The 57,671-nt window shown below is 59.5% G+C and carries 50 protein-coding genes and 1 pseudogene (2 of these 51 running past the window's edge); 36 read left to right on the top strand and 15 right to left on the bottom strand.

The window, feature by feature from the left end; translation table 11 throughout:
• The 9 genes from ORL50_RS17585 to fapF form a co-directional block, all read left to right on the top strand.
• A protein-coding gene (locus ORL50_RS17585) for a methyl-accepting chemotaxis protein (RefSeq protein WP_266016811.1) crosses the window boundary here: on the top strand, positions 1-661 show its final stretch. 974 nt of this gene lie to the left of the window's left edge; the window shows 661 of its 1,635 coding nt (coding positions 975-1,635); its start codon lies beyond the left edge, outside the window; the stop codon is at positions 659-661.
• 83 nt (positions 662-744) lie between these two features.
• Positions 745-1,308 carry a nicotinamide riboside transporter PnuC gene (gene pnuC / locus ORL50_RS17590; RefSeq protein ID WP_266016812.1) on the top strand — a complete coding sequence of 188 codons (564 nt, stop codon included), beginning with the start codon at positions 745-747 and terminating at the stop codon, positions 1,306-1,308.
• On the top strand, positions 1,305-1,847 hold the full coding sequence (locus ORL50_RS17595; protein WP_266016971.1) for an AAA family ATPase: 543 nt from the start codon (positions 1,305-1,307) through the stop codon (positions 1,845-1,847). Before pnuC ends, ORL50_RS17595 begins: the two co-directional genes overlap by 4 nt.
• A gap of 292 nt (positions 1,848-2,139) precedes the next feature.
• Positions 2,140-2,574, top strand: a complete 435-nt coding sequence (gene fapA, locus ORL50_RS17600; protein ID WP_266016814.1) for a functional amyloid chaperone FapA — start codon at positions 2,140-2,142, stop codon at positions 2,572-2,574.
• 1 nt (position 2,575) lies between these two features.
• Entirely contained in the window at positions 2,576-3,148 is a 573-nt protein-coding gene (gene fapB / locus ORL50_RS17605) for a fibril amyloid subunit FapB (protein WP_266016816.1), read from the top strand.
• Between the two features lie 51 nt (positions 3,149-3,199).
• Positions 3,200-4,570: an amyloid-like fimbrin subunit FapC gene (gene fapC, locus ORL50_RS17610; RefSeq protein ID WP_266016817.1), complete on the top strand. Its 1,371-nt coding sequence runs from the start codon at positions 3,200-3,202 to the stop codon at positions 4,568-4,570.
• A gap of 59 nt (positions 4,571-4,629) precedes the next feature.
• A complete protein-coding gene (gene fapD, locus ORL50_RS17615; protein WP_266016819.1) occupies positions 4,630-5,313 on the top strand; it encodes a fibril amyloid maturation endopeptidase FapD in 684 nt (227 codons plus the stop codon).
• Positions 5,314-5,346: 33 nt separating this feature from the next.
• Positions 5,347-6,147 (top strand): fibril amyloid subunit FapE, encoded by an 801-nt coding sequence (fapE, locus tag ORL50_RS17620; RefSeq protein ID WP_266016821.1) that lies wholly within the window; start codon positions 5,347-5,349, stop codon positions 6,145-6,147.
• 46 nt (positions 6,148-6,193) lie between these two features.
• Positions 6,194-7,474 carry a fibril amyloid transporter FapF gene (gene fapF, locus ORL50_RS17625; RefSeq protein ID WP_266016822.1) on the top strand — a complete coding sequence of 427 codons (1,281 nt, stop codon included), beginning with the start codon at positions 6,194-6,196 and terminating at the stop codon, positions 7,472-7,474.
• Positions 7,475-8,462: 988 nt separating this feature from the next.
• Here fapF and ORL50_RS17630 read toward each other — a convergent pair.
• Complete coding sequence (locus tag ORL50_RS17630; protein WP_266016824.1) at positions 8,463-9,788, bottom strand: sigma-54 dependent transcriptional regulator; 1,326 nt, start codon at positions 9,786-9,788, stop codon at positions 8,463-8,465.
• Positions 9,789-10,131: 343 nt separating this feature from the next.
• Here ORL50_RS17630 and ORL50_RS17635 point away from each other — a divergent pair, with 343 nt between their 5' ends.
• The 3 genes from ORL50_RS17635 (at position 10,132) to nhaB (ending at position 13,509) form a co-directional block, all read left to right on the top strand.
• Complete coding sequence (locus tag ORL50_RS17635; RefSeq protein WP_266016826.1) at positions 10,132-10,398, top strand: hypothetical protein; 267 nt, start codon at positions 10,132-10,134, stop codon at positions 10,396-10,398.
• Between the two features lie 260 nt (positions 10,399-10,658).
• Positions 10,659-11,948 (top strand): NHL repeat-containing protein, encoded by a 1,290-nt coding sequence (locus tag ORL50_RS17640; protein ID WP_266016828.1) that lies wholly within the window; start codon positions 10,659-10,661, stop codon positions 11,946-11,948.
• A 58-nt stretch (positions 11,949-12,006) separates the two neighbouring features.
• Positions 12,007-13,509: a sodium/proton antiporter NhaB gene (gene nhaB, locus ORL50_RS17645; RefSeq protein WP_266016830.1), complete on the top strand. Its 1,503-nt coding sequence runs from the start codon at positions 12,007-12,009 to the stop codon at positions 13,507-13,509.
• 122 nt (positions 13,510-13,631) lie between these two features.
• Here nhaB and ORL50_RS17650 read toward each other — a convergent pair.
• The 3 genes and pseudogenes from ORL50_RS17650 to gnd form a co-directional block, all read right to left on the bottom strand.
• Positions 13,632-14,457: pseudogene (locus tag ORL50_RS17650) on the bottom strand (HAD family hydrolase).
• The gene (gene zwf, locus ORL50_RS17655; protein ID WP_266016832.1) at positions 14,454-15,977 is read right to left on the bottom strand and encodes a glucose-6-phosphate dehydrogenase; all 1,524 of its coding nucleotides are present in this window, start codon (positions 15,975-15,977) and stop codon (positions 14,454-14,456) included. Before zwf ends, ORL50_RS17650 begins: the two are co-directional and overlap by 4 nt.
• Positions 15,974-16,954: a phosphogluconate dehydrogenase (NAD(+)-dependent, decarboxylating) gene (gene gnd / locus ORL50_RS17660; RefSeq protein WP_266016834.1), complete on the bottom strand. Its 981-nt coding sequence runs from the start codon at positions 16,952-16,954 to the stop codon at positions 15,974-15,976. The genes zwf and gnd overlap by 4 nt, the downstream gene beginning before the upstream one ends.
• Before the next feature lie 272 nt (positions 16,955-17,226).
• On the opposite strand from gnd, the gene ORL50_RS17665 reads away from it, so the two are divergent.
• The 4 genes from ORL50_RS17665 (at position 17,227) to ORL50_RS17680 (ending at position 22,048) form a co-directional block, all read left to right on the top strand.
• Complete coding sequence (locus tag ORL50_RS17665; protein ID WP_266016836.1) at positions 17,227-17,400, top strand: DUF6026 family protein; 174 nt, start codon at positions 17,227-17,229, stop codon at positions 17,398-17,400.
• A gap of 284 nt (positions 17,401-17,684) precedes the next feature.
• Positions 17,685-19,418, top strand: coding sequence for a phosphoethanolamine transferase CptA (locus tag ORL50_RS17670; RefSeq protein ID WP_266016838.1), 1,734 nt, complete (start codon positions 17,685-17,687; stop codon positions 19,416-19,418).
• 93 nt (positions 19,419-19,511) lie between these two features.
• A complete protein-coding gene (locus tag ORL50_RS17675; protein ID WP_266016839.1) occupies positions 19,512-21,749 on the top strand; it encodes a TonB-dependent siderophore receptor in 2,238 nt (745 codons plus the stop codon).
• Between the two features lie 98 nt (positions 21,750-21,847).
• On the top strand, positions 21,848-22,048 hold the full coding sequence (locus tag ORL50_RS17680) for a hypothetical protein (RefSeq protein WP_266016841.1): 201 nt from the start codon (positions 21,848-21,850) through the stop codon (positions 22,046-22,048).
• A 43-nt stretch (positions 22,049-22,091) separates the two neighbouring features.
• Here the strand turns inward: ORL50_RS17680 and ORL50_RS17685 are convergent, their stop codons facing one another.
• From ORL50_RS17685 to zapE, 3 genes are all read right to left on the bottom strand, one after another.
• A complete protein-coding gene (locus ORL50_RS17685) occupies positions 22,092-22,583 on the bottom strand; it encodes a GNAT family N-acetyltransferase (protein WP_266016843.1) in 492 nt (163 codons plus the stop codon).
• Between the two features lie 181 nt (positions 22,584-22,764).
• A complete protein-coding gene (locus tag ORL50_RS17690) occupies positions 22,765-23,346 on the bottom strand; it encodes a DinB family protein (RefSeq protein WP_266016844.1) in 582 nt (193 codons plus the stop codon).
• 18 nt (positions 23,347-23,364) lie between these two features.
• Positions 23,365-24,483 (bottom strand): cell division protein ZapE, encoded by a 1,119-nt coding sequence (zapE, locus tag ORL50_RS17695; protein ID WP_266016846.1) that lies wholly within the window; start codon positions 24,481-24,483, stop codon positions 23,365-23,367.
• 145 nt (positions 24,484-24,628) lie between these two features.
• Here zapE and ORL50_RS17700 point away from each other — a divergent pair, with 145 nt between their 5' ends.
• The 3 genes from ORL50_RS17700 (at position 24,629) to ORL50_RS17710 (ending at position 28,035) form a co-directional block, all read left to right on the top strand.
• Positions 24,629-25,681, top strand: coding sequence for an aldo/keto reductase (locus tag ORL50_RS17700; protein WP_266016847.1), 1,053 nt, complete (start codon positions 24,629-24,631; stop codon positions 25,679-25,681).
• Between the two features lie 350 nt (positions 25,682-26,031).
• Complete coding sequence (locus ORL50_RS17705; protein ID WP_266016849.1) at positions 26,032-27,504, top strand: nucleobase:cation symporter-2 family protein; 1,473 nt, start codon at positions 26,032-26,034, stop codon at positions 27,502-27,504.
• Positions 27,505-27,561: 57 nt separating this feature from the next.
• On the top strand, positions 27,562-28,035 hold the full coding sequence (locus ORL50_RS17710; protein WP_266016851.1) for an LEA/WHy family protein: 474 nt from the start codon (positions 27,562-27,564) through the stop codon (positions 28,033-28,035).
• A 66-nt stretch (positions 28,036-28,101) separates the two neighbouring features.
• On the opposite strand, the gene ORL50_RS17715 is transcribed toward ORL50_RS17710, so the two are convergent.
• Positions 28,102-29,025, bottom strand: coding sequence for a carbon-nitrogen hydrolase family protein (locus ORL50_RS17715; protein ID WP_266016853.1), 924 nt, complete (start codon positions 29,023-29,025; stop codon positions 28,102-28,104).
• Between the two features lie 84 nt (positions 29,026-29,109).
• Here ORL50_RS17715 and ORL50_RS17720 point away from each other — a divergent pair, with 84 nt between their 5' ends.
• On the top strand, positions 29,110-30,021 hold the full coding sequence (locus ORL50_RS17720) for a LysR family transcriptional regulator (protein ID WP_266016855.1): 912 nt from the start codon (positions 29,110-29,112) through the stop codon (positions 30,019-30,021).
• A 14-nt stretch (positions 30,022-30,035) separates the two neighbouring features.
• Here the strand turns inward: ORL50_RS17720 and ORL50_RS17725 are convergent, their stop codons facing one another.
• Positions 30,036-30,287, bottom strand: coding sequence for a hypothetical protein (locus ORL50_RS17725; RefSeq protein WP_266016856.1), 252 nt, complete (start codon positions 30,285-30,287; stop codon positions 30,036-30,038).
• 163 nt (positions 30,288-30,450) lie between these two features.
• On the opposite strand from ORL50_RS17725, the gene ORL50_RS17730 reads away from it, so the two are divergent.
• Positions 30,451-30,768 carry an ElaB/YgaM/YqjD family protein gene (locus ORL50_RS17730; RefSeq protein ID WP_266016858.1) on the top strand — a complete coding sequence of 106 codons (318 nt, stop codon included), beginning with the start codon at positions 30,451-30,453 and terminating at the stop codon, positions 30,766-30,768.
• A gap of 266 nt (positions 30,769-31,034) precedes the next feature.
• Here ORL50_RS17730 and ORL50_RS17735 read toward each other — a convergent pair whose 3' ends face one another.
• The gene (locus ORL50_RS17735) at positions 31,035-32,075 is read right to left on the bottom strand and encodes an Ldh family oxidoreductase (RefSeq protein ID WP_266016860.1); all 1,041 of its coding nucleotides are present in this window, start codon (positions 32,073-32,075) and stop codon (positions 31,035-31,037) included.
• Between the two features lie 180 nt (positions 32,076-32,255).
• Here ORL50_RS17735 and ORL50_RS17740 point away from each other — a divergent pair, with 180 nt between their 5' ends.
• Positions 32,256-37,061 (top strand): dermonecrotic toxin domain-containing protein, encoded by a 4,806-nt coding sequence (locus ORL50_RS17740; RefSeq protein ID WP_266016861.1) that lies wholly within the window; start codon positions 32,256-32,258, stop codon positions 37,059-37,061.
• A gap of 174 nt (positions 37,062-37,235) precedes the next feature.
• Complete coding sequence (locus tag ORL50_RS17745) at positions 37,236-38,252, top strand: FecR family protein (RefSeq protein WP_266016863.1); 1,017 nt, start codon at positions 37,236-37,238, stop codon at positions 38,250-38,252.
• 104 nt (positions 38,253-38,356) lie between these two features.
• Here ORL50_RS17745 and pvdQ read toward each other — a convergent pair whose 3' ends face one another.
• Positions 38,357-40,675, bottom strand: coding sequence for a bifunctional acylase PvdQ (gene pvdQ, locus ORL50_RS17750; RefSeq protein WP_266016865.1), 2,319 nt, complete (start codon positions 40,673-40,675; stop codon positions 38,357-38,359).
• A gap of 256 nt (positions 40,676-40,931) precedes the next feature.
• Here pvdQ and ORL50_RS17755 point away from each other — a divergent pair, with 256 nt between their 5' ends.
• A complete protein-coding gene (locus ORL50_RS17755; RefSeq protein ID WP_266016867.1) occupies positions 40,932-41,303 on the top strand; it encodes a fe2+ zn2+ uptake regulation protein in 372 nt (123 codons plus the stop codon).
• Between the two features lie 19 nt (positions 41,304-41,322).
• Here ORL50_RS17755 and ORL50_RS17760 read toward each other — a convergent pair whose 3' ends face one another.
• Entirely contained in the window at positions 41,323-41,511 is a 189-nt protein-coding gene (locus ORL50_RS17760; protein WP_045058337.1) for a hypothetical protein, read from the bottom strand.
• A 240-nt stretch (positions 41,512-41,751) separates the two neighbouring features.
• On the opposite strand from ORL50_RS17760, the gene ORL50_RS17765 reads away from it, so the two are divergent.
• The 5 genes from ORL50_RS17765 (at position 41,752) to ORL50_RS17785 (ending at position 45,003) form a co-directional block, all read left to right on the top strand.
• Entirely contained in the window at positions 41,752-42,198 is a 447-nt protein-coding gene (locus ORL50_RS17765; protein ID WP_266016869.1) for a DUF411 domain-containing protein, read from the top strand.
• The gene (locus ORL50_RS17770) at positions 42,198-42,632 is read left to right on the top strand and encodes a YqaA family protein (protein ID WP_266016972.1); all 435 of its coding nucleotides are present in this window, start codon (positions 42,198-42,200) and stop codon (positions 42,630-42,632) included. The genes ORL50_RS17765 and ORL50_RS17770 overlap by 1 nt, the downstream gene beginning before the upstream one ends.
• Before the next feature lie 82 nt (positions 42,633-42,714).
• Positions 42,715-43,740 carry an alpha/beta fold hydrolase gene (locus tag ORL50_RS17775; protein ID WP_266016871.1) on the top strand — a complete coding sequence of 342 codons (1,026 nt, stop codon included), beginning with the start codon at positions 42,715-42,717 and terminating at the stop codon, positions 43,738-43,740.
• Positions 43,741-43,753: 13 nt separating this feature from the next.
• Complete coding sequence (locus tag ORL50_RS17780; RefSeq protein ID WP_266016872.1) at positions 43,754-44,707, top strand: D-2-hydroxyacid dehydrogenase family protein; 954 nt, start codon at positions 43,754-43,756, stop codon at positions 44,705-44,707.
• 92 nt (positions 44,708-44,799) lie between these two features.
• Positions 44,800-45,003, top strand: a complete 204-nt coding sequence (locus tag ORL50_RS17785; protein ID WP_266016874.1) for a hypothetical protein — start codon at positions 44,800-44,802, stop codon at positions 45,001-45,003.
• A 28-nt stretch (positions 45,004-45,031) separates the two neighbouring features.
• Here the strand turns inward: ORL50_RS17785 and ORL50_RS17790 are convergent, their stop codons facing one another.
• Positions 45,032-46,333 carry an ATP-binding protein gene (locus ORL50_RS17790; RefSeq protein ID WP_266016876.1) on the bottom strand — a complete coding sequence of 434 codons (1,302 nt, stop codon included), beginning with the start codon at positions 46,331-46,333 and terminating at the stop codon, positions 45,032-45,034.
• Positions 46,334-46,337: 4 nt separating this feature from the next.
• Positions 46,338-47,039 carry a response regulator gene (locus ORL50_RS17795; protein WP_266016878.1) on the bottom strand — a complete coding sequence of 234 codons (702 nt, stop codon included), beginning with the start codon at positions 47,037-47,039 and terminating at the stop codon, positions 46,338-46,340.
• Between the two features lie 293 nt (positions 47,040-47,332).
• Here ORL50_RS17795 and ORL50_RS17800 point away from each other — a divergent pair, with 293 nt between their 5' ends.
• The 3 genes from ORL50_RS17800 to ORL50_RS17810 all read left to right on the top strand — a co-directional run bounded on the left by ORL50_RS17800 (position 47,333) and on the right by ORL50_RS17810 (position 52,311).
• Complete coding sequence (locus ORL50_RS17800; RefSeq protein WP_266016880.1) at positions 47,333-48,490, top strand: efflux RND transporter periplasmic adaptor subunit; 1,158 nt, start codon at positions 47,333-47,335, stop codon at positions 48,488-48,490.
• Between the two features lie 15 nt (positions 48,491-48,505).
• Positions 48,506-51,595: an efflux RND transporter permease subunit gene (locus tag ORL50_RS17805; RefSeq protein WP_266016882.1), complete on the top strand. Its 3,090-nt coding sequence runs from the start codon at positions 48,506-48,508 to the stop codon at positions 51,593-51,595.
• A gap of 74 nt (positions 51,596-51,669) precedes the next feature.
• Positions 51,670-52,311, top strand: coding sequence for a DUF1345 domain-containing protein (locus tag ORL50_RS17810; protein WP_266016883.1), 642 nt, complete (start codon positions 51,670-51,672; stop codon positions 52,309-52,311).
• A 3-nt stretch (positions 52,312-52,314) separates the two neighbouring features.
• Here the strand turns inward: ORL50_RS17810 and ORL50_RS17815 are convergent, their stop codons facing one another.
• Positions 52,315-54,012 (bottom strand): fibronectin type III domain-containing protein, encoded by a 1,698-nt coding sequence (locus ORL50_RS17815; protein ID WP_266016885.1) that lies wholly within the window; start codon positions 54,010-54,012, stop codon positions 52,315-52,317.
• A gap of 247 nt (positions 54,013-54,259) precedes the next feature.
• Here ORL50_RS17815 and ORL50_RS17820 point away from each other — a divergent pair, with 247 nt between their 5' ends.
• The 4 genes from ORL50_RS17820 to ORL50_RS17835 all read left to right on the top strand — a co-directional run.
• Complete coding sequence (locus ORL50_RS17820) at positions 54,260-55,285, top strand: LacI family DNA-binding transcriptional regulator (RefSeq protein WP_323055237.1); 1,026 nt, start codon at positions 54,260-54,262, stop codon at positions 55,283-55,285.
• Between the two features lie 119 nt (positions 55,286-55,404).
• Positions 55,405-56,187, top strand: coding sequence for a sugar phosphate isomerase/epimerase family protein (locus tag ORL50_RS17825; protein ID WP_266016887.1), 783 nt, complete (start codon positions 55,405-55,407; stop codon positions 56,185-56,187).
• Positions 56,180-57,163 (top strand): sugar kinase, encoded by a 984-nt coding sequence (locus ORL50_RS17830; protein ID WP_266016889.1) that lies wholly within the window; start codon positions 56,180-56,182, stop codon positions 57,161-57,163. Before ORL50_RS17825 ends, ORL50_RS17830 begins: the two co-directional genes overlap by 8 nt.
• A gap of 108 nt (positions 57,164-57,271) precedes the next feature.
• Positions 57,272-57,671, top strand: the start of a protein-coding gene (locus tag ORL50_RS17835) for an MFS transporter (protein WP_266016891.1). The gene runs 896 nt beyond the window's last position; only the first 400 of its 1,296 coding nucleotides appear in the window; the start codon lies at positions 57,272-57,274; its stop codon lies off the right edge, out of view.

Raw genomic sequence — 57,671 nt, forward strand, 5'->3', positions numbered from 1 at the left:
CGCCAGCGAAATGCGCGATGCGCAAACCCAGGCGCAGCAGGGTCAGGTGAACATCGACGGCAGTTTGCAGCAAATCGACAAATTGTCCGGGACTATCGAACAGGCGGTTGAAGTGATTCGCACCTTGGCCGCCGAAAGTACGCAAATTGGCACGGTGCTCGAAGTGATCCGCTCGATTGCCGAGCAAACCAATCTGTTGGCACTCAACGCCGCCATTGAAGCCGCCCGGGCCGGTGAGCAGGGGCGCGGGTTTGCGGTAGTGGCGGACGAGGTCAGGTTGCTGGCGCAGCGCACGCAGAAATCCACGGCCGAGATTCAGTCGATGATCGAGCGTTTGCAGAATCATTCGGAAGCAGCCGTCAAGGTGATCGGCGACAGCAGCCGCGCATCGCAACTGACCATCGAACAGGCAGGCCTCGCCGGCGCGAGCTTGAGTGCCATCGGCCAGGCCTTGCGCAACCTCAACGGCCTGAACGCCTCCATCGCCAGCGCCACCTTGCAGCAGGCGCATGTGGTGGAGGATATCAACCAGAACGTGACCCAGGCCGCTGGTTTGTCCCACAGCACTGCGCTGGCGGCCGAGCAATCGAGCGTGGCCAGTGTGCGGCTCAAGGGGTTGAGTGAGCAGTTGAATGGCTTGCTCAAGCAGTTTCGGGTGTAACGAAATACTCCGACAACAATGACGCTGCCAGCGTGGCGGCTGTCCGGTACAATCCGCTCCCCTTCCCCTCCCAAGGAGCTTTCATGTCCGGGCTAGAACTGTTTGCCGCCGCCCTCGGTGTCATCGCCGTCTGGTTGACGGTCAAACAGAATCCCTGGTGCTGGCCGATCGGCCTGGTCATGGTCCTGCTCTATAGCTGGGTATTTTTCGAGGTGAAGCTGTACTCGGACATGCTGCTGCAGGTGGTCTACGCCGCGTTGCAAGTGTACGGCTGGTGGCAGTGGACGCGCGGCGGTGATCAACGGCTGGGGCGCCAGGTCAGCCAGCTCACGGCGGCACCGATCGCCTTGAGCTTGACCCTGGGCGCCATCGGCAGCCTCGCGCTGGGGGCAGCGATGGCGCACTGGACCGATGCGGCGCAACCCTGGCTGGATGCCGCGCTCACAGGGTTTAGTCTGGTGGCGCAACTGTGGATGGCACAGAAGCGCGTGCAATGCTGGCCGCTGTGGATCGTGCTGGACGTGATTTTCGTCGGGCTGTTCATTTACAAAGGCATGTACCTCACCGCCGGTCTTTACACGCTGTTCACCCTGATAGCGATCCAGGGCTGGCGTGAATGGCGCTCCGACCTGGCGTTGCGCGCATGAAGATCGTGGTGCTCACAGGTCCGGAATCCAGCGGCAAGAGCTGGCTGTCCAACTTGATCCAGGCGCATTTTGGCGGTGTGCTGGTCGGCGAATACGTTCGGCATTTCATCGACAGCCAAGCTCGCGACACCTGCTACGCAGACATCGAAGCCATAGCCCAAGGCCAGTTGGCCTGGGAGGACGCGGCTCGCGCCGGGCAACCGTCGCTGCTGATTCTCGACACCCACCTGTTGAGCAATATCCTCTGGAGCAACACCTTGTTTGGCGCCTGCCCGGCCTGGATCGAGCAGGCATTGCTGGCCCGGCACTACGACCTGCATTTGTTGCTCAGCCCGGAAGCCGTCAACTGGCACGACGACGGCCAGCGTTGCCAACCACACCTGGCAGAACGTCAGGCATTTTTCCAGGCTACCGAGCAATGGCTCCAACAGCACCACCAGCCCTTCCAGGTCCTGCAAGGTGACTGGCAGGAACGCAAGGTCGCGGCTTTCGAAGCCGTATCACGCTTGCTTCAACCGGCTGCAACTGTCCATTCCTGAAACACACCCTGACGCGAAAACCCACGAGCTAAAGCGGCTTGGCGGGTTATTCGCGAAACTGTTAAGTCAATGAGACAACATCTCTTTGGCGGCGTTAGCGAGCGCCAGCGCCTCAATTGCGGGGAATATTCCCCAACTCTGTCTCACCGACTTTACAAAACTCAAACCAGCAAACCTAAATATTAAGTTAACTATCTGTATTTAAAGAAAAACCCAAAAGCGGCACACCTTCTGCTCTCTCCTTCGCAACGCTGATAAGGGCCAGCGTTCACTTACAGAAGGAATTGCCGCCGTGGGGAAATTCGATAATCGCATCTATGGCCTGCTACTGATTGGATGCGCACTCGCCATCAGTGCCTCACTGCCTGCACATGCCGATAACGGCATCATTACAATCAAGCGTGATGTGCAAACACGCAATGCCGTTATTCCTCCGCTGGTCCCCGATCCGAACCCGACTACCGTCAACGCCAACCCGTCTCAACATATTCTCAAACAGACGAATGAGTTGAGCGATGGCGACTTTGCCAACGTTGCCAGCGGCGCCAGTATTTCGCGCATGGTCACGCAGAACACCAATAACCTGACCGGCAATATGAACCAAACCCAACTTTCCAACCAGCCCGCCGGGCGTTCGGGAAATTCGGGTGGCGGCATTGCCAACATGGTCAATTCAAGTATGACCAAGGGTCTGGGCACGCTGAACATCATAACGGGAGGCCGTTAGGATGAACCGCACGCTGCTCGTCATCGCCATGTTTTGCAGTGCATCAACCTTCGCCCAATCTCCGGTGATCAACAACGCCGAAATCGATAATTCCGGCATGCAATACCAAGGCAACCTTACGGTTAACCAGGCGGCTGGCGATCAGCAACAACAGGCCAACGCCCGAGCTATCGCCATTGGCCACGGCGCCAGTGCGACCACGCAGATTCGCCAGCGCTCAGGTAGCGTTGGCAACCCGGCGATGGATGCCAGCTCCAGCATTCAAGGCGACTCCTTCAGTCGCGGCAACGGTGCACTGGGCGTGAACCAGAGCTCCGGCGCCAGCAACCAGCAGGCGAACGCACTGCGCATCAGCGTCAGTGACCAGCCGCAAAGTATCGACGACAGCGTCCTCATGCAACAGAACGTGGCGCTGCTCAACAACTCCGATGCAATTGACTCTGCACCAGGCTATCGCCAGGTCACCACCAGTGACCAGGCTTTCACCGGTAGCCGCGGGGTAATTCAGTTGAATCAGAGTGCCGGGGTGGGAAATCGAATGGGTAACACCCTGAGCATACGGGTCGCGGATTGACCCAAACAGGTAATAACAACACTTAACCTAAAATAAGTACGGAGAATCACCATGAAACCTTCGATGGCAATAAAGCCTCTGGTTTTCGCAATTGCTGCGGTCATGGCTGTTGCTGTACAAGCTGGGCAAAACGATAACAACGGCCATAACAATGGCCATAACAATGGTCATAACAACGGCCATCACAATGGCAATGGTAACGGTAATGGAGGCCCACGCACTCCTCCTCCAACCATGATCCCTGTTTATGCGACTGCCAATGCCATCGATAACCAAAGCAGCACTGGCAACCGCATCCGCAATGAAGGGACTGTAAACGAAGCTGAGATGAACAATTCGGCTACTGGCACCAGCGGCAACGTCGGCGTCAACGTGGCGGCAGGTAATGGCAACCAACAAGACAACGCGGCTGCCATCGCCAACGCTGCATCGGATTCCAGTCTCGATAACAGCTTCGTGTTTGGCACTGCCTCTGCCACTTCCACCGTTAACCAGTTCAGCAACAACAACACGGTTAACAACTTCGGCAGCACCTCCTCTGCCGTAATGAGTGGTTCGGCTAACGGCGGCAGCGGCAACATGGGTGTCAACATTGCTGGCGGCGACCTCAACCAGCAGAAAAACACCATGGCTATTGCTAACGCCAATGCTCCACTGGGCAACGCAACCGCCACTGCTTCTGCCAATCAAAGTGGCCCAGGCCTGACAGTCAACAACAATGCTGACCGCACTTATCGCCTGGATACCATCACCGTTACCAATACAGCCAGCGGTAGCGCTTCCCAAGGCTATGCGTCCGTTGCCAGTGGCAGTCAAAGCGCTTCCTCGAGCTTTGAATTGGCCGGCGCCCAAGCTTCAGCAGCCAGCGGATCCAGCAGCTGGAATGCCAGCGGCTCTCACAGCAGCGATTCGAGCGGTTCTTCGAACGCTTCTCTGAGCGCTACTTTGAGCGCTACGCTTGACGCTGCAGCAGAACGTGCCAGAAGCGCGACCTGGACTGAAGGCCGCCGCGAACGCAGCAGCAGCTCTGAGTCCAGCGGATCGCTCAACGCTTCGCTCGACGCCACTCTGGACGTGACCGTAGACAAGTCGTACACCAAATCGCACGACTCTTCGTTCGAAAAATCGTATGACAAAGCCTACGAAAAAGCCCAGGCCTCGGCATACGAAAAATCGGGCAGCAAATCGTCCGAATCTGCGTATGACAAAGCTAAAGCCTACGCTGAGAGCAGTGCATATGATTTGAGCAATACTTACTCTTATCAAGTGCTGACTCCAACTGGCTGGGCCAACCCTGTCACCAACACCGCAACCCTCAGTGGTTCGGTTAACGGCGGCAGCGGCAACCTGGGTGTGAACGTGGCTGCTGGTGTGGGTAACCAACAAAGCAACTCGCTGTCCATTGCCAACCAGTCGTTCTAATCGTTGTCTGGAGGCCCCCTCACGGGGGCCTTTTCAACGCAACCAGAAGGCGTCCTACCATGCGCATCATCGCCTTGGCATTTTTGCTTTGCATGGCCAGTGTGATCGAGGCGGCTCAAATGCCGCTGTCTGTCATCCTGCCGGGTGGCGCGGTGGTGTACAAACCGATCCAGAGCATTCGCGAGCGTAAATTTGCCGACCTGGTACAGCAGAAAACCGACTTCAGTTGCGGCGCTGCGGCGCTGGCAACCATCTTGCGTCAGGCCTATTGGCTGGACGTGAATGAAGAACAGATCATCGAAGGCATGCTGGCCCACTCCGACCAGGATCTGGTTCGGGTCCAGGGCTTTTCCATGCTCGACATGAAGCGTTACGTGGAAAGTATCGGCATGCGGGCCCGTGGCTATCGGGTTGCGCCGGAAACCTTGAGTGAGGTGAAAATTCCGGTGGTGGTGCTCCTGGATATTCGTGGCTACAAACACTTTGTAGTCATGCAAAGAGTCCACGATGGCTGGGTGTATATCGGGGACCCGGTACTGGGTCATAAACGGTTCAAGGTCGAAGACTTTGTCAAAGGCTGGAACGGCATCATCTTTGCCGTTATCGGTCAGGGCTATGACAAAACCAACGCCTTGCTCGACCCTCCTGTGCCACTTACCGCCAAAAACCGTATCAATGCATTCAGCCCGGTGCGAGACGCAGACCTGATGGATTTCGGGTTCATAAAAAGCGACTTCTTCTAATAACAAGGGAGCATGAAGCTCCGGGAGCATTCAATGAACACTTCAACCTGGCTGGCCGTCGTGTGCCTGGCTGCCAGCCTGCCAACACAAGCACAGACATTCAAACCCATCGAACTGAAGGATCAGGAACTGGCGAGCCTGCGCGGCCGCTATGTCATGCCCGGACGGATTATCAGCTTCGGCGTCGCCATGACCAGCACCTGGGAAAATGCCAAAGGCGAGCTGATCGGCGTCACTTCTTCGCTGCAAATTCAGAAATCGACGATCAAGCCGCAGTTCTATGTGTCGATGATCGACGAAAAAACCCCAGGTGCCAGCAGTTCGCAAGGCACCACGAGCAATTCGGCTACTAATACAGGGGGCGCAAGCCCAGCCGTCGCTTCGACCGGCACCGGCACCGTCACTGGCGGCAACGGCCTCAATACCACCGAAGGTGTTACCCAAGTCGTGCGGGCGGCCGGCGACAACAACACTGCCTACAACAATGTCGATATCAACGTGACCAAGGCGAACGAGGCGCCAGTCATGCAACCCCAGGGCCAGGCACTGACTGCAGGCACGACTCTGGTGGGCAACAGCGGCGCAGGCTCCCTGAGCGTTTCGTCGACCGGCACAGGTGTGCAACTCAACATCGTCGCCAACAACAATCAGGGCAGCACCATGCAACGCCTGGCCCAGGGTGGCCTGATGCAGAACACGACTTTGCTCGGAAGTAGCAACCAGGTGCGCAACCTCACGTCGTTCAATGTGGTGCTGCGTGACAGTGCGACTACAGGCGGGTCACTGACCGGTAATCTGGACCAACTCAAAGGTCTTCGTAGTGCCGGATTCTGATCTACGCTCAGTCTCATCAGAAGTAGTCAGAAGGGACGGCTAACCCATGCACCGATCGTTAACGCTCAGAGCAATCGTCTGTTTGAGTAGCCTGGCTCCGGTCACACTGTTGTACGCAGCGACGGATCCCCAGGTTGAAGCACTAAAACAAGAACTCATGGAGTTGAAAAAGCGTTACGAAGTACAGCAAAACGCGCTGATGGTACTCGAACAACGGGTGCGTCAAGTCGAGGAAACCCCGACGACCCCTGCCCCCAAACGCCTGACCAAATCCCCCGCCGACCCGGCCAGGGGGGGGCAGGCGGTGGCCGCAGGTGCCCCGGGAACCACTGGCAGTTCCTATGGCCAGTCGCTCAAGGAGGACTCGGAGCCAGCGCCAAGCGTTTCCAACCTGTATGACGAAGCCAGTGGCTTCTTCGGTGGCGGTAAATTCAGCGTCGAAACCGGCCTGACCTACACCCACTACGACACTCGCGCATTGACGCTCAATGGCTTCCTGGCACTGGACTCGATCTTCCTGGGCAACATCAACCTTGACCGTATCAAGGCAGATAACTGGACCTTGGACCTCACGGCTCGCTACAACCTGGCGCAGCGCTGGCAGTTCGATATAAACGTGCCCGTGGTTTATCGAGAGTCGACTTATTCCTCCGGAGGTGCAGGTGGCGCAGGCCCGGTGACGTCGGATGCAACCGTTACTCGCGACCCGACCATTGGCGATGTGAACGTTGGTGTGGCATACAAATTCCTCGACGAGTCGGTCAACCTGCCTGACGCGGTCGCCACACTACGGATCAAGGCGCCAACCGGCAAGGACCCCTATGGCATCAAGCTGGTCAGTGACCCCACCAACGATAACCTCGCAGTGCCTGAAGACCTGCCGACCGGTAACGGTGTCTGGGCCATCACGCCCGGCATCTCGCTGGTCAAGACCTTCGACCCGGCGGTGCTGTTTGGCAGTCTGTCGTACACCTATAACATGCAGGATTCTTTCAGCGATATCAGTGCTCAGGTCGGTTCCAAGGTCAAAGGCGATGTGAAACTGGGGGATTCCTGGCAGGTCGGCGCGGGTATTGCGTTCGCTCTGAACGAGAAGATGAGTATGTCGTTTTCGTTCACCGATCAGTTTGCTCGCAAGAGCAAGATCAAGCCGGATGGCGGGGATTGGCAGTCTATTAGTAATAGTGACTACAACTCGGCGAACTTCAACATTGGTATGACGTTGGCGGCTACCGATAAGCTGACCATCGTGCCTAACTTGGCAATTGGGCTGACGGACGACTCGCCGGACTTTTCGTTTAGCCTGAAATTCCCTTATTACTTCTGAGGGGTGTATGGATGTATGTTGGTAAAGACCGCTGCGACTTATGTTGTGGCGGTTTTTTTTGGGGTGTTTTTTGTGCATATCCATTGTTGGTGTAACGGCTGCTAATGGTTCCGCCCTTACGGCGGGTTACTTTGAAAAGGCTGCGCGCCCCGGCGCAAAGTAACCAAACGCTTCTTGCCCCACCACTCGGCACCTCGCCTAGGCTCGGTGTGCCCGAACGCAGGCATTGCTCCGCAGGTCGCTGCGATGGGCCCTCCCTGGCCCAGCGCAGCTAAACCGGCATCCTTGCCGGTTTACCCGCTGCCTAATGCCTGCGTTCGGCCAGCGTGGTTAACGGGGCGTCCGTGATCAAAAACCGGGCCGAGGCGGCCTGAAAGCCGACCTGGCACGAAGTTCGACTTTGCATCGGCGGTGTTACGTGAACGCGAATTTTTGGCACAACCAAAATCCCCTGTAGGAGCCCGGCTTGCCGGCGATGGCATCCGCGAGATCGCCATCGCCGGCAAGCCGGGCTCCTACAGGGAATCGTGTTTATTCAGTAAGACGCGTAATCGTTCACGTCCATCGCGAGCAGGCACGCTCCTACAGAGGGGTGGCGGCAATGCGAGAGGAAAGGCACGACCAGACAAGCGCAGCGCGCCGGCTTGATGCCTTGGTCGGCCCGAAGGCCGCCACGGCCATGTTCTTGATCGCGGACGCCCATTAACCACGCTGGCCGAACGCAGGTATTGCGCAGCGGGGAAACCGGCAAGGATGCCGGTTTAGCCGCGCTGGGCCAGGGATGGCCCATCGCGGCGACCCGCGGAGCAATGCCGGAGTGAGGGCACACCGAGCCTAAGCGAGGTGCCAAGTGGTGGGGCAAGAAGCGTTTGGTTACTTTGCGCTTTTCAAAGTAAACCGCCGTAAGGGCGGAACCATAAGCAGCCGTAACCGCAGCAACGGATATGTACAAAACCAAAAACCCAAAAACCCAAAAACCCAAAAACCCTCAACGAATCTGATGCTTATGCAACAACCGATAAAATGTCGGCCTGGAAATCCCCAGCACCTTAGCCGCAATACTCAAATTGTCACTATGCCGATTCAGCACATCACACAACGCCTGGCGCTCAGCCCGGGTCTTGTAGTCCTCAAGCGTACCCATCGGCGCGACCACCGCATGCTGGCTGATCAACCCCAGGTCGCGGGCTTCTATTTGCCGCCCTTCGGCCAGTACCAAGCCGCGACGCACACGGTTGGCCAGCTCGCGCACGTTGCCCGGCCAATCATGTTTACCCATCGCAATCAGCGCGTCATCACTGAAGCTGCGGGGGCGACGGCCAGTTTCATGGCTGTAGAAGTGCGAGAAGTGATTGGCCAGCATCGACAAGTCGCCATGTCGCTCACGCAGCGGTGCAGTGACGACTTGCAGGACGTTTAGGCGATAGTACAAATCCTCACGAAAACGCTTCTTCTCGATTGCCGCCTCCAAGTCGACGTGGGTCGCTGCCAGCACCCGTACATCCACCGGGATTGGCTGGCTGCCGCCAACATGCTCGATATGTTTTTCCTGCAGAAAGCGCAGCAGATTGGCTTGCAACTCCAGTGGCAGGTCACCGATTTCATCGAGGAACAGCGTGCCGCCATTTGCCGCTTCAATCCGGCCGACCTTACGCTGGTGGGCGCCGGTAAATGCGCCCTTCTCGTGGCCGAATAACTCGGACTGGATCAGATGTTCTGGAATGGCACCGCAGTTTATGGCGACGAAAGGTTTGCTGTGTCGCTGGGATTGCCGGTGCAAAGTGCGAGCCACCAGTTCTTTGCCGGTGCCGCTTTCGCCGCGGATGAGCACCGGCGACTCGGTGGGCGCGAGCTTGCTCAACAATCTGCGAAGTTCGCGGATCGGCTTGCTGTCGCCCAGTAGCTCGTGTTCAGGCTGGTCAACATGCACAGTGCCCTTGCCCCGCAACCGTGCCATGCCGAATGCGCGACCCAGGGTCACCTGTACGCGCGAAACATCGAACGGCAAGGTATGAAAGTCAAAAAACCATTCGCAGACAAAATCCCCGACATTCTGCAACCGCAGAACTTCCTGGTTAAGCACGGCGATCCATTCGGTGCCACTGCGACTGATCAATTCCTTGACCGCCTCGGGGCGCTCCAAATGAAAGGGTTGTAATCGCAACAGACCGACATCACAGGTTTTATCGAGGGCGTTTTCCAGAGTACAGCTGTCGACATCCCAGCCTATCGCTCGCAACCCAGGCAATAAGCGATGGCAGTCATCGCAAGGATCAACCACTAATAGACGTCGTTGGGCAGGCGCTTCGTTCATGACTGTTCCTTGGCGCCAAATTCGATTAAATAGTAGTAAAAACAGTCATTTGGCGGACCTGGCTGTAACATTAGCAAGAAATTGACAGTTGCTTGTACCGATTGACTATAGGGCTATCACCAAATCGGTTATAAGAAACTACTTGGTTAGTTACCTACCGAACTTCAACCTTTCATTCAGCTTTCAAAACAGCGTTAGAAGCAGTTTTTGTGTAAGAAAGTCGAAAATTCTTCAGTTCGAGTGTGACCCGACTGCAGGTTGCGGACATCAGTACAAGTAACCAGCCGAATGGGCAGCCCGACCATCGGCCTATTACTGATTGGGCATATAGAGAGAGAATCCCATGAACGCCCCGCTCCGTATCAACGAAGCTCTTTTGATTGCAGACAGCGCATTCCAGCCTTTTCAATGCGTGGCCTGGTCTCTACAAGATGGCAACGGTGAACTCAGCCTGACAGTGATCGACCGCACCAACAGCAGTATAGGCCGCAAGCAGATCCCCAGCAGTGCCTACACCGATCCGGCCCAACTCGAGCGCGTGCTCAAACAAACCCGCGAAGAACTGAGCCGCGACGGCTACAACCTTGAATCGTGGTCGATGCCACACTGATGACGACGCGGATTACTGTGCAGTAATCCGCGTCTCCCTCCGCTGTATCAGCAAGTAACCGACACGTATTTTTGATACTGCCAAGGTATTAATTACTTGGCAGGCTTGCCAATGGTTCAAAAAGTCACTGTTCTGGCACACAGCGACCCTCCGCCTGTTATTTCTGTCAGTTGTGCGTTTTGCCATTCAGGGTTTGAATATCTTCCTTATAAGGTCGCCAGGCCTAATTTCTGGACGACGACTCGCAAGGAGATGCGTGCATGTCAATCCAGGTTGCCTTAGCCGTCCCCGCAACACACAGCCAAGCCGGTCACCTCGACCTGTCGTTCGCCGCCAAGGGCATCGCCCAGGTGTATTTCGCCGGCAGCCTCTCAAGCATGACCCATCACGTCGCCATCGATTCCAACGGGCGCATCCTGGTTGCCGCTAAGGTCGCAACGGCGGGTGGCACTCGCTTTGGTTTGGCGCGCCTGCTGGCCGATGGTTCTGCAGACCTGTCTTTCGGTGAGCAAGGCAGTGTCATCGGCCAGTTCGAGCATGGTTTCGAGGCGATGGCCGGCAAGGTTGCTGTGCTGCCCAATGGCAATATCCTGCTGGCAGGGCTGCATTACCTTAATGGCCACCGGACGCTTCCAGCCCTGGCGATGTTTGACCACGTCGGGAATCCGGTGCGAGCCTTCGGTGAAAATGGCCGTTGCGTGGTGCGCCTGCCCGGCAATCTTGCCGTGGGCTTGCGTGATGCCTGGTTGCCGCCCGGCGTTCCGGGGGCCGAAGCCTGTGACCTGCGCCTGCAGCCAGACGGGCGAATCTTGCTGCTGGCCAATCACCATTTCGAGCTGGCCGATCATGTCGGCTTGCTTATCTGCCTGAATCACAACGGTTCACTGGACAGTTCATTCAACGGCCGCGGATTTGTGATCGTCAGGCACTTGCTGATGAATACCTGGCTCAGCAGTCTGCTGCTGCAACGAGATGGTCGGATCCTGGTGGGTGGCTCGATCAACTTCCCCGAGGAAGGGTTGCTCGCCCGCTACAACGAAAACGGGCAATTGGACACGACCTTCGCCGTCGACGGTTTCATGAGTTTTAATTGCGGCGGGCGCAGCGTCCAGGTCAGTCATATTGTCCAGCAGCACCATGACGAGCTGCTCTGCTTCGGCAGCAGCCGCGACCCCATGCACTGCCTGTCCTTGAAGTTGCACAGCAACGGGCGTGCGGACAGTCATTGCCATGGCGGCCAGCCGGCATTGCTGGATATTGGCCGCAGCGGCTGCCAATGGAGCGCGGCACTGGCCTTGCCGGATGGCTGCACCCTGGCGGCGGGTGGGACGATTGGCGGCTGTGAAGCCGACTTCATTTTGGCCCGGTATCTGCCCGATGGGCAGTTGGATCGGCAGTTTGGCGATGGCCTGGGGTGGGTTCGTACTCGGCTGGGGCGCAGCCTGGATACTGCGACTTCGCTGGTGGCCCAGACGGATGGGGCGATACTGGTTGGAGGACATTCGCTGGATGGCAATTACCGGGCGATTGTGGCGCGGTACTTGGGGTGACTTGATATTCCTCGCTTCTTACGGCAACTTGCGCGCTTCTTAAAACAAGGAGCAGCCGATGTCCGGTTCAATGGCCCAGGCGTTCGCGCATAACTTTCTCGGGCAATCTCCCCGCTGGTACAAGGCGAGCATCGTAGGCTTCCTGATTCTCAACGCCCTGGTGTTGTGGACGGTCGGCCCAGTGGCGGCAGGTTGGTTGCTGGTCCTGGAGTTTATTTTCACCCTGGCCATGGCGCTCAAATGCTATCCGTTGATGCCCGGCGGTCTGCTGCTGGTTGAAGCCCTGCTGCTGAAGATGACCACGCCCCAGGCGCTGTATGACGAACTGGTGCACAACTTCCCGGTGATCCTGCTGCTGATGTTCATGGTCGCAGGTATCTACTTCATGAAAGACCTGCTGTTGTTCCTGTTCTCGCGGCTGCTGCTCGGCGTGCGGTCCAAGGCGTTGCTGGCGCTGCTGTTCTGCTTCTTGTCGGCGTTTTTGTCGGCCTTTCTCGATGCCCTGACCGTGACCGCCGTGATCATCAGCGCGGCGGTAGGCTTTTATTCGGTGTACCACCGAGTGGCCTCGGGCAATGACCCGCGCCAGGACAGTGGCTTCGCCGATGACCGTCACCTGCCGCAATTGCATCACGAGGACCTTGAACAGTTTCGCGCCTTCTTGCGCAGTCTGTTGATGCATGGCGCGGTCGGCACTGCGCTGGGCGGCGTTTGCACCCTGGTGGGTGAGCCGCAAAACCTGCTGATTGGTCACGAGATGGGCTGGCACTTTTCCGAGTTCTTCCTCAAGGTAGCTCCGGTTTCGTTGCCGGTGCTGGTGGCTGGCCTGGTGACCTGCGTGTTATTGGAAAAACTGCGCTGGTTCGGCTACGGCACGCTGCTGCCGGATAACGTTCGCGCCGTGCTGGCCAACTACGCAGCGCAAGATAACGCCGAGCGTACTTCACGCCAGCGTGCTGCACTGATCGTACAGGGCCTGGCCGCGTTGATTCTGATCGGGTGCCTGGCCTTCCATGTCGCTGAAGTGGGGCTGATCGGGTTGATGGTAATCGTGCTGATCACGGCGTTCACCGGCATTACCGACGAACACCGCATCGGCAATGCGTTCAAGGACGCCATGCCCTTCACCGCGCTGTTGGTGGTGTTTTTCGCGGTCGTCGCGGTGATCCATGATCAGCAGCTGTTCACGCCGTTGATTCAGTGGGTTCTGGCGTTACCGACAGAACAACAACCGGGCATGTTGTTCATTGCCAACGGCCTGCTGTCGGCCATCAGCGACAACGTGTTCGTCGCAACCATTTACATCACTGAGGTGAAGCAGGCGTTTGTCTCCGGCCACATGAGCCGTGAACATTTCGAAACCCTGGCTATTGCGATCAACACTGGCACCAACTTGCCAAGCGTGGCGACGCCTAACGGCCAGGCGGCATTCCTGTTCCTGCTGACCTCGGCGATCGCCCCGCTGATTCGCCTGTCGTATGGGCGGATGGTGTGGATGGCGTTGCCGTATACGGTGGTGATGGGCGTGTTGGGGTGGTATGCGGTGAGCTATTGGTTGTAGACGGGACCTGAGGGCCTGCTGGATCCTGTGGGAGCGGGCTTGCTCGCGAAGGCGGTGTGTCATTCACCATATAGTTGACTGACACACCGCCTTCGCGAGCAAGCCCGCTCCCACATTGGTTTTCAGGTGCGCGTCCGGAGAATGTACTGCTCAATAGCCTGGGCTGCGCCATCTTCGGTATTGGAACCGGTGACGACATCAGCCTGGCGCTTCACCGCCTCCTCCGCCTGCCCCATGGCGATTGACAAGCCGGCCCGGTGAAACATCGCCGGGTCGTTGCCGCCATCGCCCAGCGCTGCCGTCTGCTGCAGTGGCACTCCCAGAAACTCGGCCAGTGTCACCAGCGCCGCGCCCTTGTTGGCCTGCATGGCCGTCACGTCCAGATACACCGGCTGCGAGCGCGAGACCTGCGCCTGGCCTTCTACCTTGGGCAATAACAGGGCTTCGAGTTCAATCAACAAGTCAGTGTTGTTGCTGGTCGCGACGATCTTGTCGATGCGCTCCAGGTAAGGTTCGAAGCTTGCGACCACCACCGGCGGATAACCCAGCCCATGTTGCTCTCTTGGCACCATCGGTCCGTCTGGGTCCTTGAGCAGCCAGTCACCGCCGCTGAACACCCAGATTTCCACGTCTGGGCGATCGGCAAACAACGCCAACGCCGTCAGGGCAGCGGTCGCCGGCAGGTAATGGGCAACCAGGATGCTGCCGTCGGGATTGACCAGCGTGCCACCGTTGAAGGCGGCCGTCGGCAGATCGACGCCCAGGGCTTCGATCTGCTGCAACATGGCTTTGGGCGGACGCCCGGTGGCCAGGCTGAACAGAACTCCGGCGTCACGCAACGATCGAACGGCCTCGATAGCGCTGGCTCAGACTGTGATCGGGCAGCAACAAAGTACCGTCCATGTCGCTGAGCAGGAAGCGGATGGGCGCGGGCGTCGACTCACTCATCCGAGGCTGTGCCAGACGCGGCCGTCGCGGGTCAGCAGATCTTCGCCTGCCTGGGGCCCGTTTTCACCGGCGGCATAGCTCTCGACGCTGGCGTCCTGCTGCCAGGCGTCGAGGAAAGGCTGCACGGCGCGCCAGCCATTCTCGATATTGTCGGCGCGCTGGAACAGGGTCTGGTCGCCGGTCAGGCAGTCGTAGATCAGCGTTTCATAGCCGGTGGACGGCTGCATTTCAAAGTAGTCCTTGTAGGCAAACCCCAGCTCGATATTGGCCATTTTCAAGGCTGGGCCAGGACGTTTGGCCAGCAGGTCGAACCACATGCCTTCATTGGGCTGGATCTGGATGCGCAGGTAAGTCGGCTGCAGCTCATCCACTTCGGTATCACGAAATTGCGCATAAGGCGCCGGTTTGAAGCAGATGACGATTTCCGTGTCGCGCACGCTCATGCGCTTGCCGGTGCGCAGATAGAACGGCACGCCAACCCAGCGCCAGTTGTCGATCATCACCTTGAGCGCGACGTAGGTTTCAGTGGTGCTGTCAGGCGCGACGTTGCCTTCCTGGCGATACCCGGGTAATGGCTTGCCCGCAACTTCACCGGCGCTGTACTGGCCACGCACCGAGTTGGCCCGGGCTTCTTCCACTGACCAGGGGCGGATCGCGCCGACCACCTTGGCCTTCTCGCCGCGCACCGCGTCGGCGCCAAAAGCGGCTGGGGGTTCCATGGCAACCATCGCCAGCAGCTGGAACAGGTGGTTGGGCACCATGTCGCGCAACGCACCGGTATGCTCGTAAAAGCTGCCGCGAGTTTCCACGCCGACGGTCTCGGCGGCAGTGATCTGCACGTGATCGATGTAGTGGTTGTTCCAGAATGCTTCGAACAGGCTGTTGGAGAACCGGCTGATCAGAATGTTCTGTACGGTTTCCTTGCCCAGGTAGTGATCGATCCGGTAGATCTGATTTTCCGACATGACCTTGAGCAGGCATGCGTTCAAGGCTTGTGCGGTCTGCAGGTCGGAGCCAAAAGGCTTCTCGATCACCACTCGACGAAACGCCTCGGGGGTTTCTTTCAGCAGCTTTGCGGCGCCCAGGCGGCGCACCACTTCGCTGAAGAAGCGTGGCGCGGTGGCCAGGTAGAACACCGCATTGCCGGTGCCGCTGTCGGCGATTTTCGCCGCCAGGGCTGAATAGGTGCTGTCGTCCAGAAAGTCGCCCTGGACGTAGCTGATGCCTTTGGCGAGTGTTGCCCACAACGCCGGATCAAGGGCTTCATCGCCCTTGCCGACTTTGTTGGGGGCTTGCGCTCGGATGAAGTCCTCGAGCTTCTGCGCAAAGGCCTCGTCACTGATGGCGTTGTGGTCAACGCCGATGATCCGCAATCCATCCCCCAGCAATCCATCGCGACTCAGGTTGTACAGCGCCGGCATCAGCAGGCGCTTGACCAGGTCACCATGGGCACCAAACAGGAACAGTGTGGTGGGTGGTGCCGGTTCTGCCTTGGATTTATTGCGGATCAGGCCGGTCATTTTTTCGAAGTCTCCACATGGCCGCCGAAGCCGAAGCGCTGGGCCGAGAGAATCTTGTCGCCAAAGGTGCCCTGCCCGCGTGAACGGTAGCGCGAGAACAGCGAGTTCGACAGCACTGGAACCGGTACCGACTGCTCCATGGCCGCTTCGATGGTCCAGCGTCCTTCGCCGCTGTCAGCTACCGAGCCGGAGTAACCCTCGAGTTTCGGGTCGCTGGCCAGGGCGTCTGCGGTCAGGTCGAGCAACCAGGACGAGACCACGCTGCCACGGCGCCAGACTTCGGCGATGTCGGCCACGTTGAGGTCGAAGCGCTGGTCTTCCGGCAGGCTTTCGCTGGCCTTGGTCTTGAGGATGTCGAAACCTTCGGCGAAGGCCTGCATCATTCCGTACTCGATGCCATTGTGGATCATCTTCACGAAGTGCCCGGAACCTGCAGGTCCTGCGTGGATGTAACCGCGTTCGGCACGGTCGTCATCGGACTTGCGATCCTTGGTGCGCGGGATGTCGCCTATGCCAGGTGCGAGGCTTTCGAACAGCGGGTCCAGGCGTTTGACCACCTCGGCTTCGCCGCCGATCATCATGCAGTAACCGCGCTCCAGGCCCCAGACGCCACCGGAGGTGCCGACGTCGATGTAGTGCAGGCCCTTTTCCGACAGGCTCTTGGCCCGGCGGATGTCGTCCTTATAAAAGGTGTTGCCGCCGTCGATGATGGTGTCGCCGGCTTCGAGCAAGGTGCTCAGGGTGTCGATGGTGTCTTCGGTCGGCGCGCCGGCCGGCAGCATGACCCAGACCGCACGCGGTTTGGCCAGGCCAGCCACCAGGGCCGGCAGGTCGATGACACCCTTGGCGCCTTCGGCGGCCAGGGTGTCGACAAAAGCGGTATTGCGGTCGTAGACAACGGTGGAATGCCCATTGAGCATCAGGCGCCGCGCAATATTACCGCCCATGCGGCCCAGTCCAATAATCCCGAGTTGCATGTGCTGATGCTCCTTACTGCAAATAATGTGTGTCAAAGGTTATAGCCCAACGCAACCTGTTCAGCTTAGTCAGACAGGTCGGCATGAAGTTTCCGTGCATTGTGCCCGATCCAGACTGATAACGTCGGGAATCGTCGCGAAGACACACCGACCATGAAAAATAAAAAAGTTCCCTTCGAAGGCAAAAGAAATCAAAATTGCAGCCGATAGTGAATCAGGGTCCGGCATTGGATGCAGGTTCACAGTTGAAACAACCATTTGCGAGGTGAGCAATGGGCACAGTACAAGCAGCACGGCCAGCACAAACTCTCTACGTCACGATCCGTCGTGATGAATTGCGCCAGCTCAAAGAAGAGCGCGACCTGCTCAAGCAGGAACTCGCGCAGTTGCGCCAACTGACCCAAGGTCACCAGCCACAGGCCCTGCCTGTCATACAGCGCGCCTGATCACCGCTGCACCCGCACGATTGGCGCCGACGATTACCCCGGGCGCCTGACATCCGGCGTTTGCATCAACGCCCACCCCTGTAGGAGCGAGCCTGCTCGCGAACCCCCCGAGGGCGCCGCGGGCTATGTAGGAGCGAGGCCAGCAATCTCCAGCAACTCACAAACTTTTCACACCCACTCATAGATACTCCGGCCCCATTGTGGCCGCTCGGTATGCGCGCCGCCCCCGTTCGCCGACCAGTTCAACTGGCGGCGGTCGACGATTATTTAGGCTGGAGCGCTGAATGGCTTTGTTCAAACGCAGCAATACGACTGCGAAAGGGTTCGACTGGGCCGGGCTTGCCTGGCTGTTTGTGTTCTTCTGGTACTTTTCCGGTATCACCCAACTGCTGATTCAACTGACTGGCACCTCAGGCTTCACTGGCTTTCGCCAGGCCTTCATCATGAGTGCCATCTGGCTCGCGCCGATGCTGCTGTTTCCCCGCCAGACCCGCGTGCTCGCCGCCTGTATCGGCGTGGTGCTGTGGGCGTGCTCGATGGCCAGCCTGGGTTACTTCTTCATCTATCAGCAGGAATTTTCCCAGAGCGTCATCTTCATCATGTTCGAATCGAACATCTCTGAAGCTGGCGAGTACATGACCCAGTATTTCGCCTGGTGGATGGTCGCGGCATTCCTCGCCCACACGCTGTTTGCCTACTTCCTGTGGACTCGCTTGCGCCCGGTGTACCTGCCGCGTGGCCGCGCTTTCGTGGCGGCCACGGCCATCCTGGTCGCAGTGATCGGTTATCCGCTGGTCAAGCAGACCTTGCGCACCGGCAGCCTGGCCGAAGGTTTCGAGAAGTTCGAAACGCGCATTGAACCTGCCGTGCCATGGCAAATGGCGGTGGCTTACCACCGCTATCTCGATACCCTCGCCGGCATGCAGGATATGTTGCACAGCGCGAGCAAGATCGCCCCGCTGAAGAACCTCACCGACGTCGCGGCCAACCAGCCTGCAACCCTGGTGCTGGTCATCGGCGAATCGACCAACCGCCAGCGTATGAGCCTGTACGGCTACCCACGAGCGACCACGCCGGAACTGGACAAACTCAAGGATCAGCTGTCGGTGTTTGACAACGTCATCACCCCGCGCCCCTACACCATCGAAGCGCTGCAACAGGTGCTGACATTCGCCGACGAGGAAAACCCGGCGCTGTACCTGTCGACTCCGTCGCTGGTCAGCATGATGAAACAGGCCGGCTACAAGACCTTCTGGATCACCAACCAGCAGACCATGACCAAACGCAACACCATGCTCACGACCTTCTCCGAGCAGGCCGACGAGCAGGTGTACCTCAATAACAACCGCAACCAGAACGCCGCCCAGTACGATGGTGACGTCATCGCGCCGTTCAACAAGGCCCTGGCTGACGCCGCGCCGCGCAAATTGATCGTGGTGCATCTGCTGGGCACGCACATGAGCTACCAGTACCGTTATCCGTCGACCTTCGACAAGTTCAAGGATCGCCAGGGTGTACCGGCCGGAGTGCGTGACGATCAGCTGCCGACCTACAACAGCTACGACAACGCCGTGCTGTACAACGACTTCGTGGTATCGAGCCTGATCAAGGACTACGCGAAGACCGATCCCAACGGCTTCCTGCTGTACCTGTCCGACCATGGCGAAGACGTCTTCGACTCGCCGGGTCATAGCACTCTGGGTCGCAACGAAAGCAAGCCGACCGCGCCGATGTACACCATCCCGTTCATGGCCTGGGCCTCGCCAAAATGGCGTGAGTCCCATGACTGGAATTTCGATGGAGACCTGAGCCGGCCCTACAGCAGTTCGCACCTGATCCACACCTGGGCGGACATGGCCGGGTTGAACTTCGATGAGCTCGATCGCAGCAAGAGCCTGGTCAGCGACAGCTTCAAGCCACGGCCTTTGATGATCGGCAATCCCTATGAAAAGCAGCAGCGCCCGCTGATCGACTTCAGCCTGATGAAACCCAAGCCAGTGGCAGTAGTTCAGCAATAATAGTAATAATTATCGTTTACCACTAAATATCGCCGCCCTCCTTCGTCTTTGAGCAAACGGAATTTTTCCCTCAACGACAAGGAGTCGGCTGCGATGTTCGCGCCTATCACCCGTTCCATGACTTTCACCCTCGGCCTGTGCAGCGTTGCACTGAGCCCGGATCTGCTCGCTGACACCGAAACCGACAAGGCTCCGGTCAGCGGCGTCCTCGAACTGACCGCCACCAGCGTCACCGCCCAGGGCCTGGGCAGCAACACCGAAAACACCCAGTCCTACACCACCGGCGCCATGAGCAGCGCCACTCGCCTGAACCTGTCGATCAAGGAAACCCCGCAATCGGTTTCCGTGGTCACGCGCCAGCAGATGGACGACTTCAAACTCACTTCGCTGTCCGAAGCCATGCGCCAGACCACTGGCATCGTGGTGCAGCACAACGACTCGGACCGGGTCAGCTATTCCTCCCGCGGCTACTCGATCAACAACTTCCAGGTTGATGGAATGCTCAATACCTTCAGCTACATGAAGTCCGACTCCGACACCATCATCTATGACCGCATCGAGGTCGTGCGCGGCGCCACCGGCCTGACCACGGGCGCGGGCGATCCGTCTGCCACCATCAACATGGTTCGCAAACGCCCGACTGCGCAGTGGGAGGCCAAGACCGGTGCCAGCGCCGGCAGCTACGACAATTACTACACCTACCTGGACGTCGGCGGCCCGTTGGCTTTCGACGGCCGGCTGCGCGGGCGCAGTGTGCTGGCTTATCGCGACAGCGATTCGTTCCGCGACAAATATCAGCAACAACGGGAAGTCGCCTACGGCGTGCTGGAAGCCGACCTCACGGATGCCACCACCCTGGCCGTGGGCTACGACTACCAGAACAAACATGTGCAGGGCACTTCCTGGGGCACCGTGCCCTACTGGAACGCCGACGGCAGCAAGGCCAACCTTGGCCGCTCGACCAACATGGCAACGTCCTGGAGCTCCTGGCCGCTCAAGGACCAGACCGCCTTCGCCAACCTGGACCATCAACTGGGCGCTGGCTGGCACCTCAAGGCGGCGTACACCCATCGCGAGAGCGACACCGATGGCAAGATCTACTACGCCGGTGGCGGCTTCCCCGAGCCTGATCGCAGCGGCATGATCGCCAACGTCAGCCACATGATCGGCACCCAGAAAATGAAAGCCTACGACTTCAACGTCTCCGGCCCCTACTCGCTGCTGGGGCGCGAACACGAGCTGATGGTCGGCTACGGCGAAGCGCAGCGCAGCGACAAGAACCCCTACACCGACGGGCCGATGGCTGATGACTACGCGATCGTGCCGGACTGGAAATACATGGGTAATATCGGCAAATTCTCCGACACCGTGACCAGCCTCACCGGCTCCACCAGCAGCACCGAGCAGAAAGCCGGCTACCTGGCCACGCGCCTGAGCCTGACCGATGAATTGCATGCCGTCCTGGGCAGCCGCTACGGCAGCTGGAAATCCTCGAGTACCACCAACAGCTACGACGCCAATCAGGTACTGAGCGGTGTGGACGATACCAGCCAGAAACACAACGACATGTGGACGCCCTACGCCGGGCTGCTGTACGACATCACCCCGCAGTACACCGCCTACGTCAGCTACACCGACATCTTCAAGCCACAGACCAATCGCGACGCCAACCGCAAGTACCTTGAACCGGTGGTGGGCAGCAACTATGAGCTGGGCCTCAAAGGCAGCCTCCTGGAAGAGCGACTCAACCTCGCCACCGCGCTGTTCTGGAGCGATCAGGATAACGTCGCCGAACTGGACGATTCGGTGCCGCCGGATCCGGCTACCGGTGAACAGTTCTACAAGGCCAATGGCAAGGGCACCAAGGTCGAAGGCTTCGAGGCCGAGCTGTCGGGCGAAGTGCTGGCCGACTGGAACATGACCGCCGGTTACACCTATACCCACTCGGTCAATGGCGAAAAGAACCGCACCAACACCACTGCGCCTTTGAACATGTTCCGCTTGTCCACCGCTTATCGACTGCCAGGTGACTGGCATGCGCTGACCGTGGGTGGCGCGCTCAACTGGCAAAGCGAGATCTATCGCGCCGCGAGTCGTCCGGTTGGGCGCAACGCTGCAGGAAGAATCATCACTGAGCGGACCAATATTCGTCAGGACGCCTACGCCCTGGTCAACCTGATGTCGCGCTACGAGTTCGACCAGCATCTGTCGGCCTCGTTGAATGTGAACAACCTGTTCGACAAGAAGTACTACGAGAACGTCGGGTTCTACAACGGCAACTACTGGGGTGACCCGAGAACGGTAACCCTGAGCCTGGATTGGAAAATTTAGAGGCTGTTAATTCCCAATTAACGGAATCGGCGGATAATGCCCTTTCGACATTGCTTCATGGACGAAAGGGCACCCCTGATCTGTAGTGGGAGGCAACCATGAAATGTACAACCCTGATCCTCGCCAGCTTGATGATGCTGGGCTCCACGGCCGCCTGGGCCGAAGGCGGCGCTGAACGCATGCGCTATTACTACGAAACCCTGCGATTAAGCCAAGAGGCGAACCAGCCTCAGCAAACGCCACAAGTGCGGGTTCCGGACGATCAAACCGCGCAAATGACGGAGCACTACAAACCCTGATCAAGTGGCGGCGCGGGAGTTCGCTCCCCCGCCGCACCTGCTTTTACAACGGCTTGGTCCAGAACAGCATGCGACCATGGGCCGGATCGAACATCCCCGCAGCGAAGCCGAACTTGCCATAGGACGCCTGGGCAATGGCGTTACCTTCCAGAACCTCCAGGGTTATTTTGCAGCAGCCACGCTGGCGAGCGATGTCCTCGACCTTCTGCAACATCTTCTGACTCAGCCCCAGACCGCGAAATTTTTTGATCACGGCGACGTCGTGGATGTTGACCAGCGGCTTGCAGGCAAAAGTCGAAAACCCTTCGAAGCAATTGACCAGGCCCGCCGGCTCGCCGTCGACGAAGGCCAGCACGCTGAACGCATGAGGCCTTTTGGCCAGTTCTGCCGGGAGGTGTTCCAGCACCTCGGCCGGCAGGGAATGCCCGCCGCCCATCGGGTCTTCGGCATAGTGGTTCAACACCAGGCTGATGGCTTCGGCATGCAGGGGGTTGGTGTAACTGGCCTGAAGCACAAGAATTTCTGCGGATTCCATTTCCATCCTCGAACACGTGAAGTAGCTGCGGGTGAATCTATCAAGGGCGACCGCAAAGCAAAAGCAATGAAAGGAGCCCGGCTTGCCGGCGATGGCGAACTCGCGGCCGCCATCGCTGGCAAGCCAGGCTCCTACGGGCTTGGCGGGCACCTCAAGTCGCAAGCGCAGCACAAGGGGCGGCTCAATGCCCCCAGATCAACGCCTCAGTCCACCCCAGTTCGGAAAAATCCTCAGCCCGTAATCCCGCCTCCCCCGCACAGAAAAATTCGTCCAGCTGCGGCGGGTCAACCGAAGTGCCGCTGAGCATTGCATGGACCTGCCCGCGATGGTGGATCTGATGCTCGAACAGGTGTGAAAGCAGGCGCAATCGGCTGTCGTGCTGCGGTGTGTCACGGGCAATGGACACGATCTTGCCCAGATCGCCATCACGCATCTGTTCGCAATAGGCGATCAGCCGCCGGTCCACCAGCGCTTGTTCGCGCTGCAGTTCAGCCGCCGTCCCACAGGGCTCATCCACCCTGAAGAACACCTGGCAGTCAGGGTGCGGATCGTCGCCGCGCAACTCCCGTTCCAGCGCATCCACATAGAACCAGTCGCAGGTCAGAATATGGTTCAAGGTTGCCTTGATGGTCGGGAAGAAGCTCACTCGCGGTGCCGCCAGTTCCTCAGCGCTCAATCGGACACAGGCTTTGCCCAGCCGGTGATTGGCCCAGGCGTTCTGATAGGCCATGGTCAGCAGATGATGCGACAGCGTTTGAGACATGATCTCGCCTCCCGGTGATCAAACCTCGGCAAAACGTTGCAGCTGCATTTCCTGAAGCCGACTCAGGGTTCGGCGGAACGGGAACTCCAGGTAACCCTCGGTGTAAAGCACGTCCATCGGCACCTCGGCTTCGAGATACAGCGGCACTTTGCGGTCATAACATTCGTCCACCAGGGCAATGAACCGACGAACTCCGTCGTCATGCACCGACAACTGCGGTAGCTCACGGTCGCCTGCGACTATCCGCTCGACCCCGTCTTCAGTGCCCCGGGCGATGCGTCCAAGGCGTTTTTGCGCGCTGAGGTTCGGCACTTCACTTAACAGAATAGCCTTGAAGGTATCGCACAAGGCCATGAAATCCATCGCGGCGAAAGGTTGCTCGCAGAGGTCGGCATACCGACACCACAGGACGCTTTTACTGGCTTGCAGCACCTTGAGAGAGCGGTGGCCGACCTCAATCGGTGCGCTGGAGACTGTCTGGCCAACGGTCAATGCCTTGAACACCTCGTGCAAGGCCGCCGATTGCCCAGGCGCTGCCACCCAATAACGCTGCAGCCCGGTGCCGGGATGCAGGCGGTGATCTTCAGCGCCATCGACTGCAATCACCTGCATGTGCTGCTTGATCGCCTCGATGGCAGGCACGAAACGCTCGCGATTAAATCCGTCTGCATACAGTTGGTCCGGCGGCACATTGGAGGTGCACACCACCACTACGCCCTGCTCGAACATCACCTGGAACAACCGTCCGAGGATGATTGCGTCGCCGATGTCGTTGACGAACAACTCATCAAAGCACAGCACCCGAACCTCTTCGGCAAGCTCCCGGGCGAGCGCTTTGAGTGGGTCGGCGGTACCGGTCAGCTGAAAGGAACGTTGATGCACCCAGCCCATGAAATGATGGAAATGCTGGCGCCGGGCCGGGACTCGCAGGCTTTGATAGAACTGATCCATCAGCCAGGTCTTGCCGCGCCCTACCGGGCCCCACAGGTAAACCCCGGTGACCGGCGAGCGGCCTTCGTGCAAGGCCTCGAAGCATTTCTGCAGCGCCCACACGGCGTGTTCCTGGGCTTCGTCCTGGACGAAACCTTTGTCTTCGATGGCCTGCTGCCAGGCGCTTAACGGCGAGTTGATGGTCATGCGCGGCAGTATGCCATGAGCGCTCTCCAGGCATCTTCAGGTGGTTAAAAAAATGCCTTGACTGCAGATATTACAAGCATCATATTTAATACATTACATGCAACATATATAAATATCCCTGCCCGTGATTTCAGGAGTTAACGCCATGCACTACAAAGTATTCGGCCGCAAAACCGGCCTGCGTGTTTCGGAACTCGCCCTGGGTGCCGGTAATTTCGGCACGGGCTGGGGGCACGGCGCCGAGCGCGACGAAGCCCTGCGGATTTTCGACGGGTACCTGCAAGCCGGTGGCAACTTCATCGACACCGCCAACGGCTATCAGGCCGGCCAGTCTGAAAGCATGCTCAGCGAATTCATCGCCCCCGAACGTGATCGGCTGGTCATCGCCAGCAAATACACCCTGGGGACTACCCCCGCAGACGGCATTTCCCACACGGGCAACAACCGCAAGAACATGGTCCGCGCCGTCGAGGAGAGCCTGACCCGTCTCAAGACCGATCACCTTGACCTGTTCTGGGCCCACATGAGCGATGGCGTCACGCCCATGGAAGAGATTCTGCGCGGCTTCGACGACCTGGTGCGTGCCGGCAAGATTCATTACGCGGGCTTGTCCAACTTCCCCGCCTGGCGCATCGCCCGGGCTGATCTGCTGGCGGAGGTTCGGGGGTTTGCGCCGATTGCTGCGATCCAGGTCGAATACAGCCTGGCCGAGCGCAGCGCCGAACGTGAGCAGCTGCCGATGGCCGAAGCCCTGGGTCTGGCCGCGACCTTGTGGTCGCCTTTGGGGGGCGGCTTCCTGACGGGCAAATATCGCCACAACGATGGCGACAACCGCGCCGCCAAGCTGGGCATGCTGATCCACGCGGAGAAAAGCGCCCGCGAGACTGCCCTGCTCGATACGCTGCTCGCCGTTGCCGAGGAACTGGGCGCCAGCCCGACGCATGTGGCCATCGCCTGGCTGCGGGAAAAAGCCCGGCAGTCGACCACCACGCTGATTCCGATTCTGGGTTCGCGTACCCGCGAGCAGCTCGATTCAACACTGGGGGCATTGGCGGTGCAGTTGGATGCCGCGCAACTGGCGCGGCTGGATGAAGTGAGCGACGTGCCCAAGGGCGTGCCGCATGAAACCCTGGCGGGTTCCTTTTCGCGCTTCAGTGGCGATCGAGTTCTGGATTTGCCGAAGATTCCGGTGGCTTGATGTGGCGCCTGGCTAGGGCATGAGGTCCTGGCGATGGCGATTTTTTCTGACGCCATCGCTGGCGAGCCAGGCTCCTACGGTCGATGCAGGTGTATGCGGGATTGGGCTCGGCACAAATCCGTAGGAGCCCGGCTTGCCGGCGATGGCGATCTCGCGGACGCCATCGCTGGCAAGCCAGACTCCTACGAGCGATCGATTTAGTGCCTGGCGGCATACAGGCACAGCATTGCCATGGCCAACGTCGCGGCTGCCGCAGGTTTTCTGAAACCCTTGGTTACTGTTTCTCGCGCTTTCTGGCATCCTGCGCCTCCATTTTCTGACCCGGCCCGCCTTTTGGCACGCACATCACCATGACCGCCTCTGAAAAAGCCCCCGCTACGCGTAACAACGACCTGATCTACGGCCTCAACGATCGGCCACATCTCACCGCCACCGTGTTCGCCGCCTTGCAGCACGTGCTGGCCAGTTTTGTCGGCATCATCACCCCGACCCTGATCATGGGCAGCGCCCTGGGCCTGCAAAGCGAAATTCCCTACCTGATCAGCATGGCGCTGTTCGTTTCCGGCCTGGGCACCTTCGTCCAGGCGCGACGCTTCGGGCCGATCGGTTCCGGGTTGTTGTGTTTGCAAGGCACCAGTTTCTCGTTCATCAGCGTCATTCTAAGTGCCGGTTTCATGGTCAAGGCTCGGGGCGGCGGCACCGATGAAATCCTTTCGACGATCTTCGGCGTGTGCTTTTTCGCAGCGTTCATCGAAGTGGTGCTCAGCCAGTTCATCGGCAAACTGCGCATGCTCATCACCCCGGTCGTGACCGGCACCATCATTACCCTCATGGGCCTGTCGCTGATCAAGGTGGCGATGACCGATATCGCTGGCGGCTTCGGTGCCACCGACCTGGGTGGCGCCCATCACCTGGCGCTCGCCGCATTGGTGCTGGGCACCATCGTGGTGCTGAACCGGGTCGACGTGCCCTTCCTCCGCCTGGGGGCCATCGTCATCGGCCTGACCCTGGGTTACTTTGTGGCGTGGCTGATGGGTGACGTCAGTTTCTCGAGCATGCCCGACGTGCCGCTGATGAGCGTGCCTGTACCGTTCAAGTACGGATTCAATTTCGACTGGGTTGCATTCGTCCCGGTGGCCGTGATCTTCCTGGTGTCGCCACTGGAAGCGGCCGGTGACCTCACGGCCAACTCGATGATCTCCCGGCAACCGGTCAAAGGGCCGGTGTACATTCGGCGGATCAAGTCCGGCCTGCTCGCCGACGGTCTCAACTCGGCCATGGCTGCCGTGTTCAACAGCATGCCCATGGTGACCTTCGCCCAGAACAACGGGGTGATTCAGCTCACCGGCGTGGCCAGCCGCTACGTGGCGTTTTTTATTGCCGGTCTGCTAGTGGTGCTGGGCCTGTTCCCGATGATTGGCGCGGTGCTGCAGTTGATGCCAAAACCGGTGCTCGGCGGCGCCGAACTGGTGATGTTTGGCACCGTGGCCGTCGCCGGAATCAAGATCCTCGCCGAGGCCGGCCTGCACCGACGCAATATGTTGATCGTGGCGATCTCCCTGGGCATGGGCCTGGGCGTCGCCGCGGTTCCCGAAGTGCTGCGCGAGCTGCCACTGGCGTTGCACAACATCTTCGAATCGCCAATCACTGTCGGCGCGTTGTGCGCTATCGTGCTGAACATCTTCCTGCCTGAAGAATTTATCGAACTGGAAGAAGACGATTTTGACCCGGAAGCGTCGATCCTCCAGGTCATGGAAAACCCTGATATGGCGGCCAAGGCTGAACCGGCATCCACAGCGGCGGTCGCACAGTTGAACCGCTGATAGGCTTGAGGGTTGAGCCGGCAGCGGCTCAGCCCTTTACTTGAAGAGAGCCTGTCCATGCGCAGTATTCACGCCGTCATCCTGTCCTTGCTGTTGCTCTCCCTGAGCGCTTGCGCCCTCCTCCCCAATCGCGACCCGGTGAATATCAACGTGGTGGGCATCGAGCCGCTGCAGGGCCAGGACATGGAAGTCCGGTTTGCCCTGAAAATCCGCGTGCAGAATCCCAATGACAGTGCCATTGACTACAACGGCGTGGCCCTGGACCTGGAGGTCAATGGCCAGCCGCTGGCCTCGGGCGTCAGCGATCAGTCGGGCTCGATCCCACGTTTTGCCGAAACCGTGTTGACCGTACCGGTCAGCGTTTCGGCGTTCTCGGTGTTGCGTCAGACCCTGGGATTGAGCCGGACGCAGACCCTGAACAACCTGCCATACGTGCTGCGCGGAAAACTCGCCGGCGGCTTGTTCGGCACCATGCGTTTCGTCGATAGCGGCAAGCTCAGTTTGCCGGGGACGGTTTCCGGCACCTGGTAAAGCTGACTTGGGAGCCTGGATGACATGGATGCTGCTCCGAACGTTTGATTTTGCGCCCACTGGGCGTTACTCGATAAATCGAACCCCTGGTTTCGCCCGCTCATCCACCGTCAACTCGAATACATCTGGCCGCGCATAATGGCCAACCACGTCGTAGTCATACCGGGCACGGATGAGATCGTCCGTGTCGATTTGCGCCGTCAGCAAACCCGCCTTTCCACGCAACGGCCCTGCCAGTACGTCGCCCATCGGCCCGACGATCACACTGCCGCCGGCAATCAAAGGCCGATCAGCCGGCCAGTTGGCAATGTCCACGCCCAGCACATCAGGCGAGTCCTGGACCTGGCAGGCGCTGACCACAAAACAACGGCCTTCGTGGGCAATATGGCGCATGCTCACTTGCCACATTTCCCGCTCGTCGACCGTAGGTGCGCACCACACTTCAACGCCTTTGGCATACATCGCGGTGCGTAACAGCGGCATCATGTTTTCCCAGCACACCACAGCGCCGACACGCCCAACCTGACTCTCGATCACCGGCAACGTCGAGCCGTCGCCCTGGCCCCAGATCAAGCGCTCGGTGCCGGTCGGCATCAACTTGCGGTGTTTGGCCAGCAGCCCCACCTGCGGGTCGAAATGCAGCGCGGTGCAATACAGGGTACTGCCGGCCCGCTCGATGACGCCAATCACCAGATTCGCTCCGGTGCGCGCCGACAACCCGGCCAGCGCGTCGGTTTCAGCCCCCGGCACATCGATGGCATTGGCGAAGTAACGGGCGAAAGCCTCGCGCCCCTCCGGCAGGCGATAACCTAGTTGGGTACCAAAACTCTCGCCCTTGGGGTAGCCACCCAGCAACGCTTCGGGCATGACCACCAACTTCGCAGCGGATTCGATGATTGCGCTTTCCGAGGTGAGGATCTGTTCCAGCGTCTCGGCCTTGCCACCTGGCAAGGCGCCGATTTGCAGTGCAGCAACGATTGACTTGGGCATGGCGCCGCTCCGTGAACACTAAAGGGTTGCCCATTCTCCGGCGCCACCGGATCATGAATAAAGCCCCGTTCACTGCTGAATGATATGAAGACCATGAATATCGCAGACGTCGATCTCAACTTACTCAAAGTGTTCGAAGCCCTGCACGAGGAGTCCAGTGCCAGTCGCGCGGCCTTGCGCCTCGGAGTCACCCAGTCGGCGGTCAGTGCAGCCTTGCGTCGATTGCGTGAAGTGTATGGCGATCAGTTGTTTGTGCGCACCGGGCGCGGCCTGGCCCCCACGCTCCAGGCCGATCAACTCAAGCCGGTGGTGGTTGACGCCTTGAACAAATGCCGGCAGAGCCTGGCGATGGTCGACCCTTCAGCCGAAAACTACGACGGTCGCAGCGTCATCGTCGGCCTCTCGGATGACTTTGAAATCGCCTACGGGCGCCGGTTGATGGATGAAGTCGCTCGGCGCGCGCCGAAATTGCGCTTGATTTTCCGCCAGACCCACAGCCAGATCGTGGCGCAGGCGTTGATGGATCGCAGCCTCGACCTGGCGATCACCGCTGGAGGGTTTGCCGAGCGCCTGCTCAGCCGCCAGGTGCTGGGAGAAGGAGGTTATGCGTGCCTGGTTGATCCCGCCAGCCTGATGGAGGGGCAAGTCCTGAGTCTGGAGACGTTTGTCGCCCGCGAGCACATCCTGGTGTCTTCGGGTGGTTTCATCGGCATCACCGATGAAGGGCTGGCGGCGCTGGGGCTGAGTCGACGGGTATGTGCGGCTACCACGCATTTTGCGGCGTTGCCGTTCCTGCTCAAGGGCAGTCAGGCCGTGGCGACCATCCCCACCCATGCCGCGCAAAGTATTGCCGCGCTCAGTGGGCTGATGCTGCTGCCCTGCCCCCTGGCATTGCCGCGTTACCCCATAGAGCTGGGTTGGCGCACCAGTACCCAGCTGGATCCGATTGTGCTTAAAGTTCGCGAGGCGATTGTCGCCAGCGTGGCCAGTTCGTAAGGCCAGTTCCCAGGCTACTTGGCAGCCATCAAGCGATTGACTTCACTGCGCACCATGTTGGCAAATTCCGGGGGTGACATGGTGTCGAGTTCGGAGCGGACCCACTCGGCCCATTTACCTTTGCGTTTAGCGCGCTCGCCAAATAAACGAGCGGCCTCGCCCTTGGCTTTGCCCAGGTTGCTTTGCCAGAGGTCGAATAGACGGGATTTTTCATCTTCAAGCGCCGCGCGCTCTGAAAGGGGTTTGTCGGCCAGATTGAAGCTCATGGGGTTTTCCTGCTGTGTAAATTGGCGACATCTTACACCCTGGTAGGAAATGTCCTGCGCTGGATTTTCTTGCGGATCACATCTTCGCGCTAAATCCCTGCAACTTTTCGTGCCGCTCTACACTCCATTGATCACTGTCTATCCATCAGCAAGGAGTACTTCAATGGCCCGGAAAACTGCCGCGCAAATTGCCGAAGATCAAATCAAGGATCAAGCGTTCAGCGAGCTGCAAGCGTTGATCGAAGAGTCGGACAAACTGCTCAAGAGCAGCGCATCACTGGTCGGTGAAGAGGCCGAGACCCTTCGCGGGCAGGTCGCCCAGAAACTCCAGCAGGCCATGGATTCGGTCAACAGCGTTCGTGATCGGACCAAGCCTGCGGTTGAAGCTACCGAGAGCTACATTGGTGGCCATCCATGGCAAACCGTGGCGATCTCCGCAGGTTTCGGCCTGGTGGTGGGGTTGCTGCTCGGTCGTCGTTGATTCGCCAACCCTGTGTAGCAGCTGGCGCAGCCTGCGTTCGGCTTCGCAGCAGTCGTAAGATCAGTGCGCGAGTTGTATCAGGTAGACCTCACTCGCAGGTTTTACGACTGCTTCGCAGCCGAACGCAGGCTTCGCCAGCTGCTACAAGGTCTAAACAGACTCGCGAACGCAGGCTTCGCCAGCTGCTACAGGGTCTAAGCAGACTCGCGAACGCAGGCTTCGCCAGCTGCTACGGGATTTAATTAACTTCAACGTTGCTGAACGCTTCAGTCCCCTGCCAGCACACGCAAGTTATCCAGCGTCTGCGCATCCAGCTCGATCCCTGCAGCTTCCGATTTCGCCCGCTGCTGATGCCGGCGATCGCCCGGTAGTCGTTTAAGCCCTGCGCCATGCATCTGCCGCACCAGCTCCTGGCTGCGCTCGGCGAAACTCTGCCCAGCCGCCTTGCTGGGGTCAATCACAATCAACAGTTGCCCGGTCCACGGCGTCTTGGCCCCGGGGTGATTCGACCAATCGAACTCGAAAGAAAAATTCCCGCCCGTCAGCGCCGCCGCCAACAGCTCCACCATCATCGACAGGGCCGAGCCCTTGTGCCCGCCAAATGGCAGCAGCGCGCCGCCCTCCAGGATGGCCTTGGGGTCCTGAGTAGGCTGGCCAAGGCTGTCCACGCCCATGCCCGCTGGCAAACGCTCGCCCTTGCGCGCGGCGATCTGTACATCGCCGTGGGCAATCGCGCTGGTAGCCAGGTCGAAGACGATAGGCTCGCCATCGGCCCGAGGTGCGGCGAAGGCAATCGGGTTGGTGCCGAACAGCGGACGATCGGCGCCGTGGGGCACCACGCACGTCATGCTGTTGACCACGCTCAACGCCACCAGCCCTTCGTAGGCAAAGGGTTCGACATCCGGCCACAACGCGGCGAAATGGTGGGAGTTACGGATGGCCAGTACCGCTATGCCTGCACTGCGCGCCTTGTCCACCAGCAAGGCACGCGCCGCCGCCAGCGCAGGCTGGGCAAAACCGTTAGCGGCATCGACCCGAACGAAACCCGAGGCCACGTCTTCGACCACCGGCACCGCCTGACCATCGACCCAGCCACTTTGCAGAGTCGACACATATCCGGGAATGCGGAACACGCCATGGCTGTGCGCGCCGTCCCGTTCGGCACCCGCGCAGTTGCAGGCCAGGGTCCTGGCGACGTCGCCCGAGGTGCCATGGCGCAGGAAGATTTTTTCGAGAAGCTGGGTTAATTCAGCAAAAGACAGGCTTTGCGCAGTTTTTGTCGAGGCAAGGTCATGTGGCGCGGACATCTGAAGCTCCAGATTAATTATTGGAGGGGGCAACAGCGTGTGATGAGCAACCGGACCAATGTAACCGACATGGCGGGGAATTTCGCAATAACTATTTACCACCCTGCTCGGGGCGCCAGCACTTAGGTTTGGCGCCTTATTCACTGCTCGCCGACAGGGCGATAATCTTCGAGACTTCCCATGACCGCTGCCTCCCCGCTGTTTTTCCCGCAAGTGCTCAATGAGCCCGGCACACATCGCGAACTACAAACCTCTCACTCGCTGTCCAGCAAGGACCTCGGCTGGCTCGAACATATACACCTGGCTACCGACACTCGTCGGCAGGCGCTGACCCCGCCGATGTCCGCTGAGCGCCTGTTGCTCAAGGTCAAGGGCAAGCCTTCCATCCCGCTGGCCGGATGTTTCATGTTGTCGTCGACCCCGGATGATGCCGCTGCGGTCCTGTACAGCCCTTACGGCGGGATCGAGAAGTTCGACGATGTCGAGGCACTGAAGGCAGAACTGGTTCTGCGCCTGACGCAACCGTCCGACCGGGCAATGCTGCTGCGATTTCTCTCGATCAGCCAGCGCACCGCAGTCGATGGCGAGGTGATCACTGAAGTGGCTCACGAACTCATCGCGGATGGGATATTCGAGGATCAAAAAACCGTTATCGAAGCCAATCAGAACCAGAACGCACAGCAATTGCTCGACCAGTTGCTCCTGCTACCCTCGCTTGCAGAACTGTTGAACGCCTTGTTTGACGACTTGCTGCACGGTGCGTTTGCGGGCTTGAAGCAAAGCCAGACCCGGGTACGCTTCGTTTCCCTCCCCGGCGTCAGCCCAATAGTGGAAGAGGTCCTGCCGCTCAGTGACGCCTTCCTGCTTTACTACCGCCACCAGGGATGGCCGGCGGACCAGGTTGTCACGTATTCCAATCCAGGAAGCTCTTTAACCCAGGGCGAAACGGATCAGGTTGTCTGGCAGAACGCGGTCAAGACCGTTTCTTCGACGTTGGCCCGTTTACTCGGGGAAAAACTGCAGGACTACTGGAATTTCCTATTACCCGATGGGCAGAGCCGTCGCGATATAGCAGTCCAGGCCATCAGCGACAGGGCTCGCGTGGATATCCTGTTCAAACGCCAGGAATCAATCATCACTGCCGAGCAATCCCAGGCGTTGGTGACATTGTTTGATCGCAGCGTCCCGACAGGTTCGACATTGCCGCTGGCTGCGGAATCGGTGCGTCTGTGGGAATACTCCGCCAACTATATCGAGCTGGCGGGATCGTTCATGATCGGCCACCCCGATGCGTATCTCTTTACCCCCGTCAGTGGCTTGCAGCTGTTGGAGGATTACCCCGACCTGCTGAAGACGGTACGCGCCAAGTTCAGCGCCGAGGGGCATGACGACGAGTTGTACGAACTGCTGACACAGGAGGAACGCAATCTCTTCATTGGGTTTAACCAGCCACAGGTGTCCGGTGAAGTCATCACCGGTGCGTTGTTCGAATCGATGTTTAACCTGATTATCGAAAAACAACTGCGCAATGTTGAGTACGCCTTGGGCGTGTTCCGCAACAGCGATGGGCTGGTGAACATGGCGGCACTGTTCGACAAAGCGCTGGACGTGCGCAGCCTGCTCGACGCCAAGTTAACCGCCCTACCGACCCTGGGTCGCTGGAGCACCAGCCCGATAATTACCGGGCAAGCGCGCCCCTCGATCGTGCTGGCCGATAAGGCAGTTGCAGAGTCCAAAACCTTTGAAAGTGTCAGGCTGGCCCTGGAGGTGCAGTGGCTCGCGCAACCTGTCATCACCCCTGCTGCGCAACGTACCTACCTTGAGTCGCTGAAACCCCAGCTGGCCCATGCCATGTCGGTGGGCATTCGGGGGGAAGCCAGGTTGCGCCTGCTTAACCGCAGCTTGGACGCACCCGATGCCGGCATCGTCGACTGCGTCCTCGATACGGCCTACCCTTCCCGCCCGCAACGCAAGGCGCTGAATGGATTCCGTCCGGACGCGTATTGGTTCAGCCTGGAAACGGCGAGCAACTCCAGCTCGTTTAAAGTGGCGCATTGTTTCCTGCTGACCGAGCGCGGCGGCCTGGACCCACACCACTCCGGTCGGGCAATCCTGTGGACGCCGGCCACGGGGCTGGAGGTTTTCACTTCACTGGCAAGCGCCAAGACCCAGCTACGGCGCCGACTGCTGGACCCGATCAAGCGCCTGGCGCTGCTGGAAAACCTGTTGCCGGATGAGCGCAGGCCTCATACAAAATACCGGCTGGGGCAGTTTCGGCTGATCGAGAGCAATGTCCTGCTACATCTGCAGCAATCGGCCATCGATCATTTCCTCGCCGAGTGCGAACAGGTGCGCTCATTAAAACTGGGACAATCCAAGACGGCAGACGCTCTGAACCTGCTGAAAAACCGTCCGCTGTTTACTAATTTGCAGCGCGCCAAGGAGATCAGTGAGGCAATCGCCACCCAACAGTCCTTGCCTGCCTGGCTGGGCATGGCATTACCGGCGGAGCAGCAGAAACATATCGAGCTGATGGCGCAACACGGCCGCAATGTGCACGAGGGCAAAGACTATCTGCATGGCATCAAGACCCTCGCGGTCTACGTCCACGAACAGCTGATATGTCTGCAGAAGACCCGTTTCGCAGACGATTACATCGACCCGGACAACGTCGAAGTCACGCCGGCACTGGCCATCGCCGGGCCGGCACAATCGCTGACCGAGTTTGCGCTCAACCACGTCAATGTGCTTCAGGGCACCAGTTTCACCGTGGCCTCGAAAACCTCGCAAGCGTTGCCAAAAGGCATGGACCCGGCGGCCATCCGCCAGCTGCTGTTGCAGTTGAACATCAAATCGGTCTACGCCCGTTTGTTGTCTGAACAACTGTCGGGGGACAGCGACGACGCCCTGGAGCGCAAGCTGCGCTATTTCCGTCAAATGCCCTGGCAACTGTTGCAGGAGGCCCATGCCCTCAAGCTGCAGGAACAGTTGTCTGCCAACGCATTCGATGCCATCCAGCAGTTGCTGGACATGCCCAACGCCACGGCCAGGGCGGCAGTCAAAGGTGCCAACGCAATCATCCGGCCATTGACCTTGATTTCAACGCCAGGCGCCACACCGGTGCAAACGCTGGGCATGTACCTGATCAGCGCAAATCCTGGTGCCAGTCAACCGCAGGTGCTCTACGCCCCCTATTACGTCGGCGAACCGTTCACAGAATTTGACGACGAGAGCAGTCTGTTGGCGGCGCTGAACTTGCCAGGACCGTTGCAGGATCTATTGATCCGCCGCCTGCCCGAAGCCTCGCGCTCCAGTTACAAAACCTTGTACAACGACTCCGTCGGGGGCACGAGCGAAATCACCCTGGCGAATACTCCGATCACCGGCAATGTGCTGGAGCGCCTGTTCCAGGACAATATTGCGCTGCTCAAAGAGATGCTGGGTAGCCAGAACACCGCAACGGCCCAATCTGATTGGGACAAGGTCAAGCAACTGTTCAGTTCCGGGATCAAGCTGGTGGCGGGTTGCCTGCCCGGCAAGCTGACCTGCGTGTCTGTTCTATGGCAAGCCTACAAGGATTTCAAGGACTCGGCCGAGGCCCTGCAGGACCACCATTGGAAACGAGCACTGGAGTCATTCGTTGCCGGCGGCGCGCAAATGATCACGCTCGGCCGGATGATGCACGCCAGCCCGGAAGCCACACCCGAACCACCCCTCCCAGTAGTACCCGACAATACCCAGGCCATTGCGGGAGCAAAATGGTCGACCATCAACGTCACTTCCGCCACCCGGACCGCCGCGCAGGTATACGAAGCGCCGGCAGCCGATCTGCAGCAGTTTCAAAAAAACGCCGTCAGCAATACCTACCGTGACACGACCACCACGCACCACTTCGCGCCGGTATCCGGCAAGGTCTACCGCGTCGCGCAGCACAGCGGCAAATGGCACATGACTGACGGCGTGAACAAAGGACCGCTGCTCGACCTGGCACCCGGCCCCCAGCTGGTGATCTCGTCTCACCCTCACTCAGTGCAGTACGGCAAAGCGATATCGCGGTTCGCCAATAACCTGGTGACCCAGCTCGAAGCAAAGGAAGGGCTCAATATCGAAGCCGAGGGCATGGATCAGATTCGCCGGCATTATCCCGAAAAAGCTCAGGCAATCACCCAAGCCCTCGACATCGCCCGGCTCTATGCCTTCAGAAGCCTGCACAATCTGGTGCAGTTGCGCCAGAGCGTCGATGGCACACGGCTGGAGTCCTACTTCAAGTCGTTCTTTGGTATCGACACCGTGGATCAAGGGGTGCTGGATAAAATCAGAAAAGTGATTGTGCCCATTTGCAATGCAGTAGTGGACCCTGGGCTGGACGAACTCGACACCCGACGATTCGTGGTGGGTTCCAGCACTGTGCAGTCGTCGAGTTTCATAGCATTTGTCGTGCAAAAGGATAAGCAAAAAAGAGTCTACTTTTCCGAACACTTCTTCGATCCCAAACTGGATTGGTACAAGACCGGACTCACCGAGGCCTTTGATGTCGACGGCCATGCCCAGGCAGCGACCCTGATCCACGAGTTTTCCCACCATTTCGCCGACACTATCGACATTGCCTACCTGGAGGCCAGGCGTCCGTTTACCGACATCGTTGAAACGACAACCGCCTACGGCGCCAAACTCAAACGCGAACAGGAAGAGTACCAGCGCGAGGCGCTGTCACTGGCAACGCCGCGCCATCAGTTGTTTTCCGATTGGAACAGCACACTTTCCAAATGGGTAAGCCTGGATGCCATCAGTGAATCCTATGACGTGGCTAAAGAAGTCTTGAAGACCACGCGTACCAAGTCCTTGAGCGATGCGCGTAACGCATTTCTTGACCGCAGCTCAGCCGACATCCGGATTGACACGATCCTGCGCAATGCCGACTCGGTAACTCACCTGATCTGCGAAATGGGAAGGCTGCTGGATCCTGAAGCTGTCGTGGTTCCCTGATCGGGAGCCTGGGAGCTGCGCCAGCTGCAACCGGAGCTGGCGCCGTTACGACTCCAAGACGCCCTTTCAACAAAGGGTTGAATGAAAAACATTGCTCTTTGATGGGTAATTGCCATGACGGTGTTCTCGCCGACTTCCTCCAAAGGTTAGAATGCAGGAAATCAGGATGAGTCAATGACCGACACCCCTCTCTCGCAAGCCGAATACGACGCCATTACCGATGCCGCTGCGCATTGGTGCATGCGCCTGCATGCCAGCGACTGCACCGCGCAGGAACGCCTGGCGTTCGAGCAATGGCTCAATGCTCATCCGCTGCACGGGTTTGAGTACGAGGCCATGCTGGAGATCTGGGACGTCGCTGGCGATCTGCCGCGCCCGGCTACTGACGACGCGACGACTATTCCATTCAAGGCGGCATTCAAGCCTGCAACCCCCTGGCGCACCATGGGTATCGCCGCAGCGATTTGCGCCCTGGCACTGCCGCTGGCGGCCTACAGCGGCTGGAACCTTGGCTGGCTGCCTAATGCCTACGAGCACCTGGAAGCTGGCGACACGGTGCGCCACGTGACCCTGAGTGATGGCAGTGAGGTAGAGCTGAATCTGGGCAGCGAGCTGACTTTTACCAATTACAAGGATCAACGGCGGGTCACCTTGAAGCGGGGTGAGGCATTCTTCAAAGTCAGCCACGACTCTGCCCATCCGTTCATCGTCAAGGCGGCGGACGGCAGGATTCGGGTCACCGGGACCCAATTCAACGTGTGGATGTATGAAGACCAGGTCCGGGTCAACCTGATCGAGGGTTCGGTGCTGGTCAGCAGCAACGCTGACCTTCCAGGCGATGGGTTGCGCCTGGGTCCTGCGATGCAGGCCAGTTATGGCCGCGGCGACTACATCCCCAGGATCAGTCAGACCTACGACAACGATAACTCGCTGGCCTGGCGCAGCGGCAAGCTGGTGCTCGATAACCTGACACTGGCCAGCGCCCTGCCACTGATCAACCGCTACCTGAGCAAACCGCTGGCGGTCGCCGATCACAACACCGCCGCCCTGCGTATTGGCGGAATCTACAACATCAAGGAGCTCAACTCCCTGGTCGCATCGCTGCCCAAGGTGCTGCCGGTCTACGTGACCCGCAACAAGGATGGCAATCCGGTGTTAAACGCCATGCCGCAACAGGCCCCAAAAATTTAAGGATGCCCCTGTAGGAGCGATCCTGCTCGCGATGGGCGTCAACGATTACGCTGGGTGACTGATTCAACGTGGCGTTCTCAAGTCCATCGCGAGCAGGCTCGCTCCTACAACGGTTCAGCCTCACTGATCCGCTCAAGCTGATACTGCGGATCTGCCTCGATCTGCTGCTGGGTGAACGGCAGCACGCTCAATTTCTTTTGCGAAAACGCCACGGTCTGGTCCCGCGAATATTTCGACTGCGGATCACTGGACAGCGAAAACGCCAATATTCCCTGGGCATGCGGCCCCTGCTCATCGAACGTCACCACCTGCAGGTAACTCGTGCCGCTGATCACCTCCAGCCGGCCGTCACTCCTTGGCACGCTCTGGATGGCGTTGTACACCCCCAAGGTGCCCGGCCCGCCGTGGATCGGCGTCTGTTGCCCGCCACTGCTGACCACCTGGATCTCGCCCCAGCGACTGTCCTTACCCAAGCCCATCTTGGCGACCTGCTCCACCGAGGCCAGCATCGCCCCACGTACAGCCGCGGCGACATCCGGCTGTTGCACATTCAATCCGCGCGGAGTGTGCTGCGGATCTTGTGGATCGAACCCGACACGCCACACATCCGGCGACTCCTGCAGCGCCTGCATCACATTCTGGAAGTGCACCAATCCGACTCCGCTGTACAGATTCGCCTTGTTGTCCCAGGATTTCAGGCTGTCGCACGCCGCTGCGAGTTGCGGCGCATCGCCGCCCAGGTGGGTAGCGCAAAACTGCAGCAGGTCTGGCATCACCAGGGAAGCGAGGTAGACCTCATCATCCAGGACCATGCGTTGCAGGTCCGCAGCGCCGATACGAGCCTTTTTCTGCAGGGCTTGCAGCCGGTCCAGAGCAAAGCGCGAACGCAGCCCCAGCGGCTGATCCTGCTGGCTGATAAGCGGCGAGAATCCGCTCAATGGTTGCGCCGGATTGACCATCCACGCTGAGTCGTTGGAGTGTTGCACGAAGTCCTTGCGCAGCAGTTGCGGCAAACCGGCGGAGGGATAAATCCCGGGTTGCGCCGCCTGTGGGTCGATGTCCCAGGCGCACTCGCTACGAGAACCATCGAGCACGATCATCTGCAGGCCGGCGCGCGGGTCGCTGCAACGGGCCAGTTTGGCCGCGTTCACATTAGGCACCACCGACAGGTTCATGTAGAGCGTCTGGCCCTGGTCATCGGCGGCCAGGGTGTTGACCCAGGGAATTCCCTGCAGCTTGTGCACCGACGACTGCAGTTCGTCGAGGCTGCTGGCGCGGTTCATCGAGTACCACTGTTGTAACACCCGGTCGTTTTCCAGGTTGGCGTCGCGCAGGCTGTAGGCGAACTGCGAGTCCCAGTCCAGCTTGCCGGGCCACTGCACCACCGGCCCAAACTGTGAACTGAAGACCTCGCGAGTCACCGGCTGCAGCTGGCCGTCGGCGTTTTTCACATTGACCGTCACGGTTTGCCGGGTCAGCGGCAGCGACTTGCCATCGAGCAAATAGCGCGTCGGGTCCTTGGGGTCGAGCTGCAGGCGGTACAAGGTGAAGTGTTTGGACGAATCCACGGTATGCGTCCAGGCCAGGTGCTGGTTAAACCCGATGTTGATCATCGGCAATCCAGGCAGCGCGGCGCCCATCACGTCCAACTTACCGGGGATGGTCAGGTGCATCTGGTAAAAGCGCATGCCGCCGACCCAGGGGAAATGCGGGTTGGCCAGCAACATCCCGCGGCCGTTGAATGAGCGCTCGCTGCCGACGGCCACCGCGTTGCTACCGCGGTCCAGGGCAAAGCGCTGCTGGCGTGTCGCCGCCAACTGAAACGAACCCGGCTGGCTGATGTGTGCCGCCACCGTTTGGGGCGGCGTGGCACCGGCCAGGGCTTCGGCGAACTGGCCGACCCCGCCCTCTACCAACAAACGGCGGGTGAGTTTGATCAGGTCCTGGGCGGTGATGTCGCGCACCCATTCGCCTTGGCATTGTTGGGGCAAGCCCTTGGCCCGGGTCTGTTTCAAGGAACGGTTGTAGCCCGCGACATAACCTTCCACCAGATCACGCACCGCCGGTGTCTGCGCCTGCCAGAATGCGGCAACGGCCTGGGGCGTGTTGAGCCAGGTGAAGAACACGTCGCTGACCTGGTTCTCCCGCTCTTCCACGGTTAGTTGTGTCGGACCGAAATAGCGCGAACGCTCGCCATTGACCGTGACGATCTCATTGGCCAGCAAACACAGATTATCCTGCGCATAGGCATAACCGATGCCGTAGCCCAGGCCGCGCTCGTCGTCGGCGCGAATGTGCGGCACCCCGAAGCTGGTACGCCGGATTTCGGCGCTGGCCTGGGTCGGCTGCGCGCTTGCGGCAACGCTCACCGCTGCCAATACACCCGCAAGACTCAATCGGGTCAACTGCCTGGAAATAATCACGCTCGCTCCTGATCGAAAATGCCAGTCAATTTGGCTGTACGGGAATACCCGCACGCGACTGGTCTTAACCCAAGAACGAAAAAACTGATTAAAAATTTAGCCGCCAAACCCCCGGCCTCAAGGCTTCTCACGCCTTGGTGACATGGCGTCGACAAAATTTCTACATTTGAGCCTTCATGATTTGCCGATCTCATACGTCTTATTGAATGAGAGCACCCATTAATTCCCGGATAAGGCTCGGAAAAGGAGTTTTTGCATGTACAACTCGCAACTGCCAACGGACGGTAGCACTGCGCCAATGGGAACATCCATTGGCTCCGGCGTTTTCGATCAACGTACCGATCGCCATGGCAACGAACGCATCAGGGTCCTGCTCAAGAGCTTTGGCCTGCGCACCAGCCTGATCCGCCTGAAGGTCATCGACGCGCTACTGAACGCCGCCGAACATGATCGCACCCTGGGCGTGCGCGGGGTGCACAGCCAGCTGCTGGACCTGGACATTCCCCTGTCGTTTCTCAGCGTGCGTGAAGTGTTGAAACGCTTGTGCAGCGAAGGGGTGATCACCCTCAACCCGGACAAAAGCTATAGCCTCAATCCCCAGGCATTCGCCGCACTGCACGGCGAATAATCAGCCCGACTTGCGTCGATCAGGGCTTGACCTTGCGACGCATCACGCCGTTGATCACCACCACGAGCACCGCGACGCCAATGGCAATGTACTGGAAGGTTTTCTCGCCGATGACGCCGGTGTTCTGCAGGTACGACAGGCCGAACATGATCGCCAGCACTACCAGCGAGATCAGAATCGAGTATTTCAAGCGTTGCGACTGGGTCATGGGTAATTCCTGAACGTGAAGATGTGTCCGTCTGCGTTGCAAAACGGGACATCATGTTACAGCAGTCCCGCACGCTTAATACCTGACATGTTTGTAATACCCGCCTCAGCCTCCCGTCAGCGTTGATCTACCATGATCCTGCCGCTGGATTTTGTAGTACTTCGAAACACTCCTTGAATGCCTGGCCGTGGAAAATGGTCAGAATGCATCTTTTCGGCCGCAATTCGAGACGAGATACCCATGCGAACCTACCTGCGACTGGCTGCCCTGGGCGCCGTGTTGATTTCTTCCCTGACCCAGGCCGCCGACCTTATTCCCATCGAGGTCCATCGCGACGCCAACTGCGGTTGCTGCAAAAAATGGATCAGCCACCTGGAAGCCAACGGCTTCAAGGTCCAGGACCACGTTGAAGCCGACATGAGCTCGTTCAAACAAAAACACGGCGTGCCGCCCCGGCTCGCGTCGTGCCACACCGGATTGATCAATGGCAAATTCGTCGAGGGCCACGTGCCCGCCGATCAGGTCCTGGCTTTAAGCAAGCGTAGTGACCTGCTGGGCGTTGCCGCCCCCGGCATGCCGATGGGCTCGCCCGGGATGGAAATGGACGGCATGAGCGACGCCTACCAGGTGATCGGCCTGACCAAAGCGGGTGCCGACGTGGTGGTGGCGGACTATCCGGCCAAGTGATCGCTGGCGCCTATCTGGGGTTGTTCCTCGCCGCATTTGGCGCCGCCACCTTGCTGCCCCTGCAGTCGGAGGCGCTGCTGGTGGGTTTGCTGCTCAGTGGCAAGTATGGGTTATGGGCGCTGCTGGCCGTGGCAACCCTGGGCAATGTCCTGGGGTCATTGGTCAACTGGTGGCTGGGGCGCGGCATTGAGCGATTTCATCGGCGACGCTGGTTTCCGGTCAGCCCCAGGCATTTGGAAAAAGCCCGGGCGCACTACCAGCGCTATGGCCATTGGTCACTGTTGCTGAGCTGGCTGCCGATTATCGGCGACCCGCTGACCCTGGTGGCCGGCGTGATGCGCGAACCCCTGGGGCGCTTCCTGCTGATTGTCACTCTCGCCAAAGGTGCCCGTTACGCAGTGCTGGCCCTGGTGACGCTGGGCTGGGTCGGTTGAACCATCGGCCTTGTGCAGTGCCTGTTTAATGTTGCCCTAATGAGGCCGTTCCAGGATCGGTCGCCTACCAAGGAGTTCATACATGCCTCTCGCCTTTTCCCGCTGGCTGCCTGGTCTGCTGCTAAGCGCTGCGTTGCCCGCCGTTGCCTACGCCGACGGACCGGAATACGGCCCGCAGTTGCAGGGCTTCGAGTACCCCTACACGGTCAAGCATTTCGCCTTTGAATCCCAGGGTGAATCCCTGCAGATGGGTTACATGGACGTCGCCGCCGAAGGCAAGGCCAACGGCCGCAGCGTGGTGCTGATGCACGGCAAGAACTTCTGCGGCGCGACCTGGGACTCCTCGATCAAGGCACTGAGCAAAGCCGGTTACCGGGTAATTGCCCCGGACCAGATCGGCTTCTGCACCTCCAGTAAACCGCAGCACTACCAGTACAGCTTCCAGCAGCTGGCCAACAATACCCAGCAACTGCTCAAGGCCCTGGGCATCCAGAAAGCCACGCTGCTGGGGCATTCCACCGGCGGCATGCTCGCCACCCGTTATGCGCTGCAATACCCCGAGCAGGTTGAGCAACTGGCCATGGTCAACCCCATTGGCCTGGAGGACTGGAAAGCCCTGGGCGTGCCTTATCGCAGCGTTGACCAGTGGTATGAGCGGGAACTGAAAGTGACCGCGCAAGGCATCCGCGACTATGAACGCAGTACTTACTATGACGGGCGTTGGAAGCCTGAATACGACCGTTGGGTCGACATGTATGCCGGCCTTGCCAAGGGCCCGGGCAAGACCCAGGTCGCGTGGAACTCGGCGCTGATCTACGACATGATCTTCACCCAGCCGGTGTATTACGAGTTCAAGGACCTTAAGGTGCCCACGCTGTTGCTGATCGGCACCTCCGACACTACGGCCATCGGCAAGGACATCGCCCCGCCCGAGGTCAAGGCGAAAATAGGCAATTACCAGGTGCTGGGCAAACAAGTGGCGAAACTGATTCCGCAGTCGACCCTGGTAGAGTTTCCCGGCATGGGCCACGCACCACAAATGGAAGAACCAGAAAAATTTCACCAGGCCCTGCTCGCCTGGTTGAGCAAGACCAACCCTGTCCCTTGATGAGGTAAGGCCAATGGCTGTGCAGATTGCGGTGCTCGATGACTGGCAGGACGTGGCGCGCCAGGTGGTGGACTGGACAGTCCTGGACGCCATTGGCCAGGTGAGTTTCCTGCACGATTTCCCGGCCGATAACGCCAGCATCGCCGAGCGTCTGCAGGCGTTCCAGCTCATCTGCGTGATGCGTGAACGCACCCGTTTCGACGAAGACCTGCTGCGCCGCCTGCCCAACCTGAAGCTGCTGGTGACCGGGGGCATGCGCAATGCCGCCCTGGACCTGAAGGCTGCGGCTGCCCTGGGTATCCAGGTCAGCGGCAGTGACAGCTACAAACACGCCGCGCCGGAGTTGACCTGGGCGCTGATCATGGCTGCCACGCGCAACCTGCTCGCCGAAGCCAACGCCCTGCGGGCCGGGCAGTGGCAACAAGGGCTGGGGGGCGACCTGCACGGCAAAACCCTGGGGATTCTCGGACTTGGCAGCATCGGGCAGAAGGTCGCTCAATTCGGCCAGGCATTCGGCATGCGGGTAATTGCCTGGAGTGAAAACCTCACCCCGGAGCGCGCGGCAGCAGTCGCAGTGACTCATGTCAGCAAACAGCAACTGTTCGAACAGGCCGACGTGCTGTCGGTGCACCTGGTGCTCAGCGATCGCAGCCACGGGCTGGTAGACGCCCAGGCACTGAGCTGGATGAAGCCGCACGCGCTGCTGGTGAACACTGCACGCGGGCCGATCGTGGATGAGTCAGCGCTGATCAAGGCGTTGCAAAAACGCCAACTGGGCGGCGCAGCGCTGGACGTCTTCGAACAGGAACCCTTGCCGGCCCACCATCCGTTCAGGACCCTCGACAACGTGCTGGCCACGCCCCATGTCGGGTACGTCAGCCAGCAGAACTATCAGCTGTTCTTTTCGCAGATGATCGAAGACATCCAGGCCTGGTCGGCGGGAGCGCCGATCCGCTTGCTGACTTGATCGGCACTCCCGGCTCACAGGGCGCCTCGCAAAGAAATGAACGATTGGCCGCCCGGCGATGTTCTAAAGCTATCTCCCCTGAGGATTAGCCCATGAAAACTCGAATCGCCTGGTGCTCTCCACTGCTGCTGGCCGTCGCGTTCTCCAGCTCCCTTGCCTTCGCCACCAATGATGAAGCAGCAGAGCCGGTCAAGCCCAATTGCCCTAAGGGCCAGGTCTGGGACAGCAAGCAGCAGAAATGCCTGATGCAGGACAGCAACCTGCAGCCGGATGCCGAGAGCGCCACTCACGGCTGAAGTTGCCAGCAGTTAATGAATCGTTAGCTCATGCTGGATTCGCCAACCACAACCGGAACCTCGCACCGCCCAGAGGCGAAGCTTCCACTGTCAACGTCCCGCCCTGGGCCTCGAGGGCGCGACGACTGATGGCCAGGCCCAGGCCGAAGCCTCCGGTCGCACGGTCGCGACTGCGATCCAGGCGGTAGAACGGCTCGAAAATCCGCTCACGTTCGTCATCAGGAATACCGATTCCGTCGTCGTCCACCCAGATTTCACAACCATGGGCCAGCACCTGCACGCTGACCTGGATGCGTTTCTCGCAGTAGCGCATGGCGTTGCGCAGCAGGTTCTGCAGTGCTCGTGCAGTCAGGCGCGGGTCGAGACTGAAGCGTTCGAGTTGGCCATGCAGCCACACGTCGATCACGATGTCCGGCGATTCCAGTTCTTCATCGACACTGCCCAGCACGCTGTCGATGAATTCATCCAGCGCGACCTCGACTTGCTCTGGCAGGCGCGCCGGATTTTGCAGGCGGCTGTAGGACAACAACTCCAGCACCAGCTCATCCAGCTCGCGAATGTGCGCGACCAGCCCCTGCAGGCGTTCGCGACTGGCTGCCGGCAAGTCATCGGAGAGCGCCAGCGCCAGGCCAAAATCCAGGCGCGTCAAAGGTGTACGCAATTCATGGGACACCGCGTTGAGCAGGTCCCGTTGCTGGTTGAGCAGGCTTTCGATATCACTGGCCATGGTGTCGAACACGTTCGCCAGGCTGCCGATATTCGAGCGCGGCGAAATTTGCGTGCGCTCGCTCAACTGACCCTTGCCAAAGCGCTCGGCGGTGCCCTTGAGCCGTTCCAGATCGCGCCAGTGCGCGCGTAACCACAGCAACAGACAGGCGAGCATGGTCGCGCCGATCAGCAGGTTGATACTCCAATACAACAGGTTGACGTCCAACGGGTCCGGCGGCACAACCATCTGCACCACCGTATGCTCGTTCAGGGGCGCCACCGCGAGGGTGCGCCAGCCCCAGTCGCCGATGCGCACGACCTTTTCGCCACGCTGCAGGCGCTGCCGTTCCGCCGGGGAAAAATCGCTATCGTCGATGGGCGCCAGCACGATATGCAGCGGGTCGAATTCCTTGTCCATTTGCTCGGCGAGACTAGGCCACTGTTCCTGCGGCACGCCATGGAACTGCTTGACGATCAGGCTTTGCAGGCCGCGGGAATAGTCGAGGTTGTAGCTGACAAAACGTTCGTGAAACAGCTTGATCACCAGGTCCGGCACCAGGTAAATCGCCGCGCTGTAGGAAACGATCGTGACCAGGTACAGGCGGAACAGGATTCTGAACATGGCCTCAGCATTCCCACTCGGATCGGCTGAACAGGTAACCCTTGCCCCACACCGTCTTGATCTTGCGTGCCTCGGCGGCGGTGTCGTCGAACTTGCGCCGCAGCTTGGAAATCGCCACGTCCACCGAACGGTCGGTGCCGTTGAATTCTATGCCGCGCAGACGTTGCAGGATCTGGTCCCGGCTCAACACTTCGCCAGCATGCCGGGCCAGCACCACCAGCAGGTTGTACTCGCCGCTGGACAGCTCCACCAGTTGCCCACGCCAGGTGACGGTGCGCTCGGACAAGTCGATGCACAGGTTGCCCATGAGGATTCGGTCGTTGGCTGTCTGCGGCTCGCCGAGGCTGCTGCGGCGCAACAAAGTGCGTACCCGGGCCAGCAGCACTCGGGGTTCGCAGGGCTTGGTGACGTAATCGTCGGCGCCCATTTCCAGGCCCAACACCTGATCGTGGCTGTCGTCGCGGGCGGTGAGCATCAGGATCGGCAAGGTCGCCGAGTCTGCGCGCAACAGGCGGCAGACTTGCAGGCCATCCAGCCCAGGCAGCATCAAGTCGAGAATGACCAGGTCGGGAGGATTGAGCCGCGCACGCTCGCGCACATGATCGCCGCGACCGATCACGCTGACGGAATAACCGTTGCGTTCCAAGTAGCTGGCGATCAGCTCGGCGAGTGCGGTGTCGTCTTCGACCAGAAGGATGTTGGGCATGGGGGTGTTTCCAGAAAGTGCTGTGGGTCCGTGAAACCGCCATCGCGAGCAGGCTCACTCCTACAGTGGATCTGTGGTGTACACAGGACTTGTGTCCACCGAGAACCCTGTAGCAGTGAGCCTGCTCGCGATAGCGATCCAACCGACACCAGGGAATCAAGGCATGCAGGATATACGCCCTCATCCACCCCTGAGTAAAACCCTTACACAATTTCACACTGCAAGTACAAAGCTTCACCGCTACCCTCGCCGCCTCCCCGTAGGATGCCGGGGGGTCACTATTGGGGTATTACATGTCGAAAAATCCGCTGTCCAGACTCAGTCTGATTGCACTCGCGCTGACGCTGGGCGCATGTGACAAGTCGTCGATTGCCGAAGAAGCGGCACCGCTGGCCACTGTGCGCATCGAGACTATCGAGGCGCGGCCACTGTCGATTACCAGCGAGCTGAGCGGGCGGATTGCCGCGCCGCGCATGGCTGAGGTCCGCGCCCGGGTGCCTGGCGTAGTGCTGCAGCGCACCTTCCGCGAAGGCAGCGACGTCAAGCAAGGCGACGTGCTGTTTCGCATTGACCCGGCCCCGTTCAAGGCCGACCTGGACAGCGCCGAGGCCGCACTGCGCAAGGCCGAGGCCAACGCGTTCCAAGCGCGCCTGCAGGAACAGCGCTACGCCCAGTTGGTGGAAGGCAACGCGATCAGCGGCCAGGATTATGACAATGCCCGGGCTGCCGTGCGGCAAACCGCTGCCGACGTCGCCGCGAACAAAGCCGCAGTCGAACGCGCCAGGCTCAACCTGGGGTATGCCACCGTTACCGCGCCGATTTCCGGGCGCATTGGTCGGGCCCTGGTGACCGAAGGCGCCTTGGTCGGGCAGAACGAAACCACGCCGCTGGCGCTGATCCAGCAGCTGAACCCGATCCACGCCGACCTGACTCAATCGACCCGAGAACTCAACGACCTGCGCCGCGCGTTCCGCTCCGGCCAGTTGCAGCGGGTGGGTCAGGGCCAGGCCAAGGCCACGCTGATCCAGGACGACGGCAGCCTCTACCCGCTGCCCGGCAAGCTGCTGTTCACCGACATCACGGTCGACCCCGGCACTGGGCAGATCACTCTGCGCAGCGAATTCCCCAACCCGGACCTCGATCTGCTGCCCGGCAGCTTTGTGCGGGTGCGCGTAGAACAGGCGATCGACCAACAGGGCATCAGCGTGCCGCAACGGGCCATCCAGCGTGACAGCGCAGGGGTTGCCCAGGTGTTGCTGCTCGATGCCGAGCAGCGCGTCGGCCAGCAGCCGGTCGACCTGGGCGCGGTGCAGAACGATCGCTGGATCGTCACCGGCGGCCTGAAACCGGGCGACCGCATCGTCATCGAAGGCCTGCAGCACGCCCGTCCCGGCGAGAAAGTGCAGATCGACGACACCCCTCTTCCACTTGCCCAGGTATCTGGCCAGTAAGCAGGACGCTTTTTTATGCCGCAGTTCTTTATCGATCGTCCGATTTTCGCCTGGGTGGTCGCCCTGTTCATCCTGCTGGCGGGCGCCCTGGCTATCCCGCAGTTGCCGGTAGCGCAGTACCCCGACGTCGCGCCACCGCAGGTCGAGATCTATGCCGTGTACCCCGGGGCATCGGCGCAGACCATCGACGAAAGTGTGGTCAGCCTGATCGAGGAAGAGCTCAACGGCGCCGACAACCTGCTGTATTTCGAATCCCAGAGCAGCCTCGGCAGTGCGACGATCAAAGCCACTTTCCAGCCGGGCACCAACCCGGAGCTGGCCCAGGTCGACGTGCAGAACCGTCTCAAAGTAGTGGAGTCGCGGCTGCCCCAGGCGGTCAACCAGCAGGGGCTGCAGGTGGAAAAAGTTTCCTCCGGCTTCCTGTTGCTGATCACCCTCACCTCCAGTGACGGCAAGCTCGACGAGACGGCGCTCAGCGACTACCTGGCGCGCAACGTGATGAACGAGATCAAGCGCCTGGACGGAGTCGGCAAAGCGCAACTGTACGGCGCCGAACGGGCCATGCGCATCTGGATCGACCCGCGCAAGCTGATCGGTTTCAACCTCACCCCGGCCGACGTCAATGCCGCCATTGTCGCGCAGAACGCCCAGGTCTCGGCCGGCAGCATCGGCGACCTGCCGACCCGCAGCACTCAGGAAATTACCGCAACCATCCTGGTGAAAGGCCAGCTGTCGACCCCGGAAGAATTTGCCGACATCGTGCTCAAGGCCAATCCCGATGGCTCCACCGTGCGCATCGCCGATGTCGCCCGGGTGGAAATCGGCAGCCAGGAATACCAGTTCGGCACCCGTCTGAACGGCAAGCCGTCGACCGCCGTCAGCGTGCAGCTGGCACCAAGCGCCAACGCCCTGAGCACCGCGACCCTGGTGCGGGCGAAGATGGATGAACTGGCGCGGTATTTCCCCGCCGGCGTCGAATACAAGATCCCCTACGACACCTCCCCGTTCGTCAAGGTCTCGATCACCAAGGTCGTGTACACCCTGATCGAGGCCATGGTGCTGGTGTTTGCGGTGATGTTCCTGTTCCTGCAGAACATCCGCTACACGCTGATTCCGACCCTGGTGGTGCCGGTCGCGCTGATGGGCACTTTTGCCACCATGCTGGCCCTGGGTTTCTCGATCAATGTGCTGACCATGTTCGGCATGGTGCTGGCCATCGGCATCCTGGTTGATGATGCCATCGTGGTGGTGGAGAACGTCGAGCGGATCATGGTCACCGAAGGCCTGTCACCCAAAGAGGCGACGCGCAAGGCGATGCAGCAGATCACCGGGGCAATCATCGGCATCACCCTGGTGCTGGTAGCGGTGTTCATCCCCATGGCGTTCATGCAGGGTTCGGTTGGAGTGATCTACCGACAGTTTTCCCTGTCGATGGCCACCTCGATCCTGTTCTCGGCGTTCCTCGCCCTGACCCTGACGCCGGCCCTGTGCGCGACGTTGCTCAAGCCAATTGCCAAGGGTGAGCACCATGAAAAACGTGGTTTCTTCGGTTGGTTCAACCGCCGTTTCGAGCAACTGACCGACCGTTATCAATCCTGGGTGGCCTACGCGCTGAAACGCACGGGGCGCTATTTGCTGATCTACGGCGTGTTGCTGATCGGCCTGGGGATTTGCTTCGTTCGGCTGCCCTCCTCGTTCCTGCCGGTTGAAGACCAGGGCTACACCATTACCGACGTGCAGCTACCGCCCGGCGCGAGCAAGAATCGCACGGTGGCGGTGGTCGAGCAGATCGAGGCGCATAACGCCAAGGAACCTGGAGTGGGTGACAGTACGGTGATCCTCGGCTTCAGTTTTTCCGGTAGCGGACAGAACGCGGCGCTGGCGTTCACCACCTTGAAGGACTGGTCCGAGCGTGGCAGCGACGACTCGGCAGGCTCGATTGCCGACCGTGCCAATGCCGCCCTGAGTCAGATCAAGGATGCCGTGGCGTTCTCGGTGCTGCCACCACCGGTGGACGGCCTGGGCACCTCCAGCGGGTTCGAATTCCGCCTGCAGGATCGCGGCGGCCTCGGCCATGCCACGCTAATGCAGGCGCGCACCGAGTTGCTGGAGGCGGCAGAGAAAAGCCCGATCCTGATGAACGTGCGTGAAAGCGCCCTGGCCGAAGCGCCGCAGGTGCAGTTGATCGTCGACCGCAAGCAGGCCAATGCCCTGGGCGTGTCGTTCGCTGAAATCGGCAACCTGTTGTCAACCGCCGTTGGCTCAAGCTACGTCAATGATTTCCCCAATCAGGGGCGCATGCAACGGGTGGTGGTGCAGGCCGAAGGTGATCAACGCAGCCAGGTCGCCGATTTGCTGAAAATGCACGTGCGCAACAACAACGGCAAAATGGTGCCGCTGTCAGCGTTCGTCGAGGCGAAATGGACTCAGGGCCCAGCCCAGTTGACCCGATATAACGGATACCCGGCGATCAGCATTTCCGGTGAGCCGCAACCGGGGCACAGTACTGGCGAAGCCATGGCGGAAATCGAGCGATTGGTCGCGCTGGGCCCGGCCGGATTGGGCCAGGAATGGACCGGGCTGTCGTTGCAGGAACGCCTGTCCGGCAGCCAGGCACCGATCCTGTTGGGATTGTCCCTGCTGATCGTGTTCCTGTGCCTCGCGGCATTGTACGAAAGCTGGTCGATTCCGACCTCGGTGCTGCTGGTGGTGCCGCTTGGCGTGCTGGGCGCGGTGCTCGCGGTGACGCTGCGCGGTATGCCCAATGACGTGTTCTTCAAGGTCGGGCTGATCACCATCATTGGCCTGTCGGCGAAGAACGCGATCCTGATCATCGAATTCGCCAAGAGCCTGTATGACGAAGGCCACGACCTGCTCGACGCCACCCTGCAAGCCGCCCGCTTGCGCCTGCGACCGATCGTCATGACTTCGCTGGCCTTCATCCTCGGCGTGGTGCCGTTGGCGATTGCCACCGGTGCCAGTTCGGCCAGCCAACAGGCAATCGGCACCGGGGTCATCGGCGGGATGATCACTGCGACGTTGGCGGTGTTGTTTGTGCCGGTGTTTTTTGTGGTGGTGATGAAGCTGGTGCGCAAGAAGCGCTAACCACACAAATCCCCCTACCAAAAGCACGATTGCCTGCGCTATGGTGCAACGACGTTCCGTCAAAGTGAGCCGCCGTGCCCTACCTCACCCACACCCACCCTCGCCTGTCCGCTGCGGCCACATTCGGTATCGCGGCGGGCATCCTGGCTCCTGTCGACTCGATCATCAGCAAAATCCTCATCGGCTGGAACATCGGGGTCTGGACCTATCTGCTCCTGATGTTCTGGCTCACCCTGCGCTCCAAGGCCACCGACGTGAAGCGCATAGCCGAGATCGAAGACGAAAACGCCGGCCTGGTGCTGTTCGTGGTGTGCATCGCAGCGATTGCCAGCCTGGCCACCATCGCCTTTGAACTGGCCGGCAGCAAAGACCTGGAGACCACCCGCAAGCTGCTGCACTACGGGTTCACGGCGTTCACTGTGATCGGTTCATGGCTGCTGATCGGGGTGATCTTCAGCGTGCACTACGCGCGACTCTTCTACACCTGGAACGGCAAGGAACCGGCGCTGCGCTTTGCCGAGGGTTTGACCACACCCAACTATTGGGACTTCCTGTATTTCTCGTTCACCATTGGCGTGGCGGTGCAGACGTCCGATGTCGGGGTGGCGACGCGGGGTCTGCGCAAGATAGTGCTGGCGCAGTCACTGATCGGTTTTCTGTTCAATACGGCGATTCTTGGCTTTTCGATCAACATCGCAGCGGGACTCTTCGGCTGACATCTACCGAAAGTTGGTCGATATGCTGTTTGGCGGGTCACCGATATCAATGGTTATTGCAGCTGGTTCTGAGGCATTACCGGAAAAATCCAGGGCACAGACCTCAAATGAATAGTTGCCGGGAAGCAAGTCGAAGGCCGAGTAAGACGTTAGCGATGTGCTATCGAAGTATTCGTGATCGTTGTAGATCACATACCCATGTATACCGATGTCGTCTGTCGAAGCCTCCCAGGCCAGCGTGACCGAATAAGGGCTCATTGCAGCAACGAGTAGATTTTCCGGCATGCTGGGCGCGATTATGTCCTTGGGTACATATATCAGCACAGTGGGTTCAGATAGCTGTCCGAACAAATCAAACGCTGACACGCTGATAGTATGCTCAACGTTAACCTGCAGATTTAGAGTAACGGGGAACATTATTGTATCGACACGGTGCTCATTGTTGACCACGACTCGATGCCCCACCCCGGCAACTACCCCTGGTGAAAACTCCAATTTCGCTGTAGTTGACGTCAGAGGCGTGATCTTCACGCCTGGCGAATCCGGCGCCGGCTGCGGTGCTTGGCCATTGGTCTTGAATACAGCGGCCTGGCTGTATTTGGAGACGTTTCCCTGCTTGTCGTGTGAACGCACCATTACCCAGTGATAGGCGCCACTCGTCAGTTGTGTAAACGTGAAGAAAGCGTTAGGTGCTGGGAACCTTATAAATCCATTGAGCAGAACGTGATAACCGGCGACGGCAATATCGTCACTCGATGGTTCCCATGCCAGTACTGCGCCCGTGTCTGTTATTCCACTCACTACCAGAGCTCCGGGTTGGCTCGGAGGCACGCCGTCAACAACAGTTTTTTCGAGCAGAACTGCTTCAGAAAAGTCACCGTCCAACTGAGCACGAACCGAAAATTTCAAGTGGTGTGGCACCGGGCCAGGCGAGACATCAGCTAGCTGGAAGTTGTACCCCCAGATTCCGGGAACAGTCTTGAAAGACTTGCCATTAATGGACACTTCATAAATTGGGCGGTGCCTGAAAACGGGGTCCCACAACAGTCTGCACAACCCGTTTTGGTATCTGAATCTAAGGTTGGTGGGCGGCCGCACTTTAGTTTTAAAGGTAGTAGCACTAGGCTCGGAATCACCGGCGGCATTAACTGCCCGTACCTCAACCAAATATTGAGTATAACTTTGCAGGTGCGCGAGTGTGACGCTCGGCTCCTTAGTCTTGGTTTTGAGAATGCCGTTCAGATAAACGTGGTATCGAAGATCTCTGTCTTGTTGAATTGACGGTGCCCATGTCAAAGTCACATTGGCATAGGTCAACGCGCTCACTTTTGGAACGGCCGGCCGGCCGGGCGGAGCCATTTTCAGCAGGCGATACACACCGGGGTCTGAAACGTTATTCCCGGCTGCAATTGCGGTGACATGGAACAAGTATTCGACACTTGGTGACAACCCCCTGATTTCACAGGGTGGTCGAGTCACGCTTTGCCTGGAGAATCTCTCTCCGAACACTTCATACCCAATGGCATCCGGACACAGGTTGCACAATGAGTAGGGCTCGTCCCACGTCAGAATCGCGGTAGTTGAGGAATTTCTCCTAACTCTTATATTACCCGGAGCGCAAATGCGAAATCCCTCATAGGATTCGGGGACGATGACTGTACCCGTTGGATCGTCACTGGTGCCCGGCACTAATCGGTTCATGGCGTGCGTCCTTGTAATATAGGATTCCCCCGATGCGATAGAGTGAAACGTTCCCCTGCGCGGTACAACTAGCAGAACAGTTAGTGGCGCAACCGAGACTTTGTGCTATTGCGACTCCGTTCAGGTCGACATTCTTCACGTCACGACCATCCCGACACTTGACGAGCAATGGGTTTCTGGTGTCTTCTGAAACCGGTTTCAGCACCATGCGCTGAACCTCATAAATCCAATAACAAGGTTTCAGACCGTGAACGACTTCTCCGCCGCCCAGCGCAGCCGCGTGACCATGCTCGACGTGGCCGCACACGCCAAGGTCTCCAAGGCCAGCGTTTCGCGGTTCATCGGCGACGACCGCGCCCTGCTCTCGGATGCCATTGCCCAGCGCATCGAGCAGGCAATTGCCGAGCTGGGCTACCGCCCTAATCAGATGGCCCGCGGCTTGAAACGCGGGCGCACGCGCCTGATCGGCATGCTGGTGGCCGACATCCGTAACCCTTATTCGATTGCCGTGATGCACGGGGTGGAAACCGCCTGCCGTCAGCACGGCTACAGCCTGGTGGTGTGCAACACCGACCGCGATGACGAGCAGGAACGCCAACACCTGGCACTGTTGCGCTCGTACAACATCGAAGGCCTGATCGTGAATACCCTCGGCCATCACCGTGACGAATTGCACGAACTGCACCGGGAAATGCCCTTGGTGCTGGTGGATCGCAAGGTCGAGCACCTCGAGAGTGACATGGTCGGGCTGGATAACCCGGCAGCCGTCGACATGGCTCTCGCCCATCTTGAACAACGCGGTTACCGCGACGTGATGCTGGTGACCGAGCCTTTTGACGGCACCAGTTCGCGGATCGAACGGGTCAGCAGCTTCAAGGCGCAGATCGAGCAGCGGCCCGCGCTTCGTGGGTCAATCACGGAAACCGGCAGCGAGCTGACGGCAACTCTGCGAACCTTCCTCGACTCATCCGGACCCGGTCCCAAGGCACTGTTTTGCGCGAACGGGATTGCAGCGTTGGCCAGTACACATTCATTGCGCGAGCTCGACTGCCAGTTGTTCGCGGATGTCGGGTTGATTGCCCTGGATGACCTGGATTGGTACCCGCTGGTGGGCAACGGCATCACCGCCCTCGCCCAACCGACCAGCGAGATTGGCGCCAGTGCGTTTGAGTGTTTGCTCAAGCGTTTACGCGGGGATGATGGTCCGGTGCGGACGCTGGATTTTTCGGCGCGGTTGATTGTGCGGGGGTCGACGCTTGGAGATTTTCGGTGATTTCAGCGGCCCCATCGCGAGCAGGCTCACTCCTACAGGAGAGAGCCTGGTCGCGATGAGGCCCGAAAGATCACTATTTTTTTGAACAAAAATGAAACCGGTTTCAGAGGTAAAAAACAATGAATAAACCAGCCGTTTCCATCAGCCTTTCCAGCTACGGTGCCGACCTCGTGCGCCAGCGTGGCCAAGGCAGCTTCATCGAAATACTGGCCGCCGCTGGCGCCACGCGCATTGAATGGCGCGAAGAATTGCTGACCGTTGAAGTCCCCGAGCAACTCGCCGACGCCGCACAAGCCGAGGGCCTTGAAAGCGTGTATTCCTCGCCAATGGAATTGTGGCTGGCCGGCCAGTCAAAACCCAATCGCGAATTGATCGAAGCGTTACAGCGCGCCCAGGCTTTTGGCGCCAAATGGCTGAAAGTTTCCTTGGGTTATTTCACCGACAACAGCGATCTGCAAACACTCGCCAGGGTGCTGACCGAGAGCAGCGTGCAACTGCTGGTGGAAAACGATCAGACCCTGCACGGCGGTCGCATCGAACCCTTCCAGCGCTTTTTCGATGAAGTGGAGCAGCATAACCTGCCGATCAAGATGACTTTCGACATCGGCAACTGGCACTGGCAGGACCAGTCGCCTGCCAGCGCGGCGCGGTTGCTCGGACGCCATGTGGGCTACGTGCACTGCAAAGCGGTGACCCGTCGCGCCGACGGCAAATTGGTCGCCATCCCACCCGTCGCCAGCGACTTGCAACAGTGGGAACAGCTGCTGCGGCACATGGCCCAGGGTGTCATGCGCGCGGCGGAATATCCGTTGCAAGGCGATGACCTGGTGCAGTTGACCCGCGAACACGTCGCCGCCCTCGCCCAACTGGGCCAATCGCAGCGGGAGCACGCGCATGTCTGAGATCGATATCCTGTCGTTCGGCGAAACCATGGCGATGTTCGTCGCCGAGCAAACCGGTGATCTGGCCAGCATCGGTCAATTCCACAAACGCATCGCCGGCGCTGACAGCAATGTCGCCATCGGCCTGTCGCGATTGGGCTTCAAGGTGGCTTGGCTAAGCCGGGTCGGTGCCGACTCACTGGGCCGGTTCGTGATCGACACGCTGGAAAAGGAAGGCCTGGACTGCCGGCATGTCGACATCGACTCCGCACATCCCACCGGTTTCCAGCTCAAGTCGCGCACCGAGGATGGCAGTGACCCCGCCGTCGAGTACTTTCGCCGCGGTTCGGCGGCCAGTCACCTGGCACCGCAGTCGATCGCTCCCGAACTGCTCAAGGCCCGGCACCTGCACGCCACCGGCATCCCACCGGCGCTGTCGGAAACAGCACGCCAGATGTCATTCGAATTGATGACCCGCATGCGCGAAGCCGGCCGCAGCGTGTCCTTCGACCCAAACCTGCGCCCGAGCCTATGGGCCAGCGAGCAACAGATGATCCGCGAAATCAACCGCCTCGCTGCCCTCGCCCACTGGGTGCTGCCGGGGTTGAGCGAAGGTCGCCTGTTGACCGGTTTCGAAGACCCGGCCGACATTGCCGCGTTCTACCTCGATCAGGGTGCCGAAGCGGTGGCGATCAAGCTGGGGCCGCATGGCGCTTATTACCGGACTCATCAGGATCAGGGTTTTGTGGCCGGCGTGCCGGTGCAAACAGTGGTCGATACGGTCGGTGCCGGTGATGGCTTTGCCGTCGGCATGATCAGTGCGTTGCTGGAGAACCACAGCTTTGCCGATGCCGTGCAGCGGGCCAACTGGGTTGGCAGCCGGGCGGTGCAGAGTCGTGGGGACATGGAGGGGTTGCCGACCCGAACCGAGATGGTCGCTGAATTCAGGATCCCCAATCGCGAGCAAGCTTTGCTCCCACAGGTTGCACAGCAGTAGAGCTGCATAAACCCGGTCCTGTGGGAGCAAGGCTTGCCCGCGACCATTGACTGAAGATTTTGATCCGATACCTGCTGCGACAAAAACAACAAGCTCAGGAGCACCACCATGAAAACCGCAACCCTCGCCACCCGCCGCTGGTGGTACATCATGCCCATCGTGTTCATCACCTACAGCCTGGCGTATCTGGACCGCGCCAACTACGGCTTCGCCGCCGCCTCCGGCATGGCCGCCGACCTGATGATCACTCCGGGCCTGTCTTCGATGCTCGGCGCACTGTTCTTCCTCGGTTACTTCTTCTTCCAGGTACCGGGGGCGATCTACGCCCAGAAGCACAGCGTGAAGAAGCTGATATTTGTCAGCCTGATCCTCTGGGGCAGCCTGGCGACACTGACCGGGATCGTCTCCAATGCCTATTGGCTGATCGTCATCCGCTTCATGCTCGGCGTGGTCGAGGCAGCAGTGATGCCGGCGATGCTGATCTACCTGTGCCATTGGTTCACCCGCG

The sequence above is a fragment of the Pseudomonas sp. RIT-562 genome, from assembly GCF_026241895.1.
Lineage (GTDB): Bacteria > Pseudomonadota > Gammaproteobacteria > Pseudomonadales > Pseudomonadaceae > Aquipseudomonas > Aquipseudomonas mandelii_F.

Excerpts from the sequence above, each read along its gene's own strand:
- ORL50_RS17730 (WP_266016858.1), top strand. The coding sequence starts at position 30,451 with ATGGCCCGGAAAACTGCCGCGCAAATTGCCGAAGATCAAATCAAGGAT.
- ORL50_RS17720 (WP_266016855.1), top strand. The coding sequence starts at position 29,110 with ATGAAGACCATGAATATCGCAGACGTCGATCTCAACTTACTCAAAGTG.
- ORL50_RS17805 (WP_266016882.1), top strand. The coding sequence starts at position 48,506 with ATGCCGCAGTTCTTTATCGATCGTCCGATTTTCGCCTGGGTGGTCGCC.
- pnuC (WP_266016812.1), top strand. The coding sequence starts at position 745 with ATGTCCGGGCTAGAACTGTTTGCCGCCGCCCTCGGTGTCATCGCCGTC.
- fapE (WP_266016821.1), top strand. The coding sequence starts at position 5,347 with ATGAACACTTCAACCTGGCTGGCCGTCGTGTGCCTGGCTGCCAGCCTG.
- ORL50_RS17675 (WP_266016839.1), top strand. The coding sequence starts at position 19,512 with ATGTTCGCGCCTATCACCCGTTCCATGACTTTCACCCTCGGCCTGTGC.
- ORL50_RS17735 (WP_266016860.1), bottom strand. The coding sequence starts at position 32,075 with ATGTCCGCGCCACATGACCTTGCCTCGACAAAAACTGCGCAAAGCCTG.
- ORL50_RS17635 (WP_266016826.1), top strand. The coding sequence starts at position 10,132 with ATGAACGCCCCGCTCCGTATCAACGAAGCTCTTTTGATTGCAGACAGC.
- ORL50_RS17685 (WP_266016843.1), bottom strand. The coding sequence starts at position 22,583 with ATGGAATCCGCAGAAATTCTTGTGCTTCAGGCCAGTTACACCAACCCC.
- ORL50_RS17765 (WP_266016869.1), top strand. The coding sequence starts at position 41,752 with ATGCGAACCTACCTGCGACTGGCTGCCCTGGGCGCCGTGTTGATTTCT.
- ORL50_RS17800 (WP_266016880.1), top strand. The coding sequence starts at position 47,333 with ATGTCGAAAAATCCGCTGTCCAGACTCAGTCTGATTGCACTCGCGCTG.
- ORL50_RS17740 (WP_266016861.1), top strand. The coding sequence starts at position 32,256 with ATGACCGCTGCCTCCCCGCTGTTTTTCCCGCAAGTGCTCAATGAGCCC.
- fapB (WP_266016816.1), top strand. The coding sequence starts at position 2,576 with ATGAACCGCACGCTGCTCGTCATCGCCATGTTTTGCAGTGCATCAACC.
- fapF (WP_266016822.1), top strand. The coding sequence starts at position 6,194 with ATGCACCGATCGTTAACGCTCAGAGCAATCGTCTGTTTGAGTAGCCTG.
- ORL50_RS17670 (WP_266016838.1), top strand. The coding sequence starts at position 17,685 with ATGGCTTTGTTCAAACGCAGCAATACGACTGCGAAAGGGTTCGACTGG.
- ORL50_RS17710 (WP_266016851.1), top strand. The coding sequence starts at position 27,562 with ATGCGCAGTATTCACGCCGTCATCCTGTCCTTGCTGTTGCTCTCCCTG.
- ORL50_RS17790 (WP_266016876.1), bottom strand. The coding sequence starts at position 46,333 with ATGTTCAGAATCCTGTTCCGCCTGTACCTGGTCACGATCGTTTCCTAC.
- ORL50_RS17705 (WP_266016849.1), top strand. The coding sequence starts at position 26,032 with ATGACCGCCTCTGAAAAAGCCCCCGCTACGCGTAACAACGACCTGATC.
- ORL50_RS17825 (WP_266016887.1), top strand. The coding sequence starts at position 55,405 with ATGAATAAACCAGCCGTTTCCATCAGCCTTTCCAGCTACGGTGCCGAC.
- ORL50_RS17640 (WP_266016828.1), top strand. The coding sequence starts at position 10,659 with ATGTCAATCCAGGTTGCCTTAGCCGTCCCCGCAACACACAGCCAAGCC.
- ORL50_RS17745 (WP_266016863.1), top strand. The coding sequence starts at position 37,236 with ATGACCGACACCCCTCTCTCGCAAGCCGAATACGACGCCATTACCGAT.
- ORL50_RS17795 (WP_266016878.1), bottom strand. The coding sequence starts at position 47,039 with ATGCCCAACATCCTTCTGGTCGAAGACGACACCGCACTCGCCGAGCTG.
- ORL50_RS17815 (WP_266016885.1), bottom strand. The coding sequence starts at position 54,012 with ATGAACCGATTAGTGCCGGGCACCAGTGACGATCCAACGGGTACAGTC.
- ORL50_RS17595 (WP_266016971.1), top strand. The coding sequence starts at position 1,305 with ATGAAGATCGTGGTGCTCACAGGTCCGGAATCCAGCGGCAAGAGCTGG.
- fapC (WP_266016817.1), top strand. The coding sequence starts at position 3,200 with ATGAAACCTTCGATGGCAATAAAGCCTCTGGTTTTCGCAATTGCTGCG.
- ORL50_RS17665 (WP_266016836.1), top strand. The coding sequence starts at position 17,227 with ATGGGCACAGTACAAGCAGCACGGCCAGCACAAACTCTCTACGTCACG.
- ORL50_RS17785 (WP_266016874.1), top strand. The coding sequence starts at position 44,800 with ATGAAAACTCGAATCGCCTGGTGCTCTCCACTGCTGCTGGCCGTCGCG.
- ORL50_RS17690 (WP_266016844.1), bottom strand. The coding sequence starts at position 23,346 with ATGTCTCAAACGCTGTCGCATCATCTGCTGACCATGGCCTATCAGAAC.
- ORL50_RS17700 (WP_266016847.1), top strand. The coding sequence starts at position 24,629 with ATGCACTACAAAGTATTCGGCCGCAAAACCGGCCTGCGTGTTTCGGAA.
- ORL50_RS17680 (WP_266016841.1), top strand. The coding sequence starts at position 21,848 with ATGAAATGTACAACCCTGATCCTCGCCAGCTTGATGATGCTGGGCTCC.
- ORL50_RS17780 (WP_266016872.1), top strand. The coding sequence starts at position 43,754 with ATGGCTGTGCAGATTGCGGTGCTCGATGACTGGCAGGACGTGGCGCGC.
- ORL50_RS17725 (WP_266016856.1), bottom strand. The coding sequence starts at position 30,287 with ATGAGCTTCAATCTGGCCGACAAACCCCTTTCAGAGCGCGCGGCGCTT.
- ORL50_RS17630 (WP_266016824.1), bottom strand. The coding sequence starts at position 9,788 with ATGAACGAAGCGCCTGCCCAACGACGTCTATTAGTGGTTGATCCTTGC.
- ORL50_RS17830 (WP_266016889.1), top strand. The coding sequence starts at position 56,180 with ATGTCTGAGATCGATATCCTGTCGTTCGGCGAAACCATGGCGATGTTC.
- ORL50_RS17755 (WP_266016867.1), top strand. The coding sequence starts at position 40,932 with ATGTACAACTCGCAACTGCCAACGGACGGTAGCACTGCGCCAATGGGA.
- zapE (WP_266016846.1), bottom strand. The coding sequence starts at position 24,483 with ATGACCATCAACTCGCCGTTAAGCGCCTGGCAGCAGGCCATCGAAGAC.
- zwf (WP_266016832.1), bottom strand. The coding sequence starts at position 15,977 with ATGACCGGCCTGATCCGCAATAAATCCAAGGCAGAACCGGCACCACCC.
- ORL50_RS17760 (WP_045058337.1), bottom strand. The coding sequence starts at position 41,511 with ATGACCCAGTCGCAACGCTTGAAATACTCGATTCTGATCTCGCTGGTA.
- gnd (WP_266016834.1), bottom strand. The coding sequence starts at position 16,954 with ATGCAACTCGGGATTATTGGACTGGGCCGCATGGGCGGTAATATTGCG.
- ORL50_RS17715 (WP_266016853.1), bottom strand. The coding sequence starts at position 29,025 with ATGCCCAAGTCAATCGTTGCTGCACTGCAAATCGGCGCCTTGCCAGGT.
- nhaB (WP_266016830.1), top strand. The coding sequence starts at position 12,007 with ATGTCCGGTTCAATGGCCCAGGCGTTCGCGCATAACTTTCTCGGGCAA.
- ORL50_RS17775 (WP_266016871.1), top strand. The coding sequence starts at position 42,715 with ATGCCTCTCGCCTTTTCCCGCTGGCTGCCTGGTCTGCTGCTAAGCGCT.
- fapD (WP_266016819.1), top strand. The coding sequence starts at position 4,630 with ATGCGCATCATCGCCTTGGCATTTTTGCTTTGCATGGCCAGTGTGATC.